52 protein-coding genes (1 of these 52 only partly in view) are annotated in these 56,612 nt (G+C 60.0%); 32 read left to right on the top strand and 20 right to left on the bottom strand.

Annotated elements, in window-relative coordinates; all coding sequences use genetic code 11:
• The 5 genes in view from aroC to mtnC are tightly spaced (at most 34 nt apart) and all read left to right on the top strand, a layout consistent with a single transcriptional unit that may run on beyond the window.
• Positions 1–21 carry the 3' end of a chorismate synthase gene (gene aroC / locus BMY45_RS18990; protein ID WP_092400222.1) on the top strand. 1,071 nt of this gene lie to the left of the window's left edge, so only the last 21 of its 1,092 coding nucleotides appear in the window; its start codon lies off the left edge, out of view; the stop codon is at positions 19–21.
• Between the two features lie 34 nt (positions 22–55).
• The gene (locus tag BMY45_RS18985; RefSeq protein ID WP_047229622.1) at positions 56–1,201 is read left to right on the top strand and encodes an MFS transporter; all 1,146 of its coding nucleotides are present in this window, start codon (positions 56–58) and stop codon (positions 1,199–1,201) included.
• On the top strand, positions 1,198–1,818 hold the full coding sequence (locus BMY45_RS18980) for a methylthioribulose 1-phosphate dehydratase (RefSeq protein ID WP_092400220.1): 621 nt from the start codon (positions 1,198–1,200) through the stop codon (positions 1,816–1,818). The genes BMY45_RS18985 and BMY45_RS18980 overlap by 4 nt, the downstream gene beginning before the upstream one ends.
• Before the next feature lie 18 nt (positions 1,819–1,836).
• Positions 1,837–2,382, top strand: coding sequence for a 1,2-dihydroxy-3-keto-5-methylthiopentene dioxygenase (locus tag BMY45_RS18975; protein ID WP_092400218.1), 546 nt, complete (start codon positions 1,837–1,839; stop codon positions 2,380–2,382).
• 4 nt (positions 2,383–2,386) lie between these two features.
• Entirely contained in the window at positions 2,387–3,070 is a 684-nt protein-coding gene (gene mtnC / locus BMY45_RS18970) for an acireductone synthase (protein ID WP_092400216.1), read from the top strand.
• 111 nt (positions 3,071–3,181) lie between these two features.
• Here the strand turns inward: mtnC and BMY45_RS18965 are convergent, their stop codons facing one another.
• Positions 3,182–3,460, bottom strand: coding sequence for a DUF3509 domain-containing protein (locus BMY45_RS18965; protein WP_042732342.1), 279 nt, complete (start codon positions 3,458–3,460; stop codon positions 3,182–3,184).
• Positions 3,461–3,814: 354 nt separating this feature from the next.
• Between BMY45_RS18965 and BMY45_RS18960 the strand changes: the two genes are divergently transcribed.
• From BMY45_RS18960 to BMY45_RS18945, 4 genes are all read left to right on the top strand, one after another.
• The gene (locus tag BMY45_RS18960) at positions 3,815–5,641 is read left to right on the top strand and encodes a long-chain-acyl-CoA synthetase (protein WP_092400214.1); all 1,827 of its coding nucleotides are present in this window, start codon (positions 3,815–3,817) and stop codon (positions 5,639–5,641) included.
• A gap of 94 nt (positions 5,642–5,735) precedes the next feature.
• On the top strand, positions 5,736–6,257 hold the full coding sequence (locus tag BMY45_RS18955) for an ankyrin repeat domain-containing protein (protein ID WP_092400212.1): 522 nt from the start codon (positions 5,736–5,738) through the stop codon (positions 6,255–6,257).
• A gap of 160 nt (positions 6,258–6,417) precedes the next feature.
• Entirely contained in the window at positions 6,418–6,948 is a 531-nt protein-coding gene (locus BMY45_RS18950; RefSeq protein ID WP_092400210.1) for a hypothetical protein, read from the top strand.
• 71 nt (positions 6,949–7,019) lie between these two features.
• Positions 7,020–7,211 carry a PLDc N-terminal domain-containing protein gene (locus BMY45_RS18945; RefSeq protein WP_047229615.1) on the top strand — a complete coding sequence of 64 codons (192 nt, stop codon included), beginning with the start codon at positions 7,020–7,022 and terminating at the stop codon, positions 7,209–7,211.
• A gap of 61 nt (positions 7,212–7,272) precedes the next feature.
• On the opposite strand, the gene BMY45_RS18940 is transcribed toward BMY45_RS18945, so the two are convergent.
• The 8 genes from BMY45_RS18940 to gcl form a co-directional block, all read right to left on the bottom strand.
• Positions 7,273–8,478 (bottom strand): MFS transporter, encoded by a 1,206-nt coding sequence (locus BMY45_RS18940; RefSeq protein ID WP_092400208.1) that lies wholly within the window; start codon positions 8,476–8,478, stop codon positions 7,273–7,275.
• Between the two features lie 143 nt (positions 8,479–8,621).
• Complete coding sequence (locus BMY45_RS18935) at positions 8,622–9,443, bottom strand: ion transporter (protein WP_092400206.1); 822 nt, start codon at positions 9,441–9,443, stop codon at positions 8,622–8,624.
• A 21-nt stretch (positions 9,444–9,464) separates the two neighbouring features.
• Entirely contained in the window at positions 9,465–10,379 is a 915-nt protein-coding gene (locus BMY45_RS18930; protein ID WP_092400204.1) for an urea transporter, read from the bottom strand.
• Between the two features lie 147 nt (positions 10,380–10,526).
• Positions 10,527–11,942, bottom strand: a complete 1,416-nt coding sequence (gene pyk / locus BMY45_RS18925) for a pyruvate kinase (protein ID WP_092400202.1) — start codon at positions 11,940–11,942, stop codon at positions 10,527–10,529.
• A complete protein-coding gene (locus BMY45_RS18920) occupies positions 11,932–13,212 on the bottom strand; it encodes a glycerate kinase type-2 family protein (protein ID WP_092400200.1) in 1,281 nt (426 codons plus the stop codon). Before BMY45_RS18920 ends, pyk begins: the two co-directional genes overlap by 11 nt.
• 152 nt (positions 13,213–13,364) lie before the next feature.
• On the bottom strand, positions 13,365–14,255 hold the full coding sequence (locus BMY45_RS18915; RefSeq protein WP_092400198.1) for a 2-hydroxy-3-oxopropionate reductase: 891 nt from the start codon (positions 14,253–14,255) through the stop codon (positions 13,365–13,367).
• A gap of 146 nt (positions 14,256–14,401) precedes the next feature.
• Positions 14,402–15,184, bottom strand: coding sequence for a hydroxypyruvate isomerase (gene hyi, locus BMY45_RS18910; protein ID WP_092400196.1), 783 nt, complete (start codon positions 15,182–15,184; stop codon positions 14,402–14,404).
• Between the two features lie 153 nt (positions 15,185–15,337).
• Positions 15,338–17,113: a glyoxylate carboligase gene (gcl, locus tag BMY45_RS18905; protein WP_047229606.1), complete on the bottom strand. Its 1,776-nt coding sequence runs from the start codon at positions 17,111–17,113 to the stop codon at positions 15,338–15,340.
• 265 nt (positions 17,114–17,378) lie between these two features.
• On the opposite strand from gcl, the gene BMY45_RS18900 reads away from it, so the two are divergent.
• Positions 17,379–17,816, top strand: a complete 438-nt coding sequence (locus tag BMY45_RS18900; RefSeq protein WP_092400194.1) for a GlcG/HbpS family heme-binding protein — start codon at positions 17,379–17,381, stop codon at positions 17,814–17,816.
• 213 nt (positions 17,817–18,029) lie between these two features.
• Positions 18,030–18,488 (top strand): REP-associated tyrosine transposase, encoded by a 459-nt coding sequence (locus BMY45_RS18895; protein WP_092400192.1) that lies wholly within the window; start codon positions 18,030–18,032, stop codon positions 18,486–18,488.
• A 134-nt stretch (positions 18,489–18,622) separates the two neighbouring features.
• Here the strand turns inward: BMY45_RS18895 and BMY45_RS18890 are convergent, their stop codons facing one another.
• Positions 18,623–19,231, bottom strand: coding sequence for a TetR/AcrR family transcriptional regulator (locus BMY45_RS18890; RefSeq protein ID WP_092400190.1), 609 nt, complete (start codon positions 19,229–19,231; stop codon positions 18,623–18,625).
• Between the two features lie 131 nt (positions 19,232–19,362).
• On the opposite strand from BMY45_RS18890, the gene BMY45_RS18885 reads away from it, so the two are divergent.
• Positions 19,363–20,277, top strand: coding sequence for a DUF808 domain-containing protein (locus tag BMY45_RS18885; protein WP_092400188.1), 915 nt, complete (start codon positions 19,363–19,365; stop codon positions 20,275–20,277).
• A 133-nt stretch (positions 20,278–20,410) separates the two neighbouring features.
• Here the strand turns inward: BMY45_RS18885 and BMY45_RS18880 are convergent, their stop codons facing one another.
• Both BMY45_RS18880 and BMY45_RS18875 read right to left on the bottom strand, forming a co-directional pair.
• Positions 20,411–21,199: an MlaA family lipoprotein gene (locus BMY45_RS18880; protein ID WP_092400186.1), complete on the bottom strand. Its 789-nt coding sequence runs from the start codon at positions 21,197–21,199 to the stop codon at positions 20,411–20,413.
• Positions 21,192–22,490, bottom strand: a complete 1,299-nt coding sequence (locus BMY45_RS18875) for an alpha/beta fold hydrolase (RefSeq protein WP_092400184.1) — start codon at positions 22,488–22,490, stop codon at positions 21,192–21,194. The genes BMY45_RS18880 and BMY45_RS18875 overlap by 8 nt, the downstream gene beginning before the upstream one ends.
• A 429-nt stretch (positions 22,491–22,919) precedes the next feature.
• On the opposite strand from BMY45_RS18875, the gene BMY45_RS18870 reads away from it, so the two are divergent.
• The 3 genes from BMY45_RS18870 to BMY45_RS18860 all read left to right on the top strand — a co-directional run bounded on the left by BMY45_RS18870 (position 22,920) and on the right by BMY45_RS18860 (position 26,052).
• Positions 22,920–23,774, top strand: coding sequence for a glycine betaine ABC transporter substrate-binding protein (locus BMY45_RS18870; protein WP_092400182.1), 855 nt, complete (start codon positions 22,920–22,922; stop codon positions 23,772–23,774).
• 311 nt (positions 23,775–24,085) lie between these two features.
• Positions 24,086–24,397: a DUF485 domain-containing protein gene (locus BMY45_RS18865; protein WP_092400180.1), complete on the top strand. Its 312-nt coding sequence runs from the start codon at positions 24,086–24,088 to the stop codon at positions 24,395–24,397.
• Complete coding sequence (locus BMY45_RS18860; RefSeq protein ID WP_092400178.1) at positions 24,394–26,052, top strand: cation acetate symporter; 1,659 nt, start codon at positions 24,394–24,396, stop codon at positions 26,050–26,052. The genes BMY45_RS18865 and BMY45_RS18860 overlap by 4 nt, the downstream gene beginning before the upstream one ends.
• A 298-nt stretch (positions 26,053–26,350) precedes the next feature.
• Here BMY45_RS18860 and gltA read toward each other — a convergent pair whose 3' ends face one another.
• Positions 26,351–27,640 (bottom strand): citrate synthase, encoded by a 1,290-nt coding sequence (gene gltA / locus BMY45_RS18855; RefSeq protein WP_092400176.1) that lies wholly within the window; start codon positions 27,638–27,640, stop codon positions 26,351–26,353.
• Between the two features lie 364 nt (positions 27,641–28,004).
• Between gltA and sdhC the strand changes: the two genes are divergently transcribed.
• The 11 genes from sdhC (at position 28,005) to BMY45_RS18800 (ending at position 42,113) form a co-directional block, all read left to right on the top strand.
• Positions 28,005–28,379 carry a succinate dehydrogenase, cytochrome b556 subunit gene (sdhC, locus tag BMY45_RS18850; RefSeq protein WP_024780620.1) on the top strand — a complete coding sequence of 125 codons (375 nt, stop codon included), beginning with the start codon at positions 28,005–28,007 and terminating at the stop codon, positions 28,377–28,379.
• Positions 28,373–28,741, top strand: a complete 369-nt coding sequence (sdhD, locus tag BMY45_RS18845; protein ID WP_047230490.1) for a succinate dehydrogenase, hydrophobic membrane anchor protein — start codon at positions 28,373–28,375, stop codon at positions 28,739–28,741. Before sdhC ends, sdhD begins: the two co-directional genes overlap by 7 nt.
• 3 nt (positions 28,742–28,744) lie before the next feature.
• Positions 28,745–30,517, top strand: a complete 1,773-nt coding sequence (gene sdhA, locus BMY45_RS18840) for a succinate dehydrogenase flavoprotein subunit (protein WP_092400174.1) — start codon at positions 28,745–28,747, stop codon at positions 30,515–30,517.
• Between the two features lie 11 nt (positions 30,518–30,528).
• Entirely contained in the window at positions 30,529–31,233 is a 705-nt protein-coding gene (locus BMY45_RS18835) for a succinate dehydrogenase iron-sulfur subunit (RefSeq protein ID WP_092400172.1), read from the top strand.
• A gap of 262 nt (positions 31,234–31,495) precedes the next feature.
• Positions 31,496–34,327 (top strand): 2-oxoglutarate dehydrogenase E1 component, encoded by a 2,832-nt coding sequence (locus BMY45_RS18830; RefSeq protein ID WP_092400170.1) that lies wholly within the window; start codon positions 31,496–31,498, stop codon positions 34,325–34,327.
• 43 nt (positions 34,328–34,370) lie between these two features.
• Complete coding sequence (gene odhB / locus BMY45_RS18825) at positions 34,371–35,594, top strand: 2-oxoglutarate dehydrogenase complex dihydrolipoyllysine-residue succinyltransferase (RefSeq protein ID WP_092400168.1); 1,224 nt, start codon at positions 34,371–34,373, stop codon at positions 35,592–35,594.
• Between the two features lie 109 nt (positions 35,595–35,703).
• Positions 35,704–37,149, top strand: coding sequence for a dihydrolipoyl dehydrogenase (gene lpdA, locus BMY45_RS18820; protein ID WP_092400166.1), 1,446 nt, complete (start codon positions 35,704–35,706; stop codon positions 37,147–37,149).
• A gap of 196 nt (positions 37,150–37,345) precedes the next feature.
• Positions 37,346–38,512, top strand: a complete 1,167-nt coding sequence (sucC, locus tag BMY45_RS18815; RefSeq protein WP_003179235.1) for an ADP-forming succinate--CoA ligase subunit beta — start codon at positions 37,346–37,348, stop codon at positions 38,510–38,512.
• On the top strand, positions 38,512–39,396 hold the full coding sequence (gene sucD / locus BMY45_RS18810) for a succinate--CoA ligase subunit alpha (protein WP_014339581.1): 885 nt from the start codon (positions 38,512–38,514) through the stop codon (positions 39,394–39,396). Before sucC ends, sucD begins: the two co-directional genes overlap by 1 nt.
• Before the next feature lie 385 nt (positions 39,397–39,781).
• A complete protein-coding gene (gene brnQ, locus BMY45_RS18805; protein WP_092400163.1) occupies positions 39,782–41,095 on the top strand; it encodes a branched-chain amino acid transport system II carrier protein in 1,314 nt (437 codons plus the stop codon).
• Between the two features lie 280 nt (positions 41,096–41,375).
• Positions 41,376–42,113, top strand: a complete 738-nt coding sequence (locus BMY45_RS18800; RefSeq protein ID WP_092400161.1) for a DUF599 domain-containing protein — start codon at positions 41,376–41,378, stop codon at positions 42,111–42,113.
• A 73-nt stretch (positions 42,114–42,186) separates the two neighbouring features.
• On the opposite strand, the gene BMY45_RS18795 is transcribed toward BMY45_RS18800, so the two are convergent.
• Positions 42,187–42,447, bottom strand: a complete 261-nt coding sequence (locus BMY45_RS18795) for a hypothetical protein (protein WP_092400159.1) — start codon at positions 42,445–42,447, stop codon at positions 42,187–42,189.
• A gap of 157 nt (positions 42,448–42,604) precedes the next feature.
• Between BMY45_RS18795 and BMY45_RS18790 the strand changes: the two genes are divergently transcribed.
• From BMY45_RS18790 to BMY45_RS18775, 4 genes are all read left to right on the top strand, one after another.
• Positions 42,605–43,081 (top strand): PaaI family thioesterase, encoded by a 477-nt coding sequence (locus tag BMY45_RS18790; protein WP_092400157.1) that lies wholly within the window; start codon positions 42,605–42,607, stop codon positions 43,079–43,081.
• Positions 43,078–43,539, top strand: coding sequence for a PaaI family thioesterase (locus BMY45_RS18785; RefSeq protein ID WP_092400155.1), 462 nt, complete (start codon positions 43,078–43,080; stop codon positions 43,537–43,539). The genes BMY45_RS18790 and BMY45_RS18785 overlap by 4 nt, the downstream gene beginning before the upstream one ends.
• A gap of 87 nt (positions 43,540–43,626) precedes the next feature.
• The gene (gene htpG / locus BMY45_RS18780) at positions 43,627–45,531 is read left to right on the top strand and encodes a molecular chaperone HtpG (protein WP_092400300.1); all 1,905 of its coding nucleotides are present in this window, start codon (positions 43,627–43,629) and stop codon (positions 45,529–45,531) included.
• 71 nt (positions 45,532–45,602) lie between these two features.
• Positions 45,603–46,331: a dienelactone hydrolase family protein gene (locus BMY45_RS18775; RefSeq protein ID WP_092400153.1), complete on the top strand. Its 729-nt coding sequence runs from the start codon at positions 45,603–45,605 to the stop codon at positions 46,329–46,331.
• Positions 46,332–46,642: 311 nt separating this feature from the next.
• On the opposite strand, the gene BMY45_RS18770 is transcribed toward BMY45_RS18775, so the two are convergent.
• Positions 46,643–47,503 (bottom strand): pirin family protein, encoded by an 861-nt coding sequence (locus BMY45_RS18770; RefSeq protein WP_092400151.1) that lies wholly within the window; start codon positions 47,501–47,503, stop codon positions 46,643–46,645.
• 184 nt (positions 47,504–47,687) lie between these two features.
• Here BMY45_RS18770 and BMY45_RS18765 point away from each other — a divergent pair, with 184 nt between their 5' ends.
• Both BMY45_RS18765 and BMY45_RS18760 read left to right on the top strand, forming a co-directional pair.
• The gene (locus BMY45_RS18765; protein WP_371913967.1) at positions 47,688–48,641 is read left to right on the top strand and encodes an amidohydrolase family protein; all 954 of its coding nucleotides are present in this window, start codon (positions 47,688–47,690) and stop codon (positions 48,639–48,641) included.
• 221 nt (positions 48,642–48,862) lie between these two features.
• The gene (locus BMY45_RS18760) at positions 48,863–49,327 is read left to right on the top strand and encodes a DUF3859 domain-containing protein (RefSeq protein ID WP_092400147.1); all 465 of its coding nucleotides are present in this window, start codon (positions 48,863–48,865) and stop codon (positions 49,325–49,327) included.
• Positions 49,328–49,561: 234 nt separating this feature from the next.
• On the opposite strand, the gene fabB is transcribed toward BMY45_RS18760, so the two are convergent.
• From fabB to BMY45_RS18735, 5 genes are all read right to left on the bottom strand, one after another.
• Positions 49,562–50,782, bottom strand: a complete 1,221-nt coding sequence (gene fabB / locus BMY45_RS18755) for a beta-ketoacyl-ACP synthase I (RefSeq protein ID WP_092400145.1) — start codon at positions 50,780–50,782, stop codon at positions 49,562–49,564.
• Positions 50,783–50,793: 11 nt separating this feature from the next.
• On the bottom strand, positions 50,794–51,309 hold the full coding sequence (fabA, locus tag BMY45_RS18750; RefSeq protein WP_047230338.1) for a 3-hydroxyacyl-[acyl-carrier-protein] dehydratase FabA: 516 nt from the start codon (positions 51,307–51,309) through the stop codon (positions 50,794–50,796).
• A 248-nt stretch (positions 51,310–51,557) separates the two neighbouring features.
• Positions 51,558–53,465: an ATP-binding protein gene (locus tag BMY45_RS18745; RefSeq protein ID WP_092400143.1), complete on the bottom strand. Its 1,908-nt coding sequence runs from the start codon at positions 53,463–53,465 to the stop codon at positions 51,558–51,560.
• On the bottom strand, positions 53,462–54,394 hold the full coding sequence (locus BMY45_RS18740; RefSeq protein ID WP_092400141.1) for an ABC transporter substrate-binding protein: 933 nt from the start codon (positions 54,392–54,394) through the stop codon (positions 53,462–53,464). The genes BMY45_RS18745 and BMY45_RS18740 overlap by 4 nt, the downstream gene beginning before the upstream one ends.
• The gene (locus tag BMY45_RS18735; RefSeq protein WP_371913966.1) at positions 54,395–56,554 is read right to left on the bottom strand and encodes a TonB-dependent receptor plug domain-containing protein; all 2,160 of its coding nucleotides are present in this window, start codon (positions 56,552–56,554) and stop codon (positions 54,395–54,397) included.
• Positions 56,555–56,612: the final 58 nt, after the last annotated feature.

The raw sequence follows: 56,612 nt of genomic DNA, 5'->3' as shown, positions 1-56,612 counted from the left end.
CCGGTGCTGGGCCAGCTTTGATGGTTGGCCTGCCGACCGCCGTGGCCTGACGACCATGGCGGCTCTGCCGTACTGGCGGCTCTCCAGTTTCTATCTGTTCTATTTTGCGCTGCTCGGTTCGACGGCGCCGTTTTTGGCGTTGTATTTCGATCACCTGGGGTTCAACGCGGCGCGCATCGGCGAGCTGGTGGCGATCCCCATGCTGATGCGTTGCGTGGCACCGAATATCTGGGGCTGGCTGGGGGACTACACCGGCCAGCGCCTGGCGATCGTGCGCTTTGGTGCCATTTGCACGCTGCTGACGTTCTCGCTGATCTTCATCGACCAGAGCTACGCCTGGCTGGCCTTGGTCATGGCGCTGCACGCGTTCTTCTGGCATGCGGTGTTGCCGCAGTTCGAAGTCATTACCCTGGCCCACTTGAGCGGGCAGACGTCGCGCTACAGCCAGATCCGCCTGTGGGGCTCCATCGGCTTCATCATCACCGTGGTCGCGCTCGGCCGGCTGTTTGAATGGCTGAGCCTGGACATCTACCCGGTGGCGCTGGTGCTGATCATGGGCGGCATCGTGCTCGCCAGCTTCTGGGTCCCCAATGCCCAGCCGACCCAGGGGCCGCGGGTGGCGGGGGAAGGTTTTCTGCGGCAGTTGCGTAACCCTGGCGTGCTGGCGTTCTATGGCTGCGTGGGGCTGATGCAGGTCAGTCACGGGCCGTATTACACCTTTCTGACGCTGCACCTGGAAGGCCTGGGTTACAGTCGCGGGTTGATCGGTATGCTCTGGGCCATTGGCGTGGTGGCGGAGGTTTTGATCTTCCTGCTGATGAGCCGGATCCTGGCGCGGTTTTCCGTGCGTCGGGTGCTGCTGGTGAGTTTCCTGCTGGCGGCGTTGCGTTGGCTGCTGCTGGGTTCACTGGCCGAGTTTCTCTGGGTTCTGTTGTTTGCCCAGGTGCTGCACGCGGCGACCTTCGGCAGTTTTCACGCCGCTGCCATCCATTTCGTGCAACGTAGCTTCGGCCCTCGCCAGCAAGGCCAGGGCCAGGCGTTGTACGCCGCCCTGGCCGGCATGGGCGGGGCGTTGGGCGCGTTGTATTCCGGCTACAGCTGGAACGCCCTGGGTGCCAGTTGGACTTTCAGCATCGCCAGCCTCGCAGCCTTCGCTGCAGCCGTTATCATTGCCACACGTATGCAAGAGGACAGGCCATGAGCCTTACCCGTGAACAGCTCGCCCGGGAAATCATCGACGCCGGGCGTTTTTTATATGGCCGTGGCTGGTCCCCGGCCACCAGCAGCAACTATTCGACCCGGCTTGCGCCTGACCAGGCCTTGCTCACCGTGTCCGGCAAGCACAAGGGGCAACTGGGCCTCGATGATGTGCTCGCCACCGACCTGGACGGCAACAGCCTGGAGCGCGGCAAGAAACCCTCCGCCGAAACCCTGCTGCACACCCAGCTGTATCGCTGGCGCCCGGAGATCGGCGCGGTGCTGCACACCCATTCGGTGAATGCCACGGTGTTGTCGCGTCTGACCCACCAGACTTTCATCGATTTTGAAGACTACGAACTGCAAAAAGCCTTCAGCGGTGTGTCGACCCACGAATCCTGTGTCCGCGTGCCGATTTTCGACAACGACCAGGACATCGCGCGCCTGGCCGGCCAGGTGCAGCCGTGGCTCGAGGCTCACCCCGATTGCGTCGGTTACCTGATTCGCGGTCATGGCCTGTATACCTGGGGGCCGAGCATGAACGATGCCCTGCGCCAGATCGAAGCGTTCGAGTTCCTGTTTGAGTGTGAGCTCAAGACCCGCGCACTCCTGAACCGTTAATTTGCTGGAGCCCTAACCATGAGCAGCCTGTCCGTCTACCACGTCTCAAGCCCCGACATTCCGAACAAGGTGCTGACCCACTTCGAAGACATCGCCGCGACCCTGGCCGATAAAGGTGTTCGTTTCGACCGCTGGGAAGCGGCGACGAAAATCCAGCCCGGCGCCGGCCAGGACGAAGTGATTGCCGCCTACAAGACCCAGATCGACCGGTTGATGAGCGAGCGTGGCTACGTCACGGTCGACGTCATCAGCCTCAACAGCGATCACCCGCAAAAAGCCGAGCTGCGGGCCAAATTCCTCGATGAACATCGCCATGCTGAAGACGAAGTACGATTTTTCGTCGCCGGTCGTGGCCTGTTTACCCTGCACATCGACGACTACGTCTACGCCGTACTGTGCGAAAAGAACGACCTGATCTCGGTGCCCGCGGGCACGCCGCACTGGTTCGACATGGGCGAGCATCCGCATTTCGTTGCCATTCGCCTGTTCAACAACCCGGAAGGTTGGGTGGCGAAGTTCACTGGCGACGACATCGCCAGCCGTTTCCCGCGCCTGGAGGACTGAGCCTGTGCCGATCAAAGCCATTCTCACTGACATCGAGGGCACCACCAGCGCGGTGAGTTTCGTGTTCGATGTGTTGTTTCCCTATGCCGCCAGACATCTCCCGGATTTCGTTCGCCAGCATGCCGACCGCGCCGATGTGGCCGAGCAATTGGCAGCGGTGCGTCAGGACAAGGGTGAGCCGGGGGCTGACCTGGAGCGCGTCATCACGATCCTGCTGGAGTGGATCGCCGAAGACCGCAAGGCCACACCGCTCAAGGCGTTGCAGGGCATGGTCTGGGAGCAGGGGTATCAGGCCGGGCAGTTGAAAGGGCACGTCTACCCGGATGCGGTGCAGGCGCTACAGCGCTGGCATCAGGAAGGTTTCCAACTGTTCGTTTATTCCTCGGGCTCGATCCAGGCACAGAAGCTGATTTTCGGCTGTTCCGAGGCGGGCGATCTGTCGCCGTTGTTCAGTGGTTATTTCGACACCACATCAGGGCCCAAGCGGGAGGTGCAGTCCTACCAGCGCATCAGCGCGGCGGTGGGCGTAGCGCCGGGGGAGATTCTGTTTCTGTCGGATATCGTCCAGGAGCTGGACGCGGCTCGTGATGCCGGTATGGCGACGTGCGGATTGGCGCGCGAGGGCGGTGAGCTGCAAGGGCATGTCACGGTGGACAGTTTTGCCCGGATTGAACCTTCAGCCTTTTGATACCTGTGGGAGCGGGCTTGCTCGCGAAGGCTGCGTGTCAGGCGGCATATCGGTTAGCTGATACACCGCCTTTGCGAGCAAGTCCGCTCCCACACGATTCTGCAAAGAGAATCAGGCGCTGTGATAGGTCGGCAGCGCAAAACGATGCTGGCTTTGCAGCATGGCGATCTGTGGCAACTCGCTGGCTTGTTCCGCCAGGTCGCGACGGATGGCGCTGATTGCCCAGGACAGTTGGTCCCCGGCGTGCAACTGGGCGTAGGAAATTGTGCGTTTAAACAGTTTGCCTTCGCTGTTGCGCAAGGTCAGCAGGATACCGCCATCCGGGCGGGCCTGGGTGGTCACTTCGTAGTTGGAAAACAGGGACGCAAACTTTTCTTGAATCATGTTCATATTTGACTGCTCCAGGGTGGTGGCAAACCGTGGAGAGGGTGTTGCAGTGTCTGTGCCAGCGTTGGGCTTGATTAAAAATCGTTATAAAACAATCAGTTAACATTTCCCTTCATTTTTGCTTTCGTGCAACTTGCATGAATGGCCACCGTGCATCCTGCATTTTGCGTGGTCGGGCGATCTTTTGTTGAACCAATTGAATTTCTGGCGCTCTTGTTCCGCCTGTCTGGAAGGGTGGATACAAAACATTGCAAAAACCGCATGTACAGCGCCGGAATCGCTGGCGTAATTTCGACCGCAATTGAGCTCCAGCCCGACAACAAGAACCCAGACCCACGAGGTCAAACGGGAGTGACCATGAGTCGTACATCCAGCGACGCCATTACCTGGGGCAAGATGCTGCGCAAGCTACCCACTATTGCCAGGGCCATTCCCCGTATCGTCAGAGGCATGAAGCTGGCCAACGTCCAGGACCCGACCCAGCCTTGCGGCCTGGGCTGGTGTTTCGAACAGGCCACCCAGCGCAATCCCCAAGGGCCGGCGTTGCTGTGTGGCGACACGGTGTTGAGTTATGCACAAGCCAACGAACAGGCCAATCGCATCGCTCATTACCTGTTGGCGCAGGGGATCGGCAAGGGCGACTGCGTGGCGATTTTCATCGAGAACCGGCCACAGTTGTTGGTGACGGTGCTGGCGGTGGCGAAAGTGGGTGCGGTCAGCGCCATGGTCAACACCTCACAGACCGGGGATGCGTTGGTGCACAGCCTGGCGTTGGTCGCCCCTGTCGCGGTGGTGGTCGGGGAAGAACGGGTCGCGGCGTTCAACGACGTGCGAGCCCGCACTTCGCTGTCAGGCGAGCGAACCTGGTGGATAGCCGACCAGGACAGCGCTGCCGTGCCTTGCGGCTTCATCGACCTGATAAGCAGCAGCGCCAGTCACCCAGGCGAAAACCCGGCCAGCAGCCAGCAGGTTTTTTTCAACGACCCGTGTTTTTATCTCTACACCTCGGGCACGACTGGCTTGCCCAAGGCCGGGGTGTTCCGTCACGGGCGCTGGATGCGCACTTCCACCAGTTTCGGCCTGATCGCCTTGGACATGCAGCCCGCGGATGTTTTGTATTGCACGCTGCCGCTGTACCACGCCACGGGGCTGTGCGTGTGCTGGGGGGCGGCGATCTGTGGCGCCTCGGGGTTTGCGATCCGGCGCAAGTTCAGCGCCAGCCAGTTCTGGAGTGACGTTCGCCGTTACCGGGCCACTACCCTTGGCTATGTCGGTGAATTGTGTCGCTACCTGGTCGACCAGCCCGCCAGTGCCGAGGACCGGCGGCATGAGGTCCGGAAGATGATCGGCAACGGCTTGCGCCCCGGGGCATGGTCGGCCTTCAAGACACGTTTTGGTGTCGACCATATCTGCGAGCTGTACGCGGCCAGCGACGGCAATATCGGCTTCACCAATGTGCTGAACTTTGACAACACCGTCGGATTTTCCCTGATGGGTTGGGAACTGGTGCAGTACGACCATGACAGCGGGGCGCCGTTGCGCAACCTGCAAGGCCGAATGCAGAAAGTACCCAAGGGCGAAGCGGGCCTGCTGATGGCGCGCATCGACGACAAGGCGCCGCTGGACGGCTACACCGATCCGGCCAAGACCGAAAAAACCATCTTCAAAGATGTCTTCGTGCCTGGCGATCGTTATTTCAATACCGGTGACCTGTTGCGCAACATCGGCTTTGGCCATGGGCAGTTCGTTGATCGCCTCGGTGACACCTATCGCTGGAAAGGCGAGAACGTTTCCACCACGGAAGTCGAAAATGTATTGCTGCAGCACCCGCAGGTCGCCGAGGCGGTGGCCTATGGCGTCGAGATCGATGGCACCAATGGCCGCGCCGGCATGGCGGCGATTACCCCGTCCGAATCCCTGGCGACCCTGGATTTTGCTGAGCTGTTGCAGTTTTTGCAGTGCAAATTGCCGGCCTATGCGGTGCCGTTGTTCTTGCGCATCAAGGTAAAAATGGACACCACCGGCACCTTCAAATACCAGAAAAACCGTCTCAGGAGTGAAGCCTTCGACCCGTGCGCCACGGGCGATGAGCCGGTCTATGCCTGGCTGCCCGGCACCGCGACCTATGTGCGGGTCGACCGGCAACTGGCGGCGCAGATTCAGCAAGGGCAGTACCGTTATTGATTCTGGCTATGCACGGTGCAGAGAAAAAAGGGATGACAGGCCTGGAGTCCCTCGGGAAACTAGCCGCTTTGCGAAGACTTAAGTGGAGTTCCCCATGTCCGATACAAGCCGCCAGATGACCCCGGAAGAGGCTGCGGAGTTTGCCGAACAGGTGTTCAATGTCGCGCGCCAGGGCGACGCTGCGATGATGGCCGCCTTGCTGAGCAAAGGCCTGCCGCCCAACCTGCGTAATCACAAAGGCGACACCTTGCTGATGCTGGCCGCTTACCACGGGCATGTGGAGACGGTGAAAGTGCTGCTGGAAAACAAGGCCGATCCGGAAATTCGCAACGACAACGGCCAGAGCCCGATTGCCGGCGCAGCGTTCAAGGGCGACCTGGCTGTGGTCAGCGCGCTGGTGGATGGCGGGGCGCAGGTGGAAGGCTCTTCTTTCGATGGTCGCACCGCGTTGATGATGGCGGCGATGTTCAATCGTGTGGAAATCGTCGATTACCTGATCAGCAAAGGCGCCGACCCCAAGGCCAAGGATGCCAACGGCGTCTCGGCCCTGGATGCAGCCCGGACCATGGGCGCGGTGGATACCACGGCGCAGTTGGAAAAGTTGCTGGCCCTGTAGGAGCTGCCGAGCGAAGCGAGGCTGCGATCTTTTCCCTGGCCATTGAATCTCAAGCGAAAGATCAAAAGATCGCAGCCTCGCTTCGCTCGGCAGCTCCTACAGACCGATGTGATGCGCTATCCTGCGCGCCCTCAAAACCCAATCGCCACAGGATTTCCCCATGAAAGCCGCACTCGTCGAACTCATCAGCAAAATAAGCTCCGGCTGCCTGGGCGATGCCGACGTTGCGAAAATCGCTGACGAAGCGGCCCAGGCCTATGCCGATCCGGCGGCTTTTCTGGCGGCCAACCCGGACATCAACTACGACGACAGCTTCCCGATTCCACTGGGTGAGTGGGTGGTGGTGGGGAGCTTGCCGGACACCGTGTTGTTCCAGGCCGACACTTACGTAGAACTGTTCGAACAGATCGTCGCCTCGTTCGGCCCCGGCGTGGCCTTCAATCTCAAGCCCAAGCAACTGGCGAAAACCGAAGCCTTGACGGCGCTCAATCGCATCCAGATCCAGATGAGCAGCCTGAACAAGGAAAACGGTGGCTATGTGCTGATGAATTTCAGCCAGTTGCTCGACGATGAACTGCAGATGGTTCTGGTGTACGGCAACGACGTGCCGCGCGTGCTGGAGCTGTGTGCCGAAGTCGGCATTGCCGCCGCGCCGGCCCTGGAAGCGATGAAGGTTGCGATCCACGTCTGACGCAATAAAACGGAACCCTCGCCGGGCCCCCGCTATCCTAAGTGTGCATATCACCATCTGGGAGCGACACCATGGGTTCCACCTTCAACGGCCTGATTGGCCTGATCATCCTGGCGCTCGATATCTGGGCGATCATCAATGTGCTCAAGAGTGGCGCAGGAACGGGGGCAAAAGTCCTGTGGGTGCTGTTGATCCTGCTGTTGCCAGTGCTGGGCCTGATCATCTGGGCAATTGCCGGGCCGCGAGGCAACGTGCGGATCTGACCGCTCTTTGACGTTGCCCGGCAGCCTTGCCGCCGGGCATTGCGACCCTGCCGCGACGGTATCAGGCCGTCGCCAGTGCGTGTTTTTTCGAGGCCTTCAGGAAACTCAGCAGGGCCATCAGCGGGAAGGCACTGCCGACGATCACTACCCACAACCAGCCGCCGTGCTCGTACACCGCGCTGGCAATCGATGAGCCAAACGCGCCGCCGACGAAGATGCTGGTCATGTACAGCGCATTGAGACGACTGCGGCTTTTGGCATCGAGGGCATAGATGGTGCGCTGGCCCAGGACCATATTCATCTGCACACAGAAATCCAGCACCACACCGGTCACCGCCAGGCCAATGACGCTGTAGAGCGGATGGATGAAGGCTGGCAGAAAACTCAGGCTGGCCAACAGCATCGCCAGCAACGAAGCCATGCGGGTATGGCCGGCATCCGCCAGGCGACCGGCAATGGGCGCGGCGATGGCACCAATGGCACCGACCAGGGCGAACAGGGCGATTTCAGTTTGCGACAGGCCATGATTGCGCGACAGTTCCAGCGGCACGGCGGTCCAGAACAGGCTGAAGGTGGCGAACATGCAGGCCTGGTAAAACGCCCGTTGCCGTAACAGCGGCTGCTGGCGCAACAGGGTGCCGAGCGAGCCCAGCAGTTGGCCATAAGAGGCGCTGTGGTCGGGTTGGCGCTTGGGCACAGTCAATGCCAGAACGATGCTGATCGCCGCCATCAAGGCTGCGGCGATCATGAACATCGCCCGCCAGCCGAAGTGATCGGCCACCACACTTGAGATCGGCCGCGCCAGCAGGATCCCCAGCAGCAGGCCGCCCATGATGCCGCCCACGACCCGCCCTCTGGATTCCTCCGGGGCCAAGTGCGCAGCCAGCGGGATCAGGACTTGCACCGATACCGAACTGAACCCCACCAGCAGCGAAACCAGCAGGAACACGTTGGGCTGATCAGTGAACGCCGCCGCCAACAGACTGGCAATCGCCACGACGGTGGTGATGATCATCAGGCGACGGTTTTCCAGTAGGTCCCCCAGCGGCACCAGGAAAAACAGGCCCAGGGCATAACCGATCTGGGTCAGCGAGACGATCAGGCTGGCCATGGTGCTGCTAAGGCCCACATCGGGCGCGATCAGTTCGATGATGGGCTGGGCGTAGTAGATGTTGGCGACAATGGCGCCGCAGCAGAAGGCGAAGAGCAGGACCATGCCGCGAGTCAGGCTTGTGCTGGCGGGTACGGTGGGTGAGTGGGCACTCATGGCAATCTCGTCAGTGAATGGGAAGAGTGGCGTGAGGCTAAAGACTTAGCGGGCTCTGGAACAGGCTTTGTGGCTGATATCGGACATGCTTGCCATTGATGATGGAGGCCGCCTCAAGGGGCTGTGAACATTGAAAGTGCCTTCTATTCCAGTTTCTTGAACAGCGCATTGCCGCAACGCGAGCAGAAAGCAGCGCCATGATCGTGGTTGTTTTTACTGCAGACCGGACAATCATGCTTGAGCTGGTCACCGCGCATGGCCGTGGCCAGTTCAGCCGTGAAAATACCCGTCGGCACGGCGATGATCGAGTAACCGGTGATCATCACCAAGGACGAAACCACTTGGCCCAATGGCGTCTTGGGCACGATGTCGCCAAACCCCACGGTTGTCAGCGTGACGATGGCCCAATAGATGCCCTTGGGAATGCTGGTGAAACCGTTCTCGGGGCCTTCGATGACGTACATCAAGGTGCCGAACACGGTCACCAGGGTCGATACGCTGACCAGGAACACGATGATTTTCTGCTTGCTCCCCCGCAGCGCGGCCATCAGGTAGTTGGCTTGCTTGAGGTAGGGGCTGAGCTTGAGCACGCGGAAAATCCGCAGCATGCGAATGATGCGAACGATCAGCAAATACTGGGCGTCGCTGTAGTACAGCGCCAGGATCCCGGGCACGATCGCCAGCAAGTCCACCAAGCCGTAGAAGCTGAATGCATAGCGCAGGGGCTTGGGCGAGCAGTACAGGCGCAGGCCGTATTCGACGATGAAGATGAAGGTGAACCCCCATTCGATGGCGGCCAGCAGGGAGGCGTAGTTCTGGTGCACGCTGTCGATGCTGTCGAGCATCACGATCACCAGGCTGGCGAGGATGATCAACAGCAGTGTGCTGTCGAAGCGTCGGCCGGCCACGGTGTCGGTCTGGAAAATGATCACGTAGAGGCGTTCACGCCAGTTGCTGCTATCCATAACTTTCGCCTGAACCAATAGTCAGCGAAGCCTAGGGTGATTGTCCCGCAAAGCGCAAGGCGCAGTGTCGAGACTGGCCGCCTGCCACACTCGGGCCGTGGCATGAACCAGCCAGCAGGCCAGGATGAAGGGCGCAGTCAGCGGCGCCAGACCCAGGGCGAGAAAGCCCGGTGTGAGCATGACCGCCAGCACAATACCCGCCAGCGGCAACCATCGCTGGCGGCGTTGTTGGCTGAGGGCCAGCGCCACCAGGGCCGGGTTATAGCCGCCGAGCCCCGACAGGGCTTGGGTCGTGTCGTGATGCAGCAGGGAGAATACCAGGCCTGCAGCGCAACCCAGCAGCGCCCACCCGGCGGCGCGTGGGTTGGTAATCAACAAGCCCACAGCGATCAGCGCGCCGGCCAATGGCTGGTCGAGAAACATGACTTGGCCCAGTCCCCTCCAGTAAGCGGCCATAAGATTGACCATCGTCAGTTCAACCAAAACGGGCGACGGCGGTGCTGGGGCAAAACTCAGCAGCAACCAGCCCAGTGCCACGAACGGCGCGGTGTAGGCGGGCAGGCACTGAGGGCCACGGCTACGCTGGAGCCACTGCTGAGTCAACATCGCGCCAAGGCCGCCGCTGGCAATAATCAATGGCGGCAACACGGCTGACCAAGGTAACGCGAGGCTCAATAGCAAACCCAGCAAGATGCCGTTGTAACTGAACAGCCCAGCCTGTCGGTCAACCTTGGCATAACCGCGTCGCTGGGCGGTGAGCAACCCGGCCACCCCACCCAGCAACGCGCCACCCAACAAAGCGGGGGCGCTGCAGAGAATCGCCAGCAGGCACAACAGGCCACACAGCGGATGCCGCTGGAGGAAAATCTGGCTGAAGCCGTTGAGCAGGGCGGTGGCCCAGTCGGGGCAGTGGGTGTTGAAAGAGTGGTTGGGCATAAGGTAGGGATGTTTTTCTGATAAACCGGGTCGCCCTCTTCGCGAGCAAGCCCGCTCCCACAATGAATCTGCGTATGAACCGTAGATTTGTGGCAACACAGATCAAATGTGGGAGCGGGCTTGCTCGCGAAGGGGCCAGTGCAGGCGCTAAATCAATGTCTCGATGCGCAACGAATTGGTGGACCCCGGCTGCCCGAACGGCACGCCGGCGGTGATCAGCAGGGTGTCGCCGCGCTGGGCCATGCCCTGGGCCTGGGCGATTTCCAGGGCGGTGGAGCACACTTCGTCCACCTGGCGCAGCCGATCGTTGACCACCGAATGCACGCCCCAGGCCACCGTCAGACGGCGGGCCGCTTGCAGGTTGGGCGTGAGGTTGAGGATCGGCACCGTCGGCCGCTCCCGCGCCGCCCGCAGGCTGGAACTGCCCGATTCGCTGTAGTTCACCAGCACCGCCACCGGCAGTACGTTGCTGATACGCCGGATTGCGCAACTGATGGCGTCCGACACCGTGGCGTCGGCCTTCGGCCGGCTGACATCCAACTGCGCCTGGTAATCCGGGCCGTTCTCCACCTGGCGGATGATCTTGCTCATCATCTGCACGGCTTCGAGGGGGTAATCGCCGGAAGCGGTTTCCGCCGACAGCATCACCGCATCGGCGCCTTCAGCCACGGCGTTGGCCACGTCGGTGACTTCGGCTCGGGTGGGCGCGGGAGAAAAGCGCATGGATTCGAGCATCTGCGTGGCCACCACCACCGGTTTACCGAGGGCGCGGCAGGTGCCGATGACGTTCTTCTGGATCTGCGGCACGCTTTCGGCCGGCACTTCGACACCCAGGTCACCCCGGGCAACCATGATCGCGTCGCTCAGTTCGGCGATCTCCCGAAGCCGAGTCACCGCCGACGGTTTCTCGATCTTGGCCATCAAAAATGCCTTGTCGCCAATCAACGCACGCGCCTCGCGAATGTCCTCGGGGCGCTGCACGAACGACAGCGCCACCCAGTCCACGCCCAACTCCAGGCCAAAGCTCAAGTCGCGACGATCCTTGGCGGTCAGCGGGCTCATGTCGAGCACGGCCTGAGGCACATTCACGCCTTTGCGGTCTGACAGTTCGCCGCCGTTGAGCACCTGGGTGTCGATGGCATCGGCATGTTTGGCAGTGACCCGCAGGCGCAGCTTGCCGTCGTCCAGCAGCAGATCCATGCCGGGCTCCAGGGCCGCGATGATCTGTGGGTGGGGCAGGTTGACCCGCTGTTCATCGCCGGGCGTGGCGTCCAGATCCAGGCGCAGGGCCTGGCCGCGTTGCAGCAGCACTTTGCCGTCGGCGAAGGTGCCCACGCGCAGTTTCGGGCCCTGCAAGTCCATCAGAATGCCCAGTGGGTAGTTGAGCTGCTGCTCGACCTCACGAATCCACTGGTAGCGCTGGGCGTGGTCGGCATGTTCGCCGTGGCTGAAGTTCAGGCGAAAAATATTCACACCGGCCTGCACCAGTTCACGGATGTCATCGATCCCTCGGGTAGCGGGGCCGAGGGTCGCGAGGATCTTGACCTTTTTATCAGGCGTCATGTTTGGGGGTCTCAAGAATCAGGATGGCGCGAAAGTCGTTGACGTTGGTACGCGTCGGCTCGGTGACGATCAACGCCTCCAGCGCGGCGAAGTAGCCGTAGCCGTTGTTGTTGTCCAGCTCGTCGCTGGCGCTCAGGCCCAGTTCGGCGGCACGGCGATAGCTGTCCGGGGTCATGATGGCGCCGGCGTTGTCTTCGGAACCGTCGATGCCGTCCGTGTCGCCGGCCAGGGCGTAGATGCCGGGATGACCCTTGAGGCTGTCGGTCAGGCTGAGCAGGAACTCTGCGTTGCGTCCGCCCCGGCCATGGCCGCGCACGGTGACCGTGGTTTCGCCGCCGGAGAGGATCACGCATGGCGCCGCCAGAGGCTGACCGTGCAGGGCGATTTGCCGGGCGATACCGGCGTGGACTTTGGCCACTTCCCGGGATTCGCCTTCCAGATCGCCGAGGATCAACGGGCTGAAACCGGCCTGGCGGGCTTTCACCGCCGCCGCTTCCAGTGATTGCTGAGGGCGGGCGATCAATTGGAAGTGGCTGCGGGCCAGGCTCGGGTCGCCGGGTTTGACGGTTTCCGATTCCGGGCTTTGCAACCAGTTGCGCACCGAAGCCGGTACTTCAATGTTGTAGCGCTTGAGGATCGCCAGGGCTTCGGCCGATGTGCTGGGGTCGGCCACGGTAGGGCCAGAGGCGATGACGGTGGCGAGATCACCGGGCACATCGGAAATCGCGTAGGTGTAGACCGTCGCCGGCCAGCAAGCCTTGCCCAGGCGTCCGCCCTTGATCGCCGAAAGATGTTTGCGCACGCAATTCATCTCGCCGATGGTGGCGCCGGACTTGAGCAGCGCCTTGTTGATCGATTGCTTGTCGGCCAGGGTGATGCCAGCGGCCGGTAGCGCCAGCAGCGCCGAGCCACCGCCGGACAGCAGGAAAATCACCCGGTCGTCTTCGTTAAGGTGGCTGACCAGCTCCAGCACCCGTTGGGCTACCGCCAGGCCCGCCGCATCAGGCACCGGGTGCGCGGCTTCCACCACTTCGATCTTCTGGCAGGGCGCGCCATGGCCGTAGCGGGTCACCACTAAACCGCTGACTTCGCCTTGCCAGCAACGCTCGACCACCTGCGCCATGGCCGCGGCGGCCTTGCCGGCGCCGATGACGATCACTCGGCCGCTGCGGTCGCTGGGCAGATACTGTTCAAGGACATGCTGCGGATGGGCGGCGTCGATGGCTGCGGCAAACAGCTCGCGGAGCAAATGTTGCGGATCGACCGACATGGCGGACTCCCGATATTTTTGTTGTTAGGCAGGGCAACTCGATTCCCTGTGGGAGCGAGCCTGCTCGCGATGGGGGCCTGACATTCAACATCAATGTTGACTGACAATCCGCTATCGCGAGCAGGCTCGCTCCCACAGGTTTTTGTGGCGCATCAGTTATCGCGAATAGAGAAATTCGCCATGTGCTCCAGGCCCTTGATCAGCGCCGAGTGATCCCAGTGGCTGCCGCCGATGGCTGCGCAGGTGCTGAACACTTGCTGGGCGTTGGCGGTGTTGGGCAGGTTGATGTTCAGCTCCTTGGCGCCTTGCAGGGCCAGGTTCAGATCCTTCTGGTGCAGGCTGATGCGGAAGCCCGGATCGAAGGTGCCCTTGATCATGCGCTCGCCGTGTACTTCCAGGATCTTCGAGGAGGCAAAACCGCCCATCAACGCTTCGCGAACCTTGGCCGGATCGGCGCCGTTTTTCGCGGCGAACAGCAGGGCTTCGGCCACGGCCTGGATGTTCAGCGCGACGATGATCTGGTTCGCCACTTTCGCGGTCTGGCCGTCGCCGTTGCCACCCACCAGGGTGATGTTCTTGCCCATGGCCTGGAACAGCGGCAGGGCGCGCTCGAAAGCGGCGCTGTCGCCGCCAACCATGATGCTCAGCGTGGCAGCCTTGGCGCCGACTTCACCACCGGACACGGGGGCATCCAGGTACTGCGCGCCTTTTTCATTGATCTTGGCTGCGAAGGCCTTGGTGGCGGTAGGGGAGATCGAGCTCATGTCGATGACCACTTTGCCCGCGCCCACGCCCGCCGCCACGCCATCGGCGCGAAACAGCACGTCACCGACCTGCGGGGTGTCCGGGACCATGACGATGATGAACTCGGCTTCCTGGGCGACTTCCTTCGGGTTGGCCAGCGCCACCGCGCCGCCGGCCAGCAGATCGGCGGGGGCCGGGTCGTGGTGCTGACTCAGAAACAGGCTGTGCCCGGCCTTTTGCAGGTTCATTGCCATGGGCAGACCCATGATGCCGGTGCCGATGAATCCGATTTTAGCCATGAGAAAATCCTCTTGTTGTGATCGCTGCTCGTAGGAGCTGTCGAGCGAAGCGAGGCTGCGATCCTTTGATCTTTCTCCCGGGACTCAAATGTCAGGGGAAAGATCGCAGCCTCGTTGCACTCGTCAGCTCCTACAGGAAAATTGGGTCAAACCGCGTTATGGCTTTTCAGCCAGCCAAGGCCCGCTTCGGTGCTGGTCAGCGGCTTGTATTCGCAGCCGACCCAGCCTTGGTAACCGATGCGGTCCAGGTGTTCGAACAGGAAGCGGTAGTTGATCTCGCCGGTTCCCGGCTCGTTGCGTCCCGGGTTGTCCGCCAGTTGCACATGGTTGATCTGATCCAGGTGCGCCGAGAGGGTCCGGGCCAGGTCGCCTTCCATGATTTGCATGTGGTAGATGTCGTATTGCAGGAACAGGTTGGCGCTGCCTACTTGCTCGCGGATCGACAGGGCCTGGGCGGTGTTGTTCAAGTAGAAACCGGGAATGTCGCGGGTGTTGATGGCTTCCATCACCAGCTTGATGCCTTTGGCCTGCAGTTTCTCGGCAGCGTATTTCAGGTTGGCGACAAAGGTTTTCTCCACCAGGGCCTTGTCGCAGTTCTGCGGACAAATCCCGGCCAGGCAGTTGACCTGGGTGTTGCCCAGCACCTGGGCATAAGCGATTGCCAGGTCAACGCCCGAGCGGAACTCTTCAACCCGGTCCGGCAGGCAGGCAATGCCGCGCTCACCCTTGGCCCAGTCGCCGGCCGGCAGGTTGAACAACACTTGGGTCAGGCCATTGGCCTGGAGCAGCGCCTTGAGCTCGGCGCTGCTGTAGTCGTACGGGAACAGGTATTCGACACCCGTGAAACCGGCCTTGGCGGCCGCTTCGAAACGGGCGAGGAAATCCTGCTCGGTGAACAGCATGGACAGGTTGGCTGCGAAACGCGGCATGGTGGTCTCCTGCTACAAATTTAATGGCGTCCTGACCCGTAGGAGCTGTCGAGCGAAGCGAGGCTGCGATCTTTCTATCGACACTTGAGATTTAAGCGAAAGATCAAAGGATCGCAGCCTTCGGCAGCTCCTACAGGTGAAGCAACGGTTAGGTCAGTCGAGCAACGAAATGGCGGTCGGCGCATCGTTGCCCACCAGCGCCAGGTCTTCGAATTCGTTGACGGCGTTGATCTCGGTGCCCATGGAAATGTTGGTCACCCGTTCCAGGATGATCTCGACGATCACCGGCACCTTGAATTCCTCGATCAACTCCTGGGCTTTGCGCAGCGCCGGCTGGATGCCGGACGGTTCGAACACCCGCAGCGCCTTGCAACCCAGGCCCTCGGCCACGGCGACGTGGTCCACGCCATACCCGTTGAGTTCCGGCGCGTTGAGGTTGTCGAAGGACAGTTGCACGCAGTAGTCCATGTCGAACCCGCGCTGGGCCTGGCGGATCAACCCCAGGTAGGAGTTGTTCACCACCACGTGGATGTACGGCAGCTTGAACTGCGCGCCGACCGCCAGCTCTTCGATCATGAACTGGAAGTCGTAGTCCCCCGACAACGCCACGACCTTGCGGCTCGGGTCGGCCTTGACCACCCCGAGCGCCGCCGGGATAGTCCAGCCCAACGGGCCGGCCTGGCCGCAGTTGATCCAGTGGCGCGGTTTGTAGACGTGCAGGAACTGCGCCCCGGCGATCTGTGACAACCCAATGGTGCTGACGTAGCAGGTGTCCTTGCCGAAGACCTGGTTCATTTCTTCGTACACACGCTGGGGTTTGACCGGCACGTTGTCGAAGTGCGTCTTGCGCTGCAGGCTGGCCTTGCGTTGCTGGCAGTCCTGCAGCCAGGCGCTGCGGTTTTTCAGTTTGCCGGCGGCTTGCCATTCGCGGGCGACTTCGATGAACGCAGTCAGTGCCGAGGCAGCGTCGGAAACGATGCCCAGGTCCGGGGTGAACACGCGGCCGATCTGGGTCGGTTCGATGTCCACATGAATGAAGGTGCGCCCTTCGGTGTAGACATCCACCGAACCGGTGTGGCGGTTGGCCCAACGGTTGCCGATGCCCAGTACCACGTCCGACTTGAGCAGTGTCGCATTGCCATAACGGTGGGAGGTTTGCAGGCCGACCATGCCGACCATCAATGGATGATCGTCTGGAATTGTGCCCCAGCCCATCAGTGTGGGAATCACCGGGATACCGGTCAGTTCAGCGAATTCCACCAGCAGCTCGCTGGCATCGGCGTTGATGATCCCGCCGCCGGCCACCAGCAATGGGCGTTCAGCCTGATCGAGCATGGCCAGGGCCTTTTCGATCTGCACCCGATTGGCGGCAGGTTTGGCCAGCGGCAGCGGTTGGTAGGCGTCGATGTCGAACTCGATCTCGGCCATCTGCACGTCGAATGGCAAGTCGATCAGCACCGGGCCCGGCCGGCCGGAACGCATTTCAAAGAAGGCCTTCTGGAACGCGTACGGCACCTGGCCCGGTTCCAGGACGGTGGTGGCCCACTTGGTCACCGGCTTGACAATGCTGGTGATATCCACCGCCTGGAAATCTTCCTTGTGCAGGCGGGCGCGGGGCGCTTGGCCGGTGATGCACAGGATCGGGATCGAGTCGGCCGAAGCGCTGTAGAGCCCCGTCACCATGTCGGTCCCCGCCGGGCCCGAGGTGCCGATGCACACGCCAATGTTGCCGGCCTTGGTGCGGGTGTAGCCCTCGGCCATGTGGGAGGCGCCTTCAACGTGGCGAGCGAGGACATGATCGATGCCACCCACCTTTTGCAGGGCAGAGTACAGCGGGTTGATCGCGGCACCCGGGATGCCGAAGGCGGTGTCCACGCCTTCACGGCGCATCACCAGAACGGCGGCTTCGATTGCTCTCATTTTGCTCATGTTTTTGCGCCTCTTACGTTTTGTAATTGTATACAAGTGGCTTTGCGCTGAGTGTATTCACGGCGGACGGCGCAGGTCAATCCCTTTCCTCAAGCACCTGTTTCATTCGTCGGAAGGCCGTAAATGCGGCAGCGCTTCGTCGAGTGGGTCGTGTTGTTGGAATTATTGTATACAAAAATATGTTCTATTGTGTTCTATTGTTTGCGTCTGGTTTTGCCGAAGGCATTGCCTGGAACGCTTCCCACAACAAAAGAGGACAGCACTCATGAGCGCTTTAACCTTGAAAGTCGCCGTCAACCTGACGGGGCAAGCCCTCGCCGCAGGCCGTGATATCAGCGCTGCACCGCTGACCGTTGCGGTTCTGGACAGCGGCGGCCACCTGATTGCCTTGCAACGCGAAGACGGCGCCAGCCTGCTTCGCCCTCAGATCGCTATCGGCAAGGCCTGGGGCGCCATCGCCCTGGGCAAGGGCTCGCGCCTGCTCGCCCAGGACGCCCACCAACGCCCGGCCTTTTTCGCCGCGTTGAACGGCCTGGGTCAGGGCAACGTCGTGCCGGCACCGGGCGGGGTGTTGATCAAAGGTGAGGATGGGCGGGTGCTGGGTTCCATCGGCATCAGTGGCGACACCTCGGACATTGATGAGCAGGTGGCGATCAGGGCTGTGGAGGGGGTGGGGTTGAAGGCGGATGCGGGGGTGGCTTGATTTTGTATTGACTGCCCTATTGCAATCGCGAGCAGGCTCGCTCCCACAAGTGGACTTGGGCAGACACAAAATATGTGAGCACTGCAAATCCTCTGTGGGAGCGAGCCTGCTCGCGATTGCCTTCAACCAGACATATCCAGCTAAAAGTCTGGCCCACCTCCAGACAGGCCAAGACCTAGTCTTGGTCTGGACTCATTCATCAAAGGACACGGAATGTCTGGTTCACCCGCTTCACATCGACTGCGCGTTGGCCGCTACGCCGAATCCAACCGAATCTACTTATTGACGGCCAACACATTCGGCCGCGAGCCGATTTTTAGAGACTTTATCTTGGGCAGATTGGTCGTTGACCAGTTTCGAAAGGCTCAGGATCAGGGTTACGCTGACTCATTGGCCTGGGTCGTCATGCCTGATCACTTTCATTGGTTAATCGAGCTGCATAAGGGATCTTTGAGTGAATTGATGCAAAGAACCAAGTCATTAAGCACCAAGGCTGTGAACCTACGCCTGGGCCATAGGATCAGTCTTTGGCAACAAGGTTTCCATGACAGGGCTCTAAGGCGGGAGGAGGACCTGGTAGTGCTGGCTCGGTATGTCGTAGCAAACCCACTGCGGGCAGGGCTGGTGAAGCGGTTTGGCGACTATCCACTATGGGATGCCATTTGGGTTTGATTTGAAATCGAGTCGTCAGCATCGCGAGCAGGCTCGCTCCCACAAGGTATCTCAGTTGTTCACAAAATTTGAGTTCACAGCAGAACCCTTGTGGGAGCGAGCCTGCTCGCGATGAAGGCGATGCGGTCCCAAGCCTAGCGATCCACCTCACACCCCTTCAACACCAGCCGAATAATCGTTTGCGCCGCGGCCTCATAATCCGTTTCGTCCAGCTTCGCCTTGCCGGTCACTGCGGAGATTTGCCAGTCGAAGTCGGCGTAGGTCTGGGTGGCCGCCCAGATGCTGAACATCAGGTGGTTGGGGTCGATGGGGGCGATTTGACCTCGGTCGATCCAGGTCTGGATGCAGTCGATGTTATGGCGGGCCTGGGCGTTGAGCTGTTCCACCAGGTCGGCGCTCAGGTGCGGGGCACCGTGCATGATTTCGCTGGCGAAGACTTTTGAGGCGAAAGGCAGGTCGCGGGAGATGCGGATCTTGGAGCGGATATAGTGGCTCAGCACTTCGCCGGGCACGCCGTCGGCGTTGAACGGGGTCGAGGCCTGAAGAATGGGCTCGATAATACTTTCCAGCACCTCGCGGTAGAGGTTTTCCTTGGATTTGAAATAGTAGTAGACGTTGGGTTTGGGCAGGCCCGCCTTGGCCGCGATATCGCTGGTTTTGGTCGCCGCGAAGCCCTTGTCGGCAAATTCTTCGCTGGCGGCACGCAGGATCAGTTCTTTGTTGCGCTCGCGGATAGTGCTCATAAACCCAGGGGTTCCTTGCCTGTTCTGGCGGTGGCGCATGGTAGCACCGGCCTCGCGAAGCGCTCAAGAATGCCCCGAGGCCACGTCGGGCGCGCTATGCTGCGCAGCATTATTGTTCAAGGAGTTCTTCCATGGCCGGAAGCAGTTTGTTGTTACTGATCGACGATATCGCCACGGTGCTCGACGATGTTGCTTTGATGACCAAAATGGCTGCCAAAAAAACCGCTGGCGTGCTCGGCGATGACCTGGCGCTCAATGCCCAGCAGGTCTCAGGCGTGCGTGCCGAGCGGGAAATACCGGTGGTCTGGGCGGTGGCCAAGGGTTCGTTTATCAACAAGTTGATCCTGGTGCCGTCGGCGCTGGCCATCAGCGCCTTCGTACCCTGGCTGGTCACGCCATTGCTGATGGTGGGGGGCGCCTACCTGTGTTTCGAAGGCTTCGAAAAACTCGCCCACAAGTTCCTTCACAGCAAGGCGCAAGACCAGGCCGAGCATGCGCAATTGGTCGAGGCCGTTGCCAACCCGGCGGTCGATCTGGTGGCCTTTGAAAAGGACAAGATCAAAGGTGCCATACGCACCGATTTCATCCTCTCGGCGGAAATCATCGCCATCACCCTCGGCACCGTCGCCGATGCACCACTGACCCAACAGGTGATCGTGCTCTCGGGCATCGCCATTGTCATGACCGTCGGCGTCTATGGTCTGGTAGCCGGCATCGTCAAGCTCGATGACCTGGGGTTGTGGCTGACGCAGAAGCCGGGGCAACTCGCCAAGAGCATCGGTGGCGCCATCCTGCGCGCCGCGCCCTACATGATGAAAAGCCTGTCGGTGATCGGCACGGCGGCGATGTTCCTGGTGGGCGGCGGCATCCTGACCCATGGTGTGCCGGTGGTGCATCACTGGATCGAAGGTGTGACGGCCAGTGCCGGGGGCGCCGGGTTCATTGTGCCGTTGCTGCTTAATGCAGTGGCGGGGATTGTCGCAGGGGCGGTGGTGTTGGCGGGTGTGATGGTGGTTGGCAAGGTCTGGAAAGCGCTGAAAAGCTGAATCTGGCAATACAAAACAACTGTGGGAGCGAGCCTGCTCGCGATGAGGGCCTGCCATTCAACATTTATGTTGGCTGGTAGACCGCTATCGCGAGCAGGCTCGCTCCCACAGTGGGTTTTGGGGTGGCCGGGAGTTACTCGGCAATCTGCAACTTGCGCGACTCGGTATACACGTAACGCACCTTCTCATATTCGAATGGCGAGTTCAGTTGGCCATAGCGGAAGCTGGTCTGGTGGCGCTTGTCCACGGCGCGCAGGAGCAGCAGTTCCGGGTGGTTGGCGCTGACTTCTGAAACGTTGAGGAAGTTGATCGCCGATTCAGCCGTGTAGTCCACCAGCAACCCCGAGGTATCACGCAGGTTCGAAGGGCCAAAGATCGGGAGTACGAAGTACGCGCCGCCGGGCACGCCATAGAAGCCCAGGGTCTGGCCGAAGTCTTCGCTCTGGCGCGGCAGGCCCATGGCGGTGGCCGGATCCCACAGGCCAGCGATGCCGACGGTGGTGTTGAGCAGCAGGCGTGCGGTGGTTTCCATCGAACGCTTGCCCTTGAATTGCAGCAGGCTGTTCATCAGGTTCGGCACGTCTCCCAGGTTATTGAAGAAGTTGCTCACCCCGGTGCGCAGGAAACCAGGCGTGATGTAGCGGTAGCCATCGACGACTGGCAGGAACACCCACTGATCGAATCGATAGTTGAAGTGATAGACGCGGCGGTTCCAGGACTCCAGCGGGTCATAGACGTTCAGGGCGTTGAGGGTCGAACGCTCGAACTCGCGCTGGTCCAGCCCGGGGTTGAACTTGAGCTTGCTCAACGGCTCCTTGAAACCGTCGGAGTCCACCACCACAGGCGCGTTGGCCTTGCTGTTATCGGCGTGGACCATGCCGGCACTCATTAACGCAGCGATAAGCAGGAGATATTTAGCCACGGAAGAACTCCAGCATGGCGTCGCTGTTGACGCGGTAGTTTAGGTTGCCGCAGTGGCCGCCCAATGGGTAAACCGTCAGCCGGTCGCCAAAGGTCTTGCGCAAGAAGCCCAGATCGCCCGGGCCGAGGATGACGTCGTCGGCGTTGTGCATGACGGCAATCTTCGGACTGTCGTGCAGGTAATCCTTGAGCGCATACAGGCTGACCTGATCGATCAGTTGCAACAGGCTGCCGCCGTCGGTGCGCGCGCGCCACATCGGAATCACTTGCTCGGTGAGGTAGCAGTCGAAGTCGCATTGCAGCGCGCGCTTGAGGAACGGCGTCAGGCTGGTGCTTTCGGTAATCGGGAATTTGGGCGGGATGATCAGGCCGCGACGGTTGATCAGGTCCGAGGTGAATGCAATGTCGGCCGCCGAGAAGCGGAACGAGGTGCCGATCAGCATCGCCATCTGCTCATTGCTCAGGTGTTGTTTGGACTGCTGGAAGTCATAGAGCAGGGCATCGTTGAGATCGATGTAGCCTTTCTGCTGGAAGTAGCGGGTCAGCTTGTTGAGCACCAATTCATAAAAAGTGGTGGTGTTGTTGATGCCCTTGACCTCGGTCTGGACCAGTTTGTCCAGGTTGGTGATCGAGGTGTAGAGGTTGACTGGCGGGTTGAGCAACAGCACTTTCTTGAAGTTGAAGCTGCGTCGGGTTTCGTCCAGATGGGCGACGAAGGCCGCGTCCAGGGCGCCGAGGCTGTAGCCGGTGAGGTAATACTCGGTCACCGGCAACTTGGGGTTCTGCGCCCGCACGGCCTGCATCACCCGGTACATGTCTTCGGCGTCTTCCTTGGTGATGCCGGGTGTGGCGAAGCGTGAAGCGGCGCTCATGAAGTCAAAGCTGGTGGGCGACGACAGCTGCACCACGTGGTAACCGGCCTTGTAATAGAGGCGCTTGAGGTATTCGTTGAGGCTGCTGTCGTATCGCGCGCCGGTGCCGGCGATCAGGAAGATCAGCGGCGCGGGCTTGTCCTGGGTCGCCATGCGGTAGGTGAGGCTTTTCACCGGCCAGAAATTGTCCGGCAGGATGAACTCGCGTTCCGGGCGCAGGGTCAGGCTATGGTCAGCCTGGTTGATGTCCTCGATCGGGGGCAGCTCCGGGCGCAGGTCCGGTGGCGTAGTGGCGATGGTCGCCTCGAACGGGTTGGTCAAGGGGTAGCCATAGCTGGCGGCATCGATATCCACCGCCAGCGCGGACGCACTCAGAATAAGGCCGCCGACGAGGGCAGCGAAGCGCAAGGAATGGAGCATGACTGGATCCCTTAGAGGAAGATGCCGAATGAGGTTCGCAGGCTATGACCGCCGAAGTGAAGCCAAGTGCCATGACGCACACAAAAGAGGCACAAACGGGGCGCGATAGTAGCGGGACGATACACGTTTGCGTGGGGTAGCGGCTAGTTATCTGGCGGCTTGCCGGATTCTGACAGGGCACGCAGGACAGCTTTTTTGTGGGGCCGAATGGCTGAGGCAGATAGCTGGCGTTCTGATGTCGTTTCTCGTTGCTTCAACGTCGCAGGCAGAGCAGGTTCCAGATCGGCGCAGGTTGATGATCAACGAGTCAGTACTCCACTGACGTTCGAACCGGTTTTGCAGGCGAGCGTGATGGGGGCGCTGTGCACCATAACAATACGTTGACGCCGCTCGGCATCCGTCGGGCGCAGCACTTTCGGGGAAGTAACGATGAGAATGCGACGACTCTTGGGCGCAGGTGCCGCACTGGTACTGGCGATCAGCTCCACACTGGCCAGCGCCGAAACCAAAACCCTGAGCATCGGTTATGTCGACGGTTGGTCCGACAGCGTCGCGACCACCCATGTGGCGGCCGAAGTCATCAAGCAGAAACTGGGCTATGACGTGAAGCTGCAAGCGGTTGCGACCGGGATCATGTGGCAAGGCGTAGCCACTGGCAAACTCGACGCGATGCTCTCGGCCTGGTTGCCGGTGACCCATGGCGACTACTGGACCAAGAACAAGGACCAGGTGGTCGACTACGGTCCGAACTTCAAGGATGCAAAAATCGGCCTGATCGTGCCGGAGTACGTCAAGGCCCAGTCCGTGGCCGACCTCAAGACCGATGACAGCTTCAAGAACCGCATTGTCGGTATCGACGCCGGTTCAGGTGTCATGATCAAGACCGAGCAGGCCATCAAGGATTACGACCTGACCGGGTACCAACTCAAGGCCAGTTCCGGCGCCGGCATGATTGCCGAGCTGACCCGTGCCGAGAAGAAAAAAGAATCCATCGCCGTCACCGGTTGGGTGCCGCACTGGATGTTCGCCAAGTGGAAACTGCGCTTCCTGGAAGACCCGAAAGGCGTTTACGGCGCGGCTGAAACCGTGAACAGCATCGGCAGCAAGGAGTTGGACGCCAAGGCGCCGGAAGTGGTCGCGTTTCTGAAGAAGTTCCAGTGGAACTCGAAAGACGAAATCGGCGAGGTCATGCTGGCGATCCAAGAAGGTGCCAAGCCGGACGCTGCTGCCAAGGATTGGGTTGCCAAGCACCCGGACCGCGTGAAGGAGTGGACCGGCAAGTAATCCGCCCGGTTTAACATCCTCGAAACCGCATGACTTGGCGTCATGCGGTTTTTTTGTGCCTGCCGTTTTTCAGCCTGGCCCAAGTCCCGGTGGGAGCGGGCTTGCTCGCGAAAGCGATCTGTCTGTTGGCAATTCATAGAATGACACACCGCATTCGCGAGCAAGCCCGCTCCCACAAGGGAAATATGAAGGTTTGCGGGGGCAATCGATAAACGTCATGTCGTTCTAATACTAAGGTCGTCTGGAACCTGGCCTTCAGCCGCATAGAGTAGAGCTGTTCCAATTTAATCTGTGCTGCGAGGATAAAAACAATGAACGACAGCATTTACCTCTCGATTCAAAACAGCCCGCGCTTCAAGGAGCTGGTGAGAAAACGAGAAAAGTTCGCCTGGATTCTCTCGGCGATCATGCTTGGGCTGTATTCCGGCTTCATTCTTCTGATTGCCTACGGGCCGCATGTTCTCGGGGCCAAGATTTCGCCCGAGTCCACCATTACCTGGGGTATCCCCATCGGTGTCGGCCTGATTCTTTCGGCCTTCGTCCTGACCGGTATCTACGTGCGACGCGCCAACGGCGAGTTCGACGACCTGAACAATGCGATTCTCAAGGAGGCTCAGCAATGATCCGGCGTCTAATGGCTCTGTTGAGCGTCGCAGCTTTCGCACCGGGGGCCTGGGCGGCTGAAGCCCTGACCGGTGCCGTGCAGAAACAACCGCTTAACGTCGCGGCTATCCTGATGTTCGTGGCCTTCGTTGGCGCGACCCTGTACATCACGTACTGGGCGTCCAAGAAAAACAATTCGGCGGCCGACTACTATGCGGCCGGCGGCAAGATCACCGGCTTCCAGAACGGCCTGGCAATCGCGGGCGACTACATGTCGGCGGCGTCCTTCCTGGGCATTTCCGCGCTGGTGTTCACGTCCGGTTATGACGGTCTGATCTACTCCATCGGTTTCCTGGTGGGCTGGCCGATCATTCTGTTCCTGATCGCCGAGCGCCTGCGTAACCTGGGTAAATACACCTTTGCCGACGTGGCCTCCTATCGTCTGGGGCAAACCCAGATCCGCACCTTGTCCGCCAGCGGCTCGCTGGTCGTGGTGGCGTTCTACTTGATCGCGCAGATGGTCGGTGCCGGCAAGCTGATCCAGCTGCTGTTCGGCCTGGATTATCACGTTGCGGTGATTCTGGTCGGTATCCTGATGTGCCTCTATGTGCTGTTCGGCGGCATGCTGGCGACGACCTGGGTGCAGATCATCAAGGCGGTGCTGTTGCTGTCGGGCGCTTCGTTCATGGCGCTGATGGTCATGAAGCACGTCAACTTCGACTTCAACATGCTGTTCTCCGAGGCGGTCAAGGTTCACGCCAAGGGTGAAGCAATCATGAGTCCTGGTGGCCTGGTCAAGGATCCGGTCTCGGCGTTCTCCCTGGGTCTGGCGCTGATGTTCGGTACTGCTGGCCTGCCGCACATTCTGATGCGCTTCTTCACCGTGAGTGATGCCAAGGAAGCTCGCAAGAGCGTGCTGTATGCCACTGGCTTCATCGGTTACTTCTACATCCTGACCTTCATCATCGGCTTCGGCGCGATCCTGCTGGTCAGCACCAACCCGGCCTTCAAGGACGCGGCAGGTGCCTTGCTCGGTGGCAACAATATGGCGGCGGTGCACCTGGCTAACGCGGTGGGTGGCAGCATCTTCCTGGGCTTCATCTCGGCCGTGGCCTTTGCCACCATCCTGGCGGTGGTCGCGGGCTTGACCCTGGCCGGTGCCTCGGCGGTGTCCCATGACCTGTATGCCAGTGTGATCAAGAAAGGCAAGGCCAACGAAAAGGACGAGATTCGCGTCTCGAAGATCACCACCATCGCCCTGGCAGTGCTGGCGATCGGCCTGGGTATCCTGTTCGAGAAGCAGAACATCGCGTTCATGGTGGGCCTGGCGTTCTCCATCGCGGCAAGCTGCAACTTCCCGGTACTGCTGCTCTCGATGTACTGGAAGAAGCTGACCACCCGTGGCGCCATGGTCGGCGGCTGGCTGGGCCTGGTCAGTGCCGTGGGCCTGATGGTGCTTGGTCCGACCATCTGGGTGCAGATCCTGGGTCACGAGAAGGCGATCTTCCCGTATGAATACCCAGCGCTGTTCTCAATGGCCATTGCCTTCGTCGGCATCTGGTTCTTCTCCATCACCGACAAGTCGGCTGAAGGCGCAAACGAGCGGGCGCTGTTCTTCCCGCAGTTCGTGCGTTCGCAGACTGGCCTGGGGGCGAGTGGGGCGGTGAGTCACTAAAGCAGCGGCGAGCTGCAAGTTGAAAGCTTCAAGTTAACGCAGTGCGTTTGAAGAGATACCCCGGTCGAGAGGCTGGGGTATTTTTTTGTGTTGGGTTTGAGGGGCGGCAGGCTTGCCGCCAATCGCGAGCAGGCTCGCTCCCACAGGGGAATGCATTTCAATGTGGGAGCGAGCCTGCTCGCGATTGCGTCGGGTCGGGCGAAGAAGACGAGGTAGGGTACAAACAAAACGGCCCCCGCTCTTATATAAGAAGCGGAGGCCGTTTCGGTGCAGCTTGAGACCTAGCGCAAGGCAGGTCTTACTTGCGGTCTTCCAGTCGGGTGATGTCACGCGACTCGTAGCCGGTGTACAACTGGCGCGGGCGGCCGATCTTGTACGGGCTGGAGAGCATTTCCTTCCAGTGGGAGATCCAGCCCACGGTCCGCGCCAGGGCGAAGATCACGGTGAACATGCTGGTTGGAATGCCGATCGCCTTGAGGATGATCCCCGAGTAGAAGTCGACGTTCGGGTACAGCGAGCGCTCGATGAAGTACGGGTCGGTCAGGGCGATCTCTTCCAGGCGCATGGCCAGTTCGAGTTGCGGATCGTTCTTGATCCCCAGTTCCTTGAGCACTTCGTCGCAGGTCTGCTTCATGACGGTGGCGCGCGGGTCGCGGTTCTTGTAGACCCGGTGACCGAAGCCCATCAGCTTGAACGGATCGTTCTTGTCCTTGGCCTTGGCGATGAACTTGTCGATGTTCGAAACATCGCCGATTTCATCGAGCATGGTCAGTACCGCTTCGTTGGCACCGCCGTGGGCGGGGCCCCAGAGTGCGGCGATACCGGCGGCGATACAGGCGAACGGGTTAGCACCCGAGGAGCCTGCCAAACGCACGGTGGACGTGGAGGCGTTCTGCTCGTGGTCGGCGTGGAGGATGAAGATCCGGTCCATGGCCTTGGCGAGCACCGGGCTGATCGGTTTGATCTCGCACGGGGTGTTGAACATCATATGCAGGAAGTTCTCTGCATAAGTCAGGTCGTTGCGCGGGTACATCATGGGCTGGCCCATGGAGTACTTGTAAACCATGGCTGCCAGGGTTGGCATCTTCGCCACCAGGCGGATCGCGGAGATTTCGCGATGCTGGGGGTTATTGATGTCCAGGGAGTCGTGGTAGAAGGCCGAGAGGGCGCCGACAACACCGCACATGACGGCCATCGGGTGGGCATCGCGACGGAAGCCGTTGAAGAAGGTCTTCAACTGTTCGTGAACCATGGTGTGGTTCTTCACGGTGCTGACGAACTGGGCCTTTTGCTCTGCGGTTGGCAGCTCGCCGTTGAGCAGCAGGTAGCAGGTTTCCAGGTAGTCCGACTTTTCGGCCAGTTGTTCGATCGGGTAGCCGCGGTGCAGCAGGATGCCGTTGTCGCCGTCGATATAGGTGATCTTCGACTCGCACGAAGCGGTCGACATGAAACCTGGGTCAAAGGTGAAACGGCCCGTGGCCGTCAGGCCCCGTACGTCGATTACATCGGGACCAACGGTGCCGGTTAAAATGGGCAGCTCGACGGGGGCTGCGCCCTCGATGATCAACTGCGCTTTTTTGTCAGCCATGTGGCCTCCTATTAATGCTTGGAATCATCAGACAGACCCCCCACGCAGGGCCCGCACCACTATAGTGAGATAAATTCGAATGTCAATTTGCCTAAAGTCTTGCTCCAGAAGGCTTTAACCGGACTTTTTCCGCGAAATTGACTGCCGTTTACGCCTTTTGCTTCATATGTGCAATGCGCTATTAGGGGAAGGTGAACGCGTTGTCATTAGTAGCCTAACTGTCTATACTCGGCCACCGACCGCCAGGGGCTTTTGGGCCTGCTTTCTTGGGGGTCGTCACTCCCTGGGTGGTGAGTACCTGACCAGTGCGCGCCCCAACAACTTTGCCCTGATTGTTAGGGGCTCTTCAGTGTGAAAAAAAGCCGTGAAAAGCCAACGACCTGTAAACCTAGACCTAAGGACCATCAAACTCCCAGTCACTGCTTACACGTCCATTCTTCACCGTATTTCCGGTGTCATCCTCTTCGTCAGCCTGGCCATCATGCTTTATGCATTGGACAAGTCGCTCGATTCGGAAGAAGGCTTCGGTCAGGTGAAAGCGTGTCTGACCAGTCCGCTAGCCAAGCTAGTGATTTGGGGCATCCTGTCCGCCTTGCTGTATCACTTGGTTGCCGGTGTGCGCCACTTGATCATGGACATGGGCATCGGTGAGACGCTGGAAGGCGGCAAGCTGGGCTCGAAAATCGTTATCGCCGTTTCCGTGGTGGTAATCGTTCTGGCAGGAGTCTGGATATGGTAACCAACGTCACGAACCTTTCCCGTTCGGGCCTCTATGACTGGATGGCGCAGCGTGTGTCTGCGGTCGTTCTCGCGGCTTACTTCATTTTCCTGATCGGATATGTCGTAGCAAACCCTGGCCTTGGCTATGCCCAATGGCACGAACTGTTCGCAAACAACTGGATGCGTATCTTCAGTCTGCTGTCGCTTGTCGCACTGGGCGCTCACGCCTGGGTCGGCATGTGGACCATCGCGACCGACTACCTGACGCCGATGGCGTTCGGCAAGTCGGCGACTGCCGTACGTTTCCTCTTCCAGGCTGTATGCGGCGTCGCGATGTTTGCGTACTTCGTCTGGGGTGTGCAGATTCTTTGGGGTATCTGATTCATGGCTAACATTCCTACGATTTCTTTCGACGCCATCATTATTGGTGGCGGCGGTGCCGGCATGCGCGCTGCGCTGCAACTGGCACAGGGCGGTCACAAGACTGCCGTGATCACCAAGGTTTTCCCGACCCGTTCGCACACGGTTTCCGCCCAGGGCGGCATCACCTGTGCCATCGCTTCGGCTGACCCGAACGATGACTGGCGCTGGCACATGTACGATACCGTCAAGGGTTCCGACTACATCGGTGACCAGGACGCTATCGAATACATGTGTCAGGAAGGTCCGGCCGCAGTGTTCGAACTGGACCACATGGGCCTGCCGTTCTCGCGGACCGAAACCGGCCGTATCTACCAGCGTCCGTTCGGCGGTCAGTCCAAGGATTACGGCAAGGGCGGCCAGGCTGCGCGTACTTGCGCGGCGTCCGACCGTACCGGTCACGCACTGCTGCACACCCTTTATCAGGGCAACCTGAAGGCCGGTACCACGTTCCTGAACGAGTACTACGCCGTTGACCTGGTGAAAAACCAGGATGGCGCTTTCGTCGGTGTGATCGCGATCTGCATCGAAACCGGCGAAACCACCTACATCCGCGCCAAGGCTACCGTGTTGGCCACCGGCGGTGCCGGCCGTATCTACGCTTCCACCACCAACGCCCTGATCAACACCGGTGACGGTGTCGGCATGGCGCTGCGTGCTGGCGTGCCGGTACAAGACATCGAAATGTGGCAGTTCCACCCGACCGGCATCGCCGGCGCCGGTGTACTGGTCACCGAAGGTTGCCGCGGTGAAGGCGGTTACCTGATCAACAAGCACGGCGAGCGTTTCATGGAGCGTTATGCTCCGAACGCCAAAGACCTTGCCGGTCGTGACGTGGTTGCCCGTTCGATGGTGAAAGAAATCATCGCCGGCAACGGTTGCGGTCCCAATGGCGACCACGTGATGCTCAAGCTCGACCACCTGGGCGAGGAAGTGCTGCACAGCCGTCTGCCAGGCATTTGCGAGCTGTCCAAGACCTTTGCTCACGTCGACCCTGTCGTCGCGCCAGTTCCGGTAGTTCCAACCTGCCACTATATGATGGGCGGCGTTGCCACCAACATTCACGGCCAGGCGATCACCCAGAACGCCGAAGGCGTGGACGAAATCATCCCTGGCCTGTTCGCAGTGGGTGAAGTGGCGTGCGTATCGGTTCACGGTGCCAACCGTCTGGGCGGCAACTCGCTGCTCGACCTGGTGGTATTCGGCCGCGCTGCCGGCCTGCACCTGGAAAAAGCGCTGACCGACGGTATCGAGTATGACGATGCCACCGACGCCAACATCGAAGCCGCACTCGCGCGTCTGTCCGCTCTGAATGCGCGTACCGAAGGCGAAGACGTGGCGACCCTGCGTCGCGAGCTGCAAAACTGCATGCAGAACTACTTCGGTGTGTTCCGTACCGGCGAATACATGCAGAAGGGTATCGCTCAGCTGGCTCAGTTGCGTGAACGAATCGCCAACGTGAAGATCAACGATAAGTCGCAGGCGTTTAACACTGCACGTATCGAAGCGCTGGAACTGCAGAACCTGCTGGAAGTGGCCGAAGCCACCGCCATCGCGGCAGAAGTGCGCAAAGAGTCCCGTGGTGCCCACGCCCGCGAAGACTACGAAGACCGTGACGACGAAAACTGGCTGTGCCACACCCTGTATTTCCCGGGTGACAAGCGCGTCGCCAAGCGTGCGGTGAACTTCTCGCCGAAGACTGTTCCGACTTTTGAACCTAAGATTCGGACTTATTAAGGGTGGCCGCCATGTTGCAAGTCAGTGTTTATCGCTACAACCCTGATCAGGACGCTGCGCCGTTCATGCAGGATTTCCAGGTTGAAACCGACGGCAAAGACCTGATGGTGCTGGACGTGCTGGCCCTGATCAAAGAGCAGGACGAAGGTTTCTCCTACCGTCGCTCTTGCCGCGAGGGCGTTTGCGGCTCCGACGGCATGAACATCAACGGCAAGAACGGCCTGGCCTGCATCACGCCGCTGTCCGCCGTGGTCAAGGGCAACAAGCTGATCGTTCGTCCGCTGCCAGGTTTGCCGGTTATTCGTGACCTGGTCGTCGATATGAGCATCTTCTACAAGCAATACGAGAAGGTGAAGCCATTCCTGCAGAACGATTCGCCGGCTCCGGCCATCGAACGTCTGCAGTCCCCGGAAGAGCGTGAAAAGCTCGACGGTCTGTACGAGTGCATCCTGTGCGCCTGCTGCTCGACCTCGTGCCCATCCTTCTGGTGGAACCCGGACAAATTCCTGGGCCCGGCCGCTCTGCTGCAAGCGTATCGCTTCCTGGCAGACAGCCGCGACACCAAGACGTCCGAGCGTCTGGCTGCACTGGATGACCCGTTCAGCGTATTCCGCTGCCGCGGGATCATGAACTGCGTCAACGTCTGCCCGAAAGGCCTGAACCCGACTAAGGCCATCGGTCACGTACGTAACATGCTGCTGCAAAGCGGCGTGTGATTCAGCTGCTGTACCCGTAGAACCGCTGTACCCGCAGAGGCTATGGCGCGGGCTTCAACCCGCGTCCTGGCTATAACCAGAACCGCCGCTCACAAAGCGGCAGTTCTTATTTTGAAGAAATGAGACAAGCAGGGGCATCCGGGCTGGTACCCGGACTATCAGCGTGATCCTAAGTGGCTTGTTTTAGTCGCTGCACTCGGACTTCTGCAAGTTTGCTCGGTGTTTTCGCCGATGGTGTTCCCCAAATCGAGGGTGACCAAGCATGCAAGAAAGCGTGATGCAGCGCATGTGGAACAGTGCCCACCTCTCCGGTGGTAACGCTGCCTATGTGGAAGAGCTCTACGAGCTCTACCTGCACGACCCTAACGCTGTGCCAGAAGAGTGGCGCACCTACTTTCAGAAGTTGCCGGCTGACGGTAACTCTGCCACTGATGTTTCGCACTCGACAATTCGCGATCATTTCGTGCTGCTGGCAAAGAACCAGCGCCGCGCTCAACCGGTGTCTGCCGGCAGCGTGAGCAGTGAGCACGAGAAGAAGCAAGTTGAAGTGCTGCGACTGATCCAGGCCTACCGGATGCGCGGCCACCAGGCAGCCCAGCTGGACCCGCTGGGGCTGTGGCAGCGTCCTGCACCTGCAGACCTGTCGATCACTCACTACGGCTTGACCAATGCCGATCTTGATACGACCTTCCGTGCCGGCGACCTGTTCATCGGCAAAGAGGAAGCGAGCCTACGCGAAATTCACGAAGCGTTGCAGCAGACATATTGCCGCACCATCGGCGCTGAATTTACGCACATCACCGATTCCGAGCAGCGCCAGTGGTTCCAGCAGCGTCTGGAAAGCGTTCGTGGCCGTCCGACGTACTCCGCCGACATCAAGAGCCACTTGCTCGAGCGCGTCACCGCCGGTGAAGGCCTGGAGAAATACCTGGGCACCAAGTACCCGGGTACCAAGCGTTTTGGCCTGGAAGGCGGCGAAAGCCTGATTCCGATGCTCGACGAGCTGATCCAGCGTTCGGGTTCCTACGGCACCAAGGAAGTCGTCATCGGCATGGCCCACCGTGGTCGTCTGAACGTACTGGTCAACACCTTCGGTAAAAACCCGCGGGAGCTGTTCGACGAGTTCGAAGGCAAGAAGAAGGTCGAGCTGGGCTCCGGTGACGTGAAATACCACCAGGGTTTCTCCTCCAACGTGATGACCACTGGTGGCGAAGTCCACCTGGCGATGGCTTTCAACCCGTCCCACCTGGAAATCGTTTCCCCGGTGGTCGAGGGTTCGGTCCGTGCCCGTCAGGATCGCCGCAACGACCCGACCGGCGAGAAGGTGCTGCCGATCTCCATCCACGGTGACGCGGCATTCGCCGGTCAAGGCGTGGTCATGGAAACCTTCCAGATGTCGCAGACCCGCGGTTTCAAGACCGGCGGCACCGTGCACATCGTGATCAACAACCAGGTCGGTTTCACCATCAGCAACCCGGAAGACTCGCGCTCCACCGAGTACGCCACCGACGTCGCGAAAATGATCCAGGCGCCGATTCTCCATGTGAATGGCGATGATCCGGAAGCCGTGTTGTTCGTGACCCAGTTGGCCATCGACTACCGCATGCAGTACAAGCGTGATGTGGTAATCGACCTGGTCTGCTACCGTCGTCGCGGCCACAACGAGGCCGACGAGCCAAGCGGCACCCAGCCTCTGATGTACCAGCAGATCGCCAAGCAGCGCACCACCCGTGAGCAGTATGCCGAGCGCCTGACCCAGAGCGGTGTACTGGATGCAGAGCGCGTCCAGGAAAAAGTCGATGAATATCGCAATGCCCTGGACAACGGCCTGCACGTTGTAAAAAGCCTGGTCAAAGAGCCGAACAAAGAGTTGTTCGTGGACTGGCGCCCGTACCTGGGTCATGCCTGGACCGCTCGTCACGACACCCGCTTCGACCTCAAGACCTTGCAGGAACTGTCCGCCAAGCTGCTGGAAATTCCGGAAGGCTTCGTGGTTCAGCGCCAGGTCGCGAAAATCTACGAAGACCGGCAGAAGATGCAAGCCGGCGGCCTGCCGATCAACTGGGGTTACGCCGAAACCATGGCGTACGCGACCCTGGCGTTCGAAGGTCACCCGATCCGCATCACCGGCCAGGACGTAGGCCGCGGCACTTTCTCGCACCGCCACGCGGCGCTGCACAACCAGAAAGACGCCAGCACCTACATCCCGCTGCAACACCTGTACAAAGGCCAGCCACGTTTCGACCTGTACGACTCGCTGCTGTCCGAGGAAGCCGTCCTGGCGTTCGAATATGGCTACTCCACCACCGAGCCAAATGCGCTGGTGATCTGGGAAGCCCAGTTCGGCGACTTCGCCAACGGTGCACAGGTGGTTGTCGACCAGTTCATCACCAGCGGCGAGCACAAGTGGGGCCGTCTCTGCGGTCTGACCATGCTGTTGCCACACGGTTATGAAGGGCAGGGGCCGGAGCACTCCTCGGCACGTCTGGAGCGTTACCTGCAACTGTGTGCCGAGCACAACGTCCAGGTTTGCGTACCGACGACTCCGGCGCAGATCTACCACCTGCTGCGTCGTCAGGTCATCCGTCCGCTGCGCAAGCCGCTGATCGTGCTGACACCCAAGTCGCTGCTGCGTCACAAACTGGCGATCTCCACGCTCGAAGACCTGGCCGAAGGCTCCTTCCAGACCGTTATTTCGGAAATCGATACGCTGGAAGCGGCCAAGGTGACTCGCCTGGTCCTGTGCAGTGGCAAGGTTTACTACGACCTGCTGGAAAAACGTCGTGCCGAAGGCCGCGAAGACATCGCCATCGTGCGTATCGAGCAGTTGTACCCGTTCCCGGAAGAAGACCTGATGGAGGCCATCGCGCCTTACACCAACCTCACCCACGTGGTGTGGTGTCAGGAAGAACCGATGAACCAGGGCGCGTGGTACAGCAGCCAGCATCACCTGCGTCGCAGCATCGGCAACCATAACAAGGCCCTGGGCCTGGAATATGCCGGCCGTGATGCTTCCGCTGCACCGGCGTGTGGTTATGCGTCGATGCACGCCGAGCAGCAGGAAAAACTGCTGCAAGATGCTTTCACTGTTTAAGCCTTCGTGCTGACTGAAACCGAATTTTAAGGACCCACAGATAATGGCTATCGAAATCAAAGCCCCGTCATTCCCGGAATCGGTTGCCGATGGCACCGTTGCCACCTGGCACAAGAAACCAGGCGACGCTGTAAAGCGTGACGACCTGATCGTCGACATCGAGACCGACAAAGTCGTTCTGGAAGTGTTGGCCGAAGCTGACGGCGTGCTCGGCGCAATTAAGGCCGAAGAGGGCTCTACCGTTCTGTCCAACCAGGTACTGGGCTCGATCGAAGAGGGCGGCGCTGTTGCTTCTGCTCCGGCCGCCGCTGCTGCGCCTGCCGCTGCCCAGGCCGCCGCTCCAGCCGCCGATGGCGAGGACGATCCAGTCGCTGCCCCGGCCGCGCGCAAGATCGCCGAAGAGAACGGTATCAACATCGCTTCCGTTGCCGGCACCGGCAAGGGTGGTCGTGTGACCAAGGAAGACGTGGTTGCAGCCGTTGCCGCCAAGAAAGCCGCTCCGGCCGCTGCGCCAGCCAAGGCTGCCGCGCCTGCCGCTGCCGCTCCGGTGTTCGCTGCCGGTGATCGCGTTGAAAAACGCGTTCCGATGACCCGCCTGCGCGCCAAGGTTGCCGAACGTCTGGTTGAAGCCCAGTCGAACATGGCCATGCTGACCACTTTCAACGAAGTCGACATGACCGAAGTCATGGCCCTGCGTTCGAAGTACAAGGACCTGTTCGAGAAGAGCCACAACGGCGTACGCCTGGGCTTCATGTCGTTCTTCGTCAAGGCTGCCACTGAAGCACTCAAGCGCTTCCCGGCCGTCAACGCGTCGATCGATGGCTCCGACATCGTTTACCACGGTTACGCCGACATCGGTGTTGCGGTCTCCAGCGACCGTGGCCTGGTGGTTCCGGTACTGCGTAACGCCGAACTGATGAGCCTGGCTGAAATCGAAGGCGGCATCGCCACCTTCGGCAAGAAGGCCCGTGACGGCAAGCTGTCCATCGAAGAGATGACCGGCGGTACGTTCACCATCACCAACGGTGGTACATTCGGTTCGATGATGTCGACCCCGATCGTCAACCCGCCACAAGCGGCGATCCTGGGCATGCACAACATCCTGCAACGCCCGATGGCGATCAATGGTCAGGTCGTGATTCGTCCGATGATGTACCTGGCACTGTCCTACGATCACCGTTTGATCGACGGTAAAGAAGCCGTGACTTTCCTGGTAACCATCAAGAACCTGCTTGAAGATCCGGCTCGTCTGCTGCTGGATATCTGATTCGCCGCGAGGGCCGGTCGGTTGACCGGCCTCTTGCTGAAATAACCGGTTTCGTCCCACGACGGTCTCCACAAGTGACCGTCCGGTTTGATTCGAGAAGGAATGACTCATGACTCAGAAATTCGACGTGGTAGTGATTGGTGCGGGCCCTGGCGGCTACGTAGCGGCCATCAAGGCTGCGCAACTGGGCCTCACCACTGCCTGCATCGAGAAATACACCGACAAGGAGGGCAAACTGGCCCTCGGCGGTACTTGCCTGAACGTCGGTTGCATTCCATCCAAGGCGCTGCTGGACAGCTCCTGGAAGTTCCACGAAGCGCAAGATGGCTTGGCCATCCACGGCATTGGCGGTGTCAACCGCGAAAGCGTCACCATTGACGTGCCTGCCATGGTTGGCCGCAAGGCCAACATCGTCAAAGGCTTGACCTCTGGCGTTGCCACCCTGTTCAAGGCCAACGGCGTGACCTCGATCCAGGGTCACGGCAAGCTGCTGATGGGCAAGAAGGTCGAAGTGACCAAGCCAGACGGTTCGGTTGAAGTGATCGAAGCCGAGAACGTCATCCTGGCACCGGGCTCGCGTCCGATCGACATTCCGCCGGCTCCGGTCGACCAGAACGTGATCGTCGATTCCACCGGCGCCCTGGAATTCCAATCCGTACCAAAACGTCTGGGTGTGATCGGCGCTGGCGTGATCGGCCTGGAGCTGGGTTCGGTCTGGTCGCGCCTGGGCGCGCAAGTAACCGTCCTCGAAGCACTGGACACCTTCCTGATGGCCGCCGACACCGCGGTTTCCAAGGAAGCGCTGAAAACCCTGACCAAGCAAGGCCTGGACATCAAGCTGGGCGCTCGCGTGACCGGTTCCAAGGTCAATGGCGAAGAAGTCGTGGTGAACTACACCGACGCCAACGGCGAACAGACCATCACCTTCGACAAACTGATCGTTGCGGTTGGCCGTCGCCCAGTGACCACTGACCTGCTGTCCGCCGATTGCGGTGTGACTCTCGATGAGCGCGGCTTCATCGCGGTCGATGATCAGTGCGCAACCGACGTACCGGGCGTCTTCGCCATCGGTGACGTGGTACGCGGCATGATGCTGGCGCATAAAGCGTCCGAAGAAGGCATCATGGTGGTCGAGCGCATCAAGGGCCACAAAGCCCAGATCAACTACGACCTGATCCCATCGGTTATCTACACCCACCCGGAAATCGCATGGGTCGGCAAGACCGAGCAAACCTTGAAAAACGAAGGTGTTGAAGTTAACGTCGGCACCTTCCCGTTCGCAGCCTCCGGCCGTGCCATGGCAGCCAACGATACCGGTGGTTTCGTGAAAGTTATCGCCGATGCCAAGACGGATCGCGTATTGGGCGTTCACGTGATTGGCCCAAGCGCCGCCGAGCTGGTACAGCAAGGCGCGATCGGTATGGAATTCGGCACCAGCGCTGAAGATCTGGGCATGATGGTCTTCTCCCATCCGACCCTGTCCGAAGCCTTGCACGAAGCGGCTCTGGCCGTAAATGGCGGCGCCATCCACGTGGCCAACCGCAAAAAGCGTTAATAGACAATAAGAAACCACGGCGGTATGGCCCGTCGTGAGCCTTGCGAGCAAGACTCACCGCGGAATATCCGCTGGACGCAGCCTTGCGTAGCGGCACCGGTTATCTGGAACGCTACGCAAGCAGCAGTCACAGGTGGTGCGGCACTATAACGGTGCAGCACCGAATGCGCAGTACCTAACGAAGACGGTAATAAGCATGAATCTTCACGAGTATCAGGGTAAGCAGCTGTTCGCTGAGTACGGCCTGCCAGTATCCACCGGCTACGCGGTAGACACCCCGGAAGCGGCAGCAGAAGCTTGCGACAAAATCGGCGGCAGCGAATGGGTCGTCAAAGCCCAGGTTCACGCCGGTGGTCGCGGTAAAGCGGGCGGCGTCAAGCTGGTTCGCAGCAAAGAAGACGCCAAAGCCTTCGCACAGCAGTGGCTGGGCAAGCGTCTGGTGACCTACCAGACTGACGCCAATGGTCAGCCAGTCACCAAGATCCTGGTTGAATCGTGCACTGATATCGCTAAAGAGCTGTACCTGGGCGCTGTCGTTGACCGTTCGAGCCGCCGTATCGTGTTCATGGCTTCCACCGAAGGTGGCGTGGACATCGAGAAAATCGCTCACGATACCCCTGAGAAAATCCTCAAGGCCACTATCGATCCACTGGTTGGCGCCCAGCCATTCCAGGGTCGCGAGCTGGCATTCCAGCTGGGCCTGGAAGGCAAGCAGGTCACTCAGTTCGCCAAGATCTTCGTAGGTCTGGCCAAGCTGTTCCAGGACCACGACCTGGCGCTGCTGGAAGTGAACCCGCTGGTGATCAAGGCCGACGGCGATCTGCACTGCCTCGATGCCAAGATCAACATCGACGCCAACGCCATGTACCGTCAGCCTAAGCTGAAGACTTTCCACGATCCGTCGCAAGACGATCCGCGCGAAGCGCACGCTGCCAAGTTCGAACTGAACTACGTGGCCCTGGAAGGCAACATCGGCTGCATGGTCAACGGTGCTGGCCTGGCCATGGGTACCATGGACATCGTCAACCTGCATGGCGGCAAGCCAGCCAACTTCCTCGACGTGGGCGGTGGTGCTACCAAGGAACGCGTAACCGAAGCGTTCAAGATCATCCTGTCCGACACTAACGTCGCTGCAGTACTGGTCAACATCTTCGGCGGCATCGTTCGTTGCGACATGATTGCCGAAGGCATCATCGGCGCCGTGAAAGAAGTCGGCGTGAAAATCCCGGTTGTTGTTCGCCTCGAAGGCAACAACGCTGAGCTGGGCGCTAAAGTACTGGCAGAAAGCGGTTTGAACATCATCGCTGCTACCAGCCTGACCGACGCTGCTCAACAAGTCGTTAAAGCTGCGGAGGGCAAATAATGAGCGTCCTGATCAATAAAGACACCAAGGTTATCTGCCAGGGTATTACCGGTTCGCAAGGTAGTTTCCACACCCAGCAAGCTCTGGAATACGGCACCAAGATGGTTGGCGGCGTAACTCCGGGCAAAGGCGGCACCGAGCACCTGGGCCTGCCTGTCTTCAACACTGTCAAAGACGCTGTTGCTGCCACTGGCGCCACCGCCAGCGTGATCTACGTTCCAGCTCCTTTCTGCAAGGATTCCATCCTTGAAGCAGCGTTCGGCGGCATCAAGCTGATCGTCTGCATCACCGAAGGCATCCCGACCATCGACATGCTGGAAGCCAAGGTCAAGTGCGACGAGCTGGGTATCACCCTGATCGGCCCTAACTGCCCAGGCGTGATCACTCCAGGCGAATGCAAGATCGGCATCATGCCAGGTCACATTCACTTGCCAGGCAAGGTCGGTATCGTTTCCCGTTCCGGCACCCTGACTTACGAAGCCGTCAAGCAGACCACTGACGCCGGTTTCGGTCAGTCGACTTGCGTCGGCATCGGCGGTGACCCGATCCCAGGCTCCAACTTCATCGACATCCTGAAGCTGTTCCAGGAAGACCCGAAGACCGAAGCGATCGTCATGATCGGTGAGATCGGCGGTTCGGCTGAAGAAGAAGCGGCTGCCTACATCAAGGCTAACGTGACCAAGCCGGTTGTTTCCTACATCGCAGGTGTGACTGCTCCTCCGGGCAAGCGCATGGGCCATGCTGGCGCAATCATCTCTGGTGGTAAAGGCACTGCGGACGAGAAATTCGCCGCTCTGCAAGACGCAGGCGTGAAAACCGTGCGTTCGCTGGCAGACATCGGCAAGGCCCTGGCCGAGCTGACTGGCTGGGAAATGAAGAAGTAAGCTTCGGCTGACTTTTTGCTCCAGCAACAAAGGCCACCTTCGGGTGGCCTTTGTCGTTTCTGAAAATCAAAAGATCGCAGCCTTCGGCAGCTCCTACGGTTGGAATGCAATCCCATGTAGGAGCTGCCGAAGGCTGCGATCTTTTGATCTGCAAGGTAAAAAAGATACGTAAACGCGACACGAAGATGTCGTGCATCGGATAGTTCGCCCCGCAACAGTGCGTTACTCACACTAATTCGTTAGGCTACCCGCCATTTTTGCGACCGCTGCCCACAAGGAAGCGGAGCGCCTAACGGGTTGGTCTTATACGGATCGGCAGCATTTCCCTCCATCCTCAAGGGAAGTCCCTCTCTAAATTCCGATTCAGCAGTGTGGTTTCCTTAAAATGAAAGTGTTGAAAGGTCAGGACATCCTGGCGCTTGGTTTCATGACATTTGCCCTGTTCGTCGGGGCAGGCAACATCATCTTCCCGCCCATCGTCGGTTTGCAGTCCGGGCCCCATGTCTGGATGGCGGCGCTGGGCTTTCTGGTCACGGCGGTTGGGCTACCGGTCATCACGGTCGTTGCGCTGGCCAAGGTCGGCGGGGCGATGGATGCCTTGAGCAGTCCTATCGGCAAGGTTGCCGGTGGGTTGCTGGCGGCTGTGTGCTACCTGGCCGTGGGGCCGCTGTTCGCCACGCCGCGCACCGCCACCGTCTCCTTCGAAGTCGGGCTGGCACCGTTGACCGGTGAAAGCCCGCTGGCGTTGTTTCTCTACAGCGCGGTGTATTTCCTGCTGGTGTTCTTCATCTCGCTCTATCCGGGCCGCTTGCTGGACACTGTCGGGCGATTCCTCGCACCGTTGAAAATCATCGCTCTGGCCGTACTGGGCATTGCCGCGTTTGCCTTGCCCGCCGGTGATATTGGCGTGGCGACCCCTGAATATGTCGCGGCACCGTTCTCCCAAGGCTTTATCAACGGTTACCTGACCATGGATACCCTGGGCGCATTGGTGTTTGGCATCGTTATCGTCAATGCGATCCGTTCCCGGGGCGTTGAATCGCCCGCCTTGATCACCCGCTACGCCATCATCGCCGGGCTGATCGCTGGGGTCGGGCTGGCGCTGGTCTATGTCAGTCTGTTCCGCCTGGGTTCTGGCAGCCATGAAGTGGCCGCGGGCGCGAGCAACGGCGCGGCGGTGCTGCATGCCTATGTGCAACACACGTTCGGTAGCCTGGGCAGCGGTTTCCTGGCGGTGCTGATTTCCCTGGCATGCCTGGTCACTGCCGTGGGCCTGACGTGCGCCTGTGCCGAGTACTTCAGCCGTGTCTTGCCGCTGTCGTACAAAACGTTGGTGGTCATCCTGGCGGCGTTTTCGCTGTTGGTGTCGAACCTCGGACTGACCAAGCTGATCGCTTTCTCGATTCCGGTCCTGACCGCGATTTACCCACCGTGCATTGTCCTGGTGGCCTTGAGCTTCTGCAAAGACTTCTGGCATGAGCAGGGGCGCATTGTCGGCCCGGTCATGCTGGTGTCGTTCCTGTTCGGCCTGATCGATGCGCTTAAAGGCGCCGGACTGGCGGATTGGATGCCGACGCAAATGGCCCACCTGCCATTGAGCGCGCAGGGCCTGGCCTGGCTCGTGCCGTCGGTGATGACCCTGGCGGTTGCGCTGGTGTGCGATCGTCTGCTGGGCAAGCGCAGCGAAGCCTTGGCCTGAGTGACCGCGGCCAGCCACAAGCGAGGCCGCCGGTAAAAAACAAATGCCCCGTATCGATCGATACGGGGCATTTTTTTATGGCGCCGGTGCAGTGTCTTTTTCCTTGGACTAACGTCGAAGCATTGTCTTGCAGGACCTGTGGGAGCGGGCTTGCTCGCGAATGTGGTGTTTCAGCTAATAACTATGTCGCCTGACACACCGCATTCGCGAGCAAGCCCGCTCCCACAGGGGCACTGCGAGTATTGCTTGAGCTTATGTTTGTCGTCATACAGGAAATCGAATGTCATTCATCCAAGCCAATCTGATCCATCTTCTGGCCGCTGTCTGGTTTATCGTCTGCTGGGGCGGCTACACCCGTTATGCCTCGTTGAAAGCCCGTGATACGGCCTGTCTGGCCAGCGTCATGCACTTGTATCGCGAAGACTGGATGCGCCGCATGTTGCTGCGCGAAAACCGTATCGCCGATGCCAGCGTGATCGGCAATCTGGAGCGCAACGCGTCATTCTTCGCCTCCAGCACGCTGATCATCCTGGCAGGCATCCTGACGGTGCTCGGGGCCTCCGATCGTGCGGTGTCGTTGCTGGCGGACTTGCCGATGGTGCAGCAGGCATCCCAGGGCATGTCGGAGGCCAAGTTGCTGTGCCTGGCGCTGGTGTTTGTGTATGCCTTCTTCACCTTCAGTTGGTGCATGCGCCAATACAACTTTGCGGCGGTTTTGGTGGGATCGGCACCGATGATCGGCGAGCGACATGTATCGGCGCAGGAGCGCAAGGCCTTCGCGCTCAGGGCGGCGCGGGTGATCTCCATGGCGGCCAACCAGTTCAATTTTGGCCTGCGCGCTTATTACTTCGGCATGACCATGTTGGCGTGGTTCGTCAGCCCTTGGTTATTCATGTTGATGAGTGCTGGAGTGGTGTTGGTGCTGTACCGCCGGGAGTTTCATTCCGATGTGCTGCAGGTCATGGTTTACACCCCCACCGAGGCGCCATTGCCTGATGCAGGCAAGGACCCGGCCTGACAGGACGGTCACTGTCAAATGGCAGACAAAAGAAAACCCGCACCAGGCGGGTTTCTTTTAAGCTCAAACCGTATTAGTTGGTGGCCGGTGCGGTGGCGGGCGCTGTTGCAGGTGCTTCCTGAGTAGCCGCTTCGTTCGATTCGGCCTGATCTTTGGCGGCTTCGGCGTTTTCTTCCGCTGCGTCGTTCACTTTATCCTGTGCTTCGCTCATTTTTTCCTGAGCCTGCTCAGCGTGTTCGTTGGCATCTTGAGCTTTGTCCTCGGATTTTTTATCGCAGGCAGCGAGACCGAGGGAGGCGGCCAACATCAAGGCAATAGCTAAAGTCTTACGCATGGGGTGTTTCTCCTTATGGAAATAACTACTGGCCTTTTGAACGCCCCCTCTTGGATTAAGTTCCTCTTTTGCTACAGATATATAACTTTGCATGGGAACGGAACTTTACAGGGCGTGCCGGTTATCGCGTCTGTTCACTGATAAAGGCGTTGACTCAATGGCTGAAGACTCCGTTTTTGAGCGTGCGACACGTTTTTTGTCCGCGCTGCGACATTGCCAGATATTGGGCTTGAAGTTGCACAGCGCCAGTCGCGAGGGGCTGACCGTGATCCTGCCCTACAGCCCCCAGATCGTCGGCAACCCCCTCACGGGTATCATCCATGGTGGCGCGTTGACCTCGCTGATGGACACGGCGTGTGGCATGTCGACGTTGTGCGTGTTGCCGCAGTTCGAGGTCTGTCCGACCCTGGATCTGCGCATCGACTACATGCACGCCGCTGAGCCGAACAAGGATGTCTATGGCTTCGCCCAATGCTACCGGGTCACTCAGGACGTGATCTTCAGCCGTGGATTTGCCTATCAGGACGACCCTGAACAACCCATTGCCCATGTGGTGGGCACCTTCATGCGCCTGGGACAGCACGCCAGGGGAATCAAAAGGGGTGGCCCTTTGGCTGCCGTAGACACGCCATGACCGAGATCACTCAGGAACAACTGCGCCACGCCTGCGAGCGGGGCGACTACGCGCTGCTACTGGCATCGATTCCCTATGCACGGCTGATCGGTGTCGAATGCTCGCGTCAGGGCGAGGAACTGCTGTTTCGCCTGCCGGCCAACAAGGACAACATTGGTAACCCTTTATTGCCGGCCATCCACGGCGGCGTCATTGCCGGTTTCATGGAGTTGTCGGCCGCGGTGTATCTGCTGATTGCCACCCATGCGACGGGCGTGCCGAAAATCATCGACTTCTCTCTGGATTACCTGCGTGCCGGGCAGTTTCGCGACACTTATGCCCGATGCCAGGTCTGGCGCCAGGGGCGCCGGGTAGCCAATGTGGCGATCACCGCCTGGCAGGACGCCGAGGCCCAGCCCATTGCTACCGCCCGGGCGCATTTCAAGATTCAGGAGTCTTCAAAAACGCATTGCCCTTGAAATCATCACCGTTGCCCCCACCTTGAGGACATCCCGCCGCCAATCTCAGCGAGGCGGACACCACCATCCACTTGGAGTTTGATGACCATGAGCGTGGAAACTCAAAAGGAAACCCTGGGCTTCCAGACCGAGGTGAAGCAACTGCTGCACCTGATGATTCACTCGCTGTATTCGAATAAGGAAATTTTCCTTCGCGAGCTGATTTCGAACGCCTCTGACGCTGTCGACAAATTACGTTTCGAAGCCCTGTCCAAGCCAGAGTTGCTGGAAGGCGGCGCCGAGCTGAAAATCCGCGTGAGCTTCGACAAGGACGCCAAGACCGTCACCCTCGAAGATAACGGCATCGGCATGAGCCGCGAAGAGGTGATCACTCACCTGGGCACCATCGCCAAGTCCGGCACCGCCGATTTCATGAAGAACCTTTCCGGCGACCAGAAAAAAGACTCCCACCTCATCGGCCAGTTCGGTGTCGGTTTCTATTCCGCGTTCATCGTCGCTGAGCAGGTTGAAGTGTTCAGCCGCCGTGCCGGCCTCGCTGCCAGCGAAGGCGTGCATTGGTCGTCCAAGGGCGAGGGCGAGTTTGAAGTCGCCACCGTCGACAAGGCTGATCGCGGTACTCGCATCGTGCTGCACCTCAAGTCTGGTGAAGATGAATTCGCCGATGGCTGGCGTCTGCGCAACATCATCAAGAAGTACTCCGACCATATCGCTTTGCCGATCGAGCTGCCGAAGGAAGTGACCGCGGCCGAAGGCGAAGAAAAGCCGGAAGTGGAGTGGGAAACCGTCAACCGCGCCAGCGCCCTGTGGACCCGTCCACGCACTGAGGTGAAAGACGAGGAATACCAGGAGTTCTACAAGCACATCGCCCACGATTACGAGAACCCGCTGAGCTGGAGCCACAACAAGGTCGAAGGCAAGCTGGAGTACAACTCGCTGTTGTACGTGCCGGCCCGTGCGCCATTTGACTTGTACCAGCGCGAAGCTCCACGCGGCCTGAAGCTGTACGTGCAGCGTGTGTTTGTGATGGACCAGGCCGAATCGTTCCTGCCGCTCTACCTGCGCTTCATCAAGGGCGTGGTCGATTCCAATGACCTGTCCCTGAACGTTTCGCGGGAAATCCTGCAGAAAGACCCGATCATCGACTCCATGAAATCGGCGCTGACCAAGCGTGTCCTGGACATGCTGGAAAAACTGGCGAAAAACGAGCCCGAGCAGTACAAGGGCTTCTGGAAGAACTTCGGCCAGGTGATGAAGGAAGGCCCTGCCGAGGACTTCGCCAACAAAGAAAAAATCGCTGGCCTGCTGCGCTTTGCTTCCACTCAGGGTGACGATGGCGAACAGATCGTTGGCCTGGCCGACTACCTGGCCCGCGCCAAGGAAGGCCAGGACAAGATCTACTACCTGACCGGTGAAACGTATGCACAGGTCAAGAACAGTCCGCACCTGGAAGTCTTCCGCAAGAAAGGCATCGAAGTGCTGCTGCTGACCGACCGCATCGACGAATGGCTGATGAGCTACCTCAGCGAGTTCGACGGCAAGAGCTTTGTCGACGTGGCCCGTGGTGATCTGGACCTGGGCAACCTGGATTCGGAAGAAGACAAGAAAGCTGCCGAAGAAGTCGCCAAGAGCAAGGAAGGCCTGGTTGAGCGGATCAAGACGGCCCTGGGCGATGCCGTCAGCGAAGTGCGGGTTTCTCACCGCCTGACGGACTCCCCGGCGATCCTGGCCATCGGTGAACAGGACCTTGGCCTGCAGATGCGCCAGATCCTTGAAGCCAGCGGCCAGAAAGTCCCTGACTCCAAGCCGATCTTCGAATTCAACCCGGCCCACCCGCTGGTGGATAAGCTCGACAATGAGCAGAGCGAAGAGCGTTTCGGCGACCTGTCGCACATCCTGTTCGATCAAGCCGCCCTGGCGGCGGGTGACAGCCTGAAGGACCCGGCGGCCTACGTACGCCGTCTGAACAAGCTGTTGGTTGAACTGTCAGCTTAATCAAGTGCAGGAAAAACCCGCTTCGGCGGGTTTTTTCATTTCTGGTGTTCCGTTTTCAAGGGGAGTCAGTCATGAGTCAGGTTACGGTTCGTTCGCTGGTGTATCAGATCGATGGTCAAACCTATGAAGGCCGCCTGGCCTTCGACGTTAGCCAGCAGGGCTCGCGCCCGGGTTTGCTGATGGCGCCCAATTGGATGGGCGTAGGGGCGGGGGCCGAGGAAATCGCCAAGTCGGTGGCGGCCAACGGCTATGTTGTGTTGATCGCCGATCTTTACGGCCAGGACGTGCGCCCGACCAATGCCGATGAAGCCGGGGCTGCGATGATGCCGCTCAAGAATGATCGTGCCTTGTTGCGCAAGCGCATGCAGGCGGCGTTCGAGCAGTTGCAAAGTCAGGGTGAGGCGCAGGTCGATGCGTCGAGATTGGCCACCTTCGGTTTCTGCTTCGGCGGTTGCTGCTCCCTGGAGCTAGCACGCACAGGCGCACCGTTGAAGGCTGCTATTTCGTTCCATGGCACCTTGGACACACCCAATCCGGCGGATGCGCAGAACATCAAGGGGGCGGTGCTGGTCATGCATGGCGCCTCGGACCCGTTGGTGCCCAAGGAGCAACTGCCGGCCTTCGAAGACGAAATGAATACCGCCGGGGTGGATTGGCAACTGCTGAGCTACGGTGGCGCGGTGCATTCGTTTACCGATCCCCAGGCCAATGTTCCGGGCAAGATGATGTACGACGCCAAGGTTGCCGCCCGGGCGTTCAGGTCGATGCATAATTTGCTGGATGAAGTGCTCAGGGGTTGAGTGCTTCAAGCAGAACCCCGTGGCGAGAGAGCCTGCTCCCGCTGGCCTGTGTAGCAGCTATGTAGGAGCTATGTAGGAGCTATGTAGGAGCTGACGAGTGCAACGAGGCTGCGATCTTTTCAAGGGCACTTGAGTCTTAAGCGAAAGATCAAAAGATCAAAAGATCAAAAGATCAAAAGATCAAAAGATCAAAAGATCAAAAGATCAAAAGATCAAAAGATCAAAAGGTCAAAAGATCAAAAGATCGCAGGCTTCGCCAGCTCCTACAGAGCCGAGCGGGAGCAGGCTCCCTCGCCCCGGTCGATGTGAATCTAGGGCAACTCGATCCGCTCACTTTCCCCCGGCACGCTCGGCCAGTCCCCGGCCGCCCAGCGCTGGCGGGCTTCATCTATTCGCGCCGGATCGCTGGAGACGAAATTCCAGTTCATCCGACGTGGCCCATCAAGCGGCGCGCCGCCGAACAGCACCGCATGGCAGTCGCTGTCGGCGAACAGTGTCATTTGCGCCCCGGTCGGGAGCACCACCAACGAGTGGGGTTCCAGTGGTTCACCGTCCAACTGCGCTTCACCGCTGAGCACATACAGTGCCCGCTCTTCATGCTCGGTGGGAATCAGCAGGGTAGTTGCGGTTTGCAGGTGCAGCTCGGCGTACAGGGTCGGAGAGAGTGTCGGGACTGGCGATTCCAGGCAAAACCCCGACCCGGCGATCATCCGGATCTTTACCCCCAGGTTATCGCTGACCGGCAGGGTGTGCGCCGGATGATGGCTGTAGTGCCCAGGCCCCTGTTCGTGGGATTGGGGCGAGGCCAGCCAGACTTGCAAGCCGTGCATGACGAAATCGCTGCCCAGCAGTGATTCGGGCGTGCGCTCGACATGGGCGATGGCGCTGCCCGCGGTCATCCAGCTGACATCCCCTGCGTCCACCACTTGATCGGAGCCAAGGCTGTCTTTGTGCTGGAGCTTCCCTTCGAACAGATAGGTGAGGGTGGACAACCCGATGTGGGGATGCTGACGAATGTTCATGCCTTGACCGGCCTTGTAGGAGGTTTGCAGCATGTGGTCGAAAAAAACGAACGGTCCGACGCTGCGACACTTGGCGGACGGCAGCGGGCGAAGAATCGGCTGGCCTTCCACATCTTCTGCGCGTGGGCGAATGGTCAGAGGCATGGTCATGATGTCTTCCAGGTTGAGCAATGGATGGGTAAAGCATAACCCGCCGTGACAACTGACGGCACATGCGCCGTGAACCCGGACGCGACGGTCGGGGTCTATCCTGTTCATAATCTTCTGGAGTCTACCCGTGCCCTTGACCCGTCTGATCTTCGCCTGGCTGCTGGCCGTTTCGAGCAGCGGCGTCATGGCCCGCGAATACACCTACAGCGATGCGCACCTGCATTACGTCGATTTCTTTCAGGAAACCGCCGGCATGCCCGAGTTATTGAAGGCCATGGCCGACAATCGCATCGAGCATGTGATGATTTCAGGCATACCGGTGGCCAAGAAATGGCATGAGGATGAGCCCAAGCGCCCGCGTTACTACGCCGGTGACGATGCGGACGCCTATTGGTACAGCGCCACCGATGTGATTGTGGCGGCGGCGGTGAGTAAGTTGACCGCTGAACAACGCCAGCACTTTCATCCTTTTTTGTCCGGTTTCAACCCCAACGACAAGAACTCCGCCATGCATATCCAGCGCATGCTCGATCTGTACCCGGGCTTGTGGCAAGGCATTGGTGAGGTGTTCACCCGCCATGACGACCTGACGGCACTGACGTCGGGGGACACCCCGCGGGCCAACAACGAGGCCATGACGCGGATCTATCACCTGGCGGCGGAGAACGATCTGCCGGTGCTGCTGCATTCCAACATCACCTCCAAGCGTGAGAAAAACGCGCTGTATTTGCCGGAAATTGAAGAGCCACTGCGCAACCATCCCCACACGCGGTTTATTTGGGCCCATGCCGGCACCAGCATGGAGATTCATCGTCACCAGACGCGGTTGGATTTTCTGTTGCCGACACTGACCCGGATGCTGGAGACCTATCCGAACCTGTACATAGACCTGTCTTGGAGCGTGCTCACGCCTTACTTGCTGGACGAGGCGGGCAAGCCTCGCGAGGCGTGGATCAGGCTGATGGAACGCTTCCCGGAGCGCTTTATGTTGGGGTCGGATGTAGTGGGGCGTTTCGACAAGGTCGGTAAGGAATTGCGCAGCTTCGATCCGTTCCTGGATGCGTTGCCGGAAGAGGTGGCCAGGAAGGTGGCGCGGGATAATTTCCTAACGGTATTGCCTCGTTCAGTCGCCCGCTAAGTCCGCCTTTGTGGCTGTAGGAGTTGTCGAGTGCAACGAGGCTGCGATCTTTCCCCAGCCAATTGAGTCTCAAGGGAAAGATCAAAAGATCGTCCGAACGCGGCCCGAGCCTTCGCCAGCTCCTACAGAATCGAGCGCGAGCGTATCGGTGTGCAGGGTTTGTCATCAGCCTGTCACCGCCGCGTCATACCCTCGCGCTCATCACAATCAAGGAGCGCACTATGCACCTCACCCGTTCAAGCGCACTGGTCGCGCTGTTGTCGGTCTGCGGCCTGGCCCAGGCAGAAGTCCGTGTCGAAGGCCCGGTGGAGTTCGGTATCTTCGAAGGGCCTCAAGCCGAACTGCAATCGGGGGAGCGGGTTCTGCGCCGCAGCAACGAGCAGATCCGCCAGACTGAAAGTGTACCGGCCAAGCTGGGCACCAAGTTCGGTCTGCGCTACCGCTTGGCGGACAAGGTGGCTGACGACCAGCCATTGACCCTGTTGTATTTCACTCCCGGCATTCGCACCCCCGATGGTGTGCGCCACGATAAATTCGAAGTCACCCAGAAACTGGTGCCCGGTGCACCTCAGGATGTGATGGCCTACGAATTCACCGAGAGCCACGAAGTGGTGCCGGGGGAGTGGCGGTTCATGGTGTTCCAGGGCGATCGATTGCTGGCGCAGCAGCGGTTTGTCGTGCGCTGAACTCCATCCACTGAAGGCCTCATGTGGGAGCGGGCTTGCTCGCGAATGCGGTGTGGCAGGCGGCATATTTGTCAGCTGACACATTGCATTCGCGAGCAAGCCCGCTCTCACATTGAACTAAGGTATTTGCCAGGCAAAAAAACGCCCCGAACCAGTCGGGGCGTTTTTTATTGATGCTAGGCGCTGGCCAAGCCTGCGATCTTTCGCTTAAAAGATCGCAGCCTGCGGCAGCTCCTACGCACCCTGCCAGCGCTTCAATACCAGCGTGGCGTTGGTGCCGCCGAAGCCAAAGCTGTTGCTCATGACGGTATCGATTTTGGCGTCTTCGCGAGTCTTGGTCAGGATCGGCAGGTCGGCCACTTCCGGGTCCAGTTCGTCGATATTGGCCGAACCGGCGATGAAGTTGCCTTCCATCATCAGCATGCAGTAGATCGCTTCGTGAACGCCCGCGGCGCCCAGGGAGTGACCCGACAGGCTCTTGGTGGAGCTGATGGCCGGGGCGTTGGCACCGAACACTTCGCGCACGCCTTTCATTTCCGCGACGTCACCGACCGGGGTCGAAGTGCCGTGGGTGTTCAGGTAGTCGATAGGCGTGTCAACGGTGGACATAGCCATCTGCATGCAGCGGATGGCGCCTTCGCCGCTTGGGGCGACCATGTCGTAGCCATCGGAAGTGGCGCCGTAGCCGACGATTTCCGCGTAGATTTTCGCGCCACGGGCCAGAGCGTGTTCCAGCTCCTCGACCACCACCATGCCGCCACCGCCAGCAATGACGAAGCCGTCACGGTCGGCATCGTAGGCGCGGGAAGCTTTTTCCGGGGTGTCGTTGCGCTTGCTGGACAGGGCGCCCATGGCGTCGAACAGGAACGACTGGCTCCAGTGTTCTTCTTCGCCGCCGCCGGCGAATACGATGTCCTGCTTGCCCATCTGGATCTGCTCCATGGCAGTACCGATGCAGTGTGCACTGGTGGCGCAGGCAGAGGCGATGGAGTAGTTCAGGCCCTTGATCTTGAATGGCGTGGCCAGGCAGGCGGAAACGGTGCTGCTCATGGTCCGCGTGACGCGGTACGGGCCGACGCGCTTGACGCCTTTTTCGCGCAGGATGTCCAGCGCTTCCATCTGGTTCAAGGTCGAGGCACCACCGGAACCGGCGATCAGGCCGGTGCGCGGGTTGGACACCTGCTCTTCGGTCAGGCCGGAGTCAGCGATGGCGTCCTTCATGGCCAGGTAGGCGTAAGCCGCCGCATGGCCGACGAAACGGTAGATCTTGCGATCGATCAGCTCTTCGAGGGGAAGGTCAATGGAGCCGGAAACCTGGCTACGCAGACCCATTTCGGCATATTCCGGATTGAACCGGATGCCAGGGCGACTTGCACGCAGGTTAGCGGAGACGGTCTCTTTGTCATTGCCCAGGCACGAAACGATGCCCAGACCAGTGATAACGACGCGGCGCATGCGGATAACCCTTAGAAGTTGTCAGTGGAGGTGAAAACGCCGACCCGAAGGCCTTCGGCGGTGTAGATCTCGCGACCATCCACAGCCACTGAACCATCGGCAATGGCCATGTTCAGCTTGCCCTTGAGGACGCGTTTGATATGAATGTTATAGGTAATCTTCTTCGCGCTCGGCAGAACCTGACCGAAGAACTTCACTTCGCCCGAACCCAGGGCGCGACCGCGACCCGGCAGGCCTTGCCAGCCGAGGAAGAAACCGACCAATTGCCACATGGCATCCAGGCCCAGGCAGCCCGGCATCACCGGATCACCTTCGAAGTGGCAGGCGAAAAACCACAGGTCAGGAGTGATGTCCAGCTCGGCGACCAATTCACCTTTGCCGTACTTGCCACCCTCTTCGCTGATATGGGTGATGCGATCCACCATCAGCATGTTCGGGGCGGGCAGTTGCGCGTTACCTGGGCCGAACAGCTCACCGCGACTGCAGCGCAGCAGGTCTTCCCGAGTAAAGGCGTTTTGTTTGGTCATGCGAGCTCCTCAATAGTCCCATGCGGCAGGGTGGGGCAAATCTTCCCGGCCGATCGAAGCGTTCATGCCTCGAATCGACAGCCTACTCATAGACTATTGCGTTGTAGTGAAAGTCACAGCACACGGGAAATGAATGTACACCTGTGCACTGAAATTTTTATTCAAGCCCCAATCGGGACTTGTTCGGGTGCTTAAGACTGCCGCACTTTCGCCTTTCACGCCAGTCGCAGATGGTCTAAACGCCTGCACTAACGCACCCAGCGCTGCAGAATTTGCTGCAGATCAGCTCTTTTGAACGGTTTGGCCAGGTAATCGTTCATGCCCGCCGCGAGACAGGCTTCGCGATCGCCCTGTAGCGCATTGGCCGTCAGGGCAATGATGGGCACCTCGGCGCAGCCGGGTAACTGGCGGATCTGTCGCGTGGCTTCGTAGCCATCGATGATGGGCAACCGGCAATCCATCAGAATCGCCTCGAAAATCAGACTTTCGGCACTGCGGATGGCCTGGGCGCCGTCGGCGGCGATGCTGACGGTGAAGCCCAGGCTGCGCAGCATGGCTTCAATCACGGTCTGGTTCACCGGATTGTCTTCCACCAGCAGCACGTTGCGGCCCTCGCCATGACCGCTGCCGATGCCGTCGGGGAGCTTTGGCGCCAGGGCTATCGGTGCCTTTTGCGACAGGGCCAGAGGGATCTCCAGGGTAAACACCGAACCCTGGCCTTCTTCGCTCTGGGCGCGCAATGTGCCCCCCATGCGCTCAGCCAGGGTGCGGGCAATCGGCAGCCCCAGGCCGGTGCCACCGTAGCGCCGGGAAATCGAACTGTCGGCTTGCTGGAAGGCATCGAACATGCGCTCCAGGCTTTCGGTCGCAATCCCGATGCCACTGTCGCGCACCGTGCAGGTAAACCACAGGAGTTCGTGATCCAGTGCCTGCCACTGGCATTGCACGGTGACGCGGCCTTGTTCGGTGAATTTCAGGGCATTGCCGATCAGGTTGACCAGGATCTGCCGGATCCGCGTCGGGTCGCCTTGCACCTGCAAAGCCTGCATGTCATCAGGGATCAGCAGGTCCAGGCCCAGCTTGCGTTGCGCGGCGCTGTGCTGGAACGACTGGGCGCAACTGGCAACCAGCTCCGCCAGATTGAACGGGATGTGTTCCAGCTCCAGGGCCGAGCGTTCGATGCGCGAGAAGTCGAGGATGTCGTTGATGACCTTCAGCAGGTGCTCGGTGGACTCGCTGGCCAGCGCCGTGTACTCGAATTGTTCCTCCGTCATTTCGGTGGTTTCCAGCAGTTGCAGCATGCCCAGTACACCGTTCATGGGGGTGCGCAGTTCATGGCTCATCATCGCCAGGAACTCGGACTTGGCGCTGTTGGCCTTCTCCGCCTCTTCCCGGGTTTTGATCAACTGCGCCATGGCCTGGTGCTGTTCACGACTGGCTTGCTCGAGACCGTCGGCCAGATTGTTGATATGCCGTGACAAGGCCCCCAGTTCGGCATCGTCGACGATGGGCAGCGGCGTGCCGTAGTCGCCTTGCTGGATCGCCATGACTGCGTTGCCGATGTCGCGGATCGGCCGGGACAGGTTGGACGCCAGGCGACGCGCCACCAGGAAGGTGAACAGCAGGGCGAACAGCGCCAGGATCGCGGCCTTGAGAAGAATTTCCTGCTGTCGCTGGCTGAAGGCGTCACTGGACATGCCGACGATCACCCGGCCTAGGTAATCCTCACTGGGGGCCTCGATGGTCGTGCTGTTGCCTTGCAGGAAATCATTGTTCAAGGCAATGCGCTGCAGGCGAACCGGCGCCTGGAAAACCTCGATTTGCTGGGAGTGATTGCGGCTTTGCGCGGGCTGTTCGACATACACCACTACCCGGTCCGAGCTGTCCTGCACCTCCAGGAAACGCACATGAGGTGTGGCCAGGGTGGCGGTGAGCAGGCTTTCCAGCACCTCGTTATTGCCCGAGATCACCCCATATTCCGTGGCTGGGGCCAGTTGGTTGGCGATCAACTGCCCGGTGTGGTTGAGTTCCTGGCGCAGGTCCTGGATTCGCACGAAGGTAAAGAAGCTGATCAACAGCACCGTCAGCAGCAAGGCCGGGCCGAGGGCGATAAGCTGGGTGCGGGTATTGATGTCCCAGCGGCGACGCAAGGTCATGGGCGTGGTTCTCCTTCGGCCAGCTGTGCAGCGACGGATTCGGCGTCAATCGGCTCGATCCCCAGTGAACGGGCGACCTGCTGGTTGCTCAGGACTTTGAAGCGGGCCGGATACAGGGTGCGGGGCCAGGTGGTGGCGGGGCGGTCAAGCAAATCGTCGAGAATTGCCAGCCAATCCTCCTGGTCGCTGTAGGTGCTGGCCAGGCTGCCGGCCTTGACGAAGGCGGCGTTGGGCCCGATCAGCGCACGTTGCCGGGCGTAGCTGCTGAGCAACAGATTCTTTACCGTCTTGGGGTTGTACAGATCGGGGTCGTCGAGCCCCAACAACACATCGCTGTGGCTCAGCAGTTTTTGCAGAGGGCGGCTGTCACTGGTGTCGTCCCAGCGTTCACTCACGATTTCCAGTCCCAACGGGGTCGCTGCCTGGCGGATTTCCTTGAGCAGGAACTCGCTGTGCCCGTCGAACAGCACGCCGACCCTGCGTATTTGCGGAAGGATCGCGCGAATCAGGCGCAATTGCCGCGCCAGCGGCGGATCGCTCCACAACAGGCTCAGGTGATCGGGGGTTGTCTCGCCCAGGCGGTCCCGAGCTTGTTGGCGGCTGATTCGCAATACCAGGGTGGCCGGCCCCTGGGTTTCCTGCAGGCGCCAGTCGAGGCTGGGCAGGTCAAGCAAGACCAGGCGAACATTACGCGGTAGTTTGCCGGGCGCGGGCAGGCTGGCCAGCGGAGTAAACCTGACCTCGTCCTCGGGACGCAGGGCCTTGAGGGCCTGAGTGAAAGACTGCACCCCTGGGCTGTTATGGACGCCGGTCAGTACAATCTCGGCCGCCCGGACCTGGATCGTTGCCAGCCAACCGGCAAACACCAGGCACAGCGCCAGCGGCAGGCGGCCACGAAAGGGCGTCTTGCGCGATCGACCCCGCAACATCTAGAACGACAACTCCGCAGTGAAATACAGCACGTGACGGGAGTCATAGCGGTTGTCGACAAACGTGGTGGGCTGATTGTCGAGGCGTTGTTGCAGGATGCCCGCCAGTTCCAGGTTGGCCTTGCCCAAAGGAATGCGCTTGGCCAGGCGGGTGTCGATTCGTTCAAAGCGATAGCCGTTAAGGTCGTCGGCGCCATAATAGAACACCGCACTGTTCCAGCCTCGGCCCCAGTCCCGCAACCAGCCGGCCGAACCGCTATTGCGGGCGGTCGGCTGTTCGTCGAGGGCGTTGCTGGCCAGGGCATCGACGTAGGCATAGGTCAGGCGCAGGCGGTCGGCGCTGGTGATACGCCAGTCGAACTGGGTTTCGGCCCCGGAAAACTGTGACTCATTGGCATTGCTGGCAATGTACTGATTGTTGCGCAGGGGTTCGCTGATCATGCCGGTGATTTCGTCATGGAACAGCTTCACATCGACGGTCAGCCCCAGGTTCATGAAATAGCCGTTGTAGCCCAGTTCCCGGGAGCGCATGTGCTCCTGGTCCAGGTTCCCCGGCCCTCTGGTCTGGACAAAATAACGGGCACTGCTCTGACCGAAGGCGGTGGGCTTGAGGTTGGTGACCTGATAACTCCAATTGACATTGTTCTCGAACATGTCCGGCGAGCGCACTGCCTCGGAGTACACCGCCCGCAGGCCATGGCGTGGTGTGATCAGGTAGTTGACCGCCACCCGCGGCGTCAGCGAGCTGCCGGTCAGGTGGGTGTCTTCGAACATCGCACCGCCCTGTACCAACCAATGTTCGCTGGCCCGCCACTCCAGTTGGCCGAACAAGCGCCAGGTGGTGTCGTCCAGCGTGCCGTTGAAGTACGTCTCGGAGTCGGCCCGGTCGTAGCGATAGTTTGCCCCGGTGACCAGTCGCAGGCTGTCGGACAGGCTCAGGGTGTCCTGGATCTCCAGGTCGTAGCGCGACTCACGGGCGCTCTGGTCGATATCGCCGCACAAGGTTTGCGAGGCGCCGTTGCGCCATTGATCGAGCACCTGATTGGCCAGTGCCTGTTCCTGCGGGGTGCCGGGCGGCGCACCGGTGCCGGTAAAGCTGGGAATATTGCGCGCCAGCTTCTCGGCGTAGTTAGGGTTGAGCAGCCACAGGTCCGTCAACTGTGGGCTGAAGGACACTTCGGCATCGCAGGCGCGCCAGGTCTGCTGGCGATCCCAGTGCTGGACCGAGCCTTGTACATAAAGGCTGTGCTTGGGGTTCAGGTCCAGGTTCCAGCGCAGCGAACCGGCGTAGTCCTTGGCGACGACGTCGGAGTTATCCCCGGCGGCCGTAATCCCGGCGAACACTGGGCGGTAGGTATAAGGTCGCTGATTGGTCCCGTCCTTGGCGTTCAGTTGCCAGTCGATGCTCTGTTGTTCGTTCAGGGTCTGGCTGACGGACAGGTTGAAACGGTTCAAGCGTCGACTGTCGCGGTAATCGGCGCCGTTGCGGTTGCTGTCAAAGCCGTCGTCTTCCTGGCCGGACAGTGACAGCCGCAGGTCACCGCCCTCCCAACCGCTGCCCTGGCTGGCGTACCAGTCGCTGATGCCACGCTGGCCCCGGGTGATTTTCAGGCGGGTGCCGTGGCTGTCGGCCGGCGCGCGGGTGATGATATTGACCACCGCCATCAGTGCATTGGCGCCGTAGCTGACGGTGTTGGGGCCGCGGAAAACTTCGATCCGCTCGATGTCCTCCATGGCCACTGGAATATCGCTCCAGTCCACCGTGGCCAGGCCGGCGCGATACACCGAACGGCCATCGATCAGCACCTGCATGCGCCGGGCTTCGGTGGCGTTGGTGCCGTGGTAGTTCACGGCGGCCTGGTTACCGCTGATATTGCCGACCATCATGCCCGGCACCAGGCGCAGCAGTTCGCTGATGTCCCGGGCGCCACTGGCCTTGATCAATTCGCTGTCCAACACGGTCATGCTGCCGGGGACCGCCGCCGGCGATTGCTTCAGGCGCGTAGCGGTCAACACTTGGGGCAGGGGCTGGCTGTCGACAAACAGGTCGTGGGCCAGCACTGGCGGGCTGATGAACAGCGCCAATAGTAGCGACGAGCCTGAACGGGAGGGGCCAACGGACACGACACAGCCTTTGATTAGGGAAAGGATGGCGGGCATGTTAACCGAGGTGAGTGACTTTTCCATTCACGTTGACAGCATTTTCCTAGGAATTGAT

Source organism: Pseudomonas sp. NFACC39-1 (assembly GCF_900110355.1).
GTDB lineage: Bacteria > Pseudomonadota > Gammaproteobacteria > Pseudomonadales > Pseudomonadaceae > Aquipseudomonas > Aquipseudomonas tehranensis.
This window is presented reverse-complemented; position numbering and strand designations above follow the sequence as displayed.

What these genes read in the sequence shown, in the direction of transcription:
- BMY45_RS18985 (WP_047229622.1), top strand. Translation starts at nt 56, where the DNA reads ATGGCGGCTCTGCCGTACTGGCGGCTCTCCAGTTTCTATCTGTTCTAT.
- BMY45_RS18980 (WP_092400220.1), top strand. Translation starts at nt 1,198, where the DNA reads ATGAGCCTTACCCGTGAACAGCTCGCCCGGGAAATCATCGACGCCGGG.
- BMY45_RS18975 (WP_092400218.1), top strand. Translation starts at nt 1,837, where the DNA reads ATGAGCAGCCTGTCCGTCTACCACGTCTCAAGCCCCGACATTCCGAAC.
- BMY45_RS18965 (WP_042732342.1), bottom strand. Translation starts at nt 3,460, where the DNA reads ATGAACATGATTCAAGAAAAGTTTGCGTCCCTGTTTTCCAACTACGAA.
- BMY45_RS18960 (WP_092400214.1), top strand. Translation starts at nt 3,815, where the DNA reads ATGAGTCGTACATCCAGCGACGCCATTACCTGGGGCAAGATGCTGCGC.
- BMY45_RS18955 (WP_092400212.1), top strand. Translation starts at nt 5,736, where the DNA reads ATGTCCGATACAAGCCGCCAGATGACCCCGGAAGAGGCTGCGGAGTTT.
- BMY45_RS18950 (WP_092400210.1), top strand. Translation starts at nt 6,418, where the DNA reads ATGAAAGCCGCACTCGTCGAACTCATCAGCAAAATAAGCTCCGGCTGC.
- BMY45_RS18945 (WP_047229615.1), top strand. Translation starts at nt 7,020, where the DNA reads ATGGGTTCCACCTTCAACGGCCTGATTGGCCTGATCATCCTGGCGCTC.
- BMY45_RS18940 (WP_092400208.1), bottom strand. Translation starts at nt 8,478, where the DNA reads ATGAGTGCCCACTCACCCACCGTACCCGCCAGCACAAGCCTGACTCGC.
- BMY45_RS18935 (WP_092400206.1), bottom strand. Translation starts at nt 9,443, where the DNA reads ATGGATAGCAGCAACTGGCGTGAACGCCTCTACGTGATCATTTTCCAG.
- BMY45_RS18930 (WP_092400204.1), bottom strand. Translation starts at nt 10,379, where the DNA reads ATGCCCAACCACTCTTTCAACACCCACTGCCCCGACTGGGCCACCGCC.
- pyk (WP_092400202.1), bottom strand. Translation starts at nt 11,942, where the DNA reads ATGACGCCTGATAAAAAGGTCAAGATCCTCGCGACCCTCGGCCCCGCT.
- BMY45_RS18920 (WP_092400200.1), bottom strand. Translation starts at nt 13,212, where the DNA reads ATGTCGGTCGATCCGCAACATTTGCTCCGCGAGCTGTTTGCCGCAGCC.
- BMY45_RS18915 (WP_092400198.1), bottom strand. Translation starts at nt 14,255, where the DNA reads ATGGCTAAAATCGGATTCATCGGCACCGGCATCATGGGTCTGCCCATG.
- hyi (WP_092400196.1), bottom strand. Translation starts at nt 15,184, where the DNA reads ATGCCGCGTTTCGCAGCCAACCTGTCCATGCTGTTCACCGAGCAGGAT.
- gcl (WP_047229606.1), bottom strand. Translation starts at nt 17,113, where the DNA reads ATGAGCAAAATGAGAGCAATCGAAGCCGCCGTTCTGGTGATGCGCCGT.
- BMY45_RS18900 (WP_092400194.1), top strand. Translation starts at nt 17,379, where the DNA reads ATGAGCGCTTTAACCTTGAAAGTCGCCGTCAACCTGACGGGGCAAGCC.
- BMY45_RS18895 (WP_092400192.1), top strand. Translation starts at nt 18,030, where the DNA reads ATGTCTGGTTCACCCGCTTCACATCGACTGCGCGTTGGCCGCTACGCC.
- BMY45_RS18890 (WP_092400190.1), bottom strand. Translation starts at nt 19,231, where the DNA reads ATGAGCACTATCCGCGAGCGCAACAAAGAACTGATCCTGCGTGCCGCC.
- BMY45_RS18885 (WP_092400188.1), top strand. Translation starts at nt 19,363, where the DNA reads ATGGCCGGAAGCAGTTTGTTGTTACTGATCGACGATATCGCCACGGTG.
- BMY45_RS18875 (WP_092400184.1), bottom strand. Translation starts at nt 22,490, where the DNA reads ATGCTCCATTCCTTGCGCTTCGCTGCCCTCGTCGGCGGCCTTATTCTG.
- BMY45_RS18870 (WP_092400182.1), top strand. Translation starts at nt 22,920, where the DNA reads ATGAGAATGCGACGACTCTTGGGCGCAGGTGCCGCACTGGTACTGGCG.
- BMY45_RS18865 (WP_092400180.1), top strand. Translation starts at nt 24,086, where the DNA reads ATGAACGACAGCATTTACCTCTCGATTCAAAACAGCCCGCGCTTCAAG.
- BMY45_RS18860 (WP_092400178.1), top strand. Translation starts at nt 24,394, where the DNA reads ATGATCCGGCGTCTAATGGCTCTGTTGAGCGTCGCAGCTTTCGCACCG.
- gltA (WP_092400176.1), bottom strand. Translation starts at nt 27,640, where the DNA reads ATGGCTGACAAAAAAGCGCAGTTGATCATCGAGGGCGCAGCCCCCGTC.
- sdhD (WP_047230490.1), top strand. Translation starts at nt 28,373, where the DNA reads ATGGTAACCAACGTCACGAACCTTTCCCGTTCGGGCCTCTATGACTGG.
- sdhA (WP_092400174.1), top strand. Translation starts at nt 28,745, where the DNA reads ATGGCTAACATTCCTACGATTTCTTTCGACGCCATCATTATTGGTGGC.
- BMY45_RS18835 (WP_092400172.1), top strand. Translation starts at nt 30,529, where the DNA reads ATGTTGCAAGTCAGTGTTTATCGCTACAACCCTGATCAGGACGCTGCG.
- BMY45_RS18830 (WP_092400170.1), top strand. Translation starts at nt 31,496, where the DNA reads ATGCAAGAAAGCGTGATGCAGCGCATGTGGAACAGTGCCCACCTCTCC.
- odhB (WP_092400168.1), top strand. Translation starts at nt 34,371, where the DNA reads ATGGCTATCGAAATCAAAGCCCCGTCATTCCCGGAATCGGTTGCCGAT.
- lpdA (WP_092400166.1), top strand. Translation starts at nt 35,704, where the DNA reads ATGACTCAGAAATTCGACGTGGTAGTGATTGGTGCGGGCCCTGGCGGC.
- sucC (WP_003179235.1), top strand. Translation starts at nt 37,346, where the DNA reads ATGAATCTTCACGAGTATCAGGGTAAGCAGCTGTTCGCTGAGTACGGC.
- sucD (WP_014339581.1), top strand. Translation starts at nt 38,512, where the DNA reads ATGAGCGTCCTGATCAATAAAGACACCAAGGTTATCTGCCAGGGTATT.
- brnQ (WP_092400163.1), top strand. Translation starts at nt 39,782, where the DNA reads ATGAAAGTGTTGAAAGGTCAGGACATCCTGGCGCTTGGTTTCATGACA.
- BMY45_RS18800 (WP_092400161.1), top strand. Translation starts at nt 41,376, where the DNA reads ATGTCATTCATCCAAGCCAATCTGATCCATCTTCTGGCCGCTGTCTGG.
- BMY45_RS18795 (WP_092400159.1), bottom strand. Translation starts at nt 42,447, where the DNA reads ATGCGTAAGACTTTAGCTATTGCCTTGATGTTGGCCGCCTCCCTCGGT.
- BMY45_RS18790 (WP_092400157.1), top strand. Translation starts at nt 42,605, where the DNA reads ATGGCTGAAGACTCCGTTTTTGAGCGTGCGACACGTTTTTTGTCCGCG.
- BMY45_RS18785 (WP_092400155.1), top strand. Translation starts at nt 43,078, where the DNA reads ATGACCGAGATCACTCAGGAACAACTGCGCCACGCCTGCGAGCGGGGC.
- htpG (WP_092400300.1), top strand. Translation starts at nt 43,627, where the DNA reads ATGAGCGTGGAAACTCAAAAGGAAACCCTGGGCTTCCAGACCGAGGTG.
- BMY45_RS18775 (WP_092400153.1), top strand. Translation starts at nt 45,603, where the DNA reads ATGAGTCAGGTTACGGTTCGTTCGCTGGTGTATCAGATCGATGGTCAA.
- BMY45_RS18770 (WP_092400151.1), bottom strand. Translation starts at nt 47,503, where the DNA reads ATGACCATGCCTCTGACCATTCGCCCACGCGCAGAAGATGTGGAAGGC.
- BMY45_RS18765 (WP_371913967.1), top strand. Translation starts at nt 47,688, where the DNA reads ATGGCCCGCGAATACACCTACAGCGATGCGCACCTGCATTACGTCGAT.
- BMY45_RS18760 (WP_092400147.1), top strand. Translation starts at nt 48,863, where the DNA reads ATGCACCTCACCCGTTCAAGCGCACTGGTCGCGCTGTTGTCGGTCTGC.
- fabB (WP_092400145.1), bottom strand. Translation starts at nt 50,782, where the DNA reads ATGCGCCGCGTCGTTATCACTGGTCTGGGCATCGTTTCGTGCCTGGGC.
- fabA (WP_047230338.1), bottom strand. Translation starts at nt 51,309, where the DNA reads ATGACCAAACAAAACGCCTTTACTCGGGAAGACCTGCTGCGCTGCAGT.
- BMY45_RS18745 (WP_092400143.1), bottom strand. Translation starts at nt 53,465, where the DNA reads ATGACCTTGCGTCGCCGCTGGGACATCAATACCCGCACCCAGCTTATC.
- BMY45_RS18740 (WP_092400141.1), bottom strand. Translation starts at nt 54,394, where the DNA reads ATGTTGCGGGGTCGATCGCGCAAGACGCCCTTTCGTGGCCGCCTGCCG.
- BMY45_RS18735 (WP_371913966.1), bottom strand. Translation starts at nt 56,554, where the DNA reads ATGCCCGCCATCCTTTCCCTAATCAAAGGCTGTGTCGTGTCCGTTGGC.